This is a genomic window from Methylophaga pinxianii, from assembly GCF_020447225.1.
GTDB classification, from domain to species: domain Bacteria; phylum Pseudomonadota; class Gammaproteobacteria; order Nitrosococcales; family Methylophagaceae; genus Methylophaga; species Methylophaga pinxianii.
Map to the genome: position 1 here is coordinate 1 of NZ_JAJAEO010000185.1, position 57,671 is coordinate 57,671.

At 44.8% G+C, this 57,671-nt stretch carries 51 protein-coding genes and 2 pseudogenes (1 of these 53 running past the window's edge); 40 read left to right on the forward strand and 13 right to left on the reverse strand.

The annotated features are described in order from the left end of the window. Positions 1–460: peroxiredoxin (locus tag LGT40_RS13330; protein ID WP_226070699.1), on the reverse strand; the 460-nt coding region annotated here is incomplete at its 3' end. 117 nt (positions 461–577) lie between these two features. Between LGT40_RS13330 and dapA the strand changes: the two genes are divergently transcribed. The 23 genes from dapA (at position 578) to LGT40_RS13445 (ending at position 23,859) form a co-directional block, all read left to right on the forward strand. Further along, positions 578–1,459: a 4-hydroxy-tetrahydrodipicolinate synthase gene (dapA, locus tag LGT40_RS13335; protein WP_226070824.1), complete on the forward strand. Its 882-nt coding sequence runs from the start codon at positions 578–580 to the stop codon at positions 1,457–1,459. Positions 1,460–1,477: 18 nt separating this feature from the next. Beyond that, positions 1,478–2,512 (forward strand): NlpB/DapX family lipoprotein, encoded by a 1,035-nt coding sequence (bamC, locus tag LGT40_RS13340; protein WP_226070701.1) that lies wholly within the window; start codon positions 1,478–1,480, stop codon positions 2,510–2,512. Continuing rightward, positions 2,512–3,279 carry an MBL fold metallo-hydrolase gene (locus LGT40_RS13345; RefSeq protein WP_226070703.1) on the forward strand — a complete coding sequence of 256 codons (768 nt, stop codon included), beginning with the start codon at positions 2,512–2,514 and terminating at the stop codon, positions 3,277–3,279. Before bamC ends, LGT40_RS13345 begins: the two co-directional genes overlap by 1 nt. Before the next feature lie 11 nt (positions 3,280–3,290). After that, entirely contained in the window at positions 3,291–4,001 is a 711-nt protein-coding gene (gene purC / locus LGT40_RS13350) for a phosphoribosylaminoimidazolesuccinocarboxamide synthase (protein WP_226070706.1), read from the forward strand. A gap of 424 nt (positions 4,002–4,425) precedes the next feature. Continuing rightward, entirely contained in the window at positions 4,426–6,132 is a 1,707-nt protein-coding gene (locus tag LGT40_RS13355; RefSeq protein ID WP_226070707.1) for an O-antigen ligase family protein, read from the forward strand. A 160-nt stretch (positions 6,133–6,292) separates the two neighbouring features. Beyond that, a complete protein-coding gene (locus tag LGT40_RS13360) occupies positions 6,293–6,712 on the forward strand; it encodes a pilin (RefSeq protein ID WP_226070708.1) in 420 nt (139 codons plus the stop codon). Between the two features lie 151 nt (positions 6,713–6,863). Continuing rightward, complete coding sequence (locus LGT40_RS13365) at positions 6,864–7,361, forward strand: ATP-dependent zinc protease family protein (protein ID WP_226070709.1); 498 nt, start codon at positions 6,864–6,866, stop codon at positions 7,359–7,361. Next, entirely contained in the window at positions 7,358–8,263 is a 906-nt protein-coding gene (rimK, locus tag LGT40_RS13370; RefSeq protein WP_226070710.1) for a 30S ribosomal protein S6--L-glutamate ligase, read from the forward strand. Before LGT40_RS13365 ends, rimK begins: the two co-directional genes overlap by 4 nt. Next, positions 8,263–9,318, forward strand: a complete 1,056-nt coding sequence (locus LGT40_RS13375) for a succinylglutamate desuccinylase/aspartoacylase family protein (protein WP_226070711.1) — start codon at positions 8,263–8,265, stop codon at positions 9,316–9,318. The genes rimK and LGT40_RS13375 overlap by 1 nt, the downstream gene beginning before the upstream one ends. A gap of 109 nt (positions 9,319–9,427) precedes the next feature. Beyond that, a complete protein-coding gene (gene speA / locus LGT40_RS13380) occupies positions 9,428–11,377 on the forward strand; it encodes a biosynthetic arginine decarboxylase (RefSeq protein ID WP_226070712.1) in 1,950 nt (649 codons plus the stop codon). 22 nt (positions 11,378–11,399) lie between these two features. Continuing rightward, positions 11,400–12,599 (forward strand): saccharopine dehydrogenase family protein, encoded by a 1,200-nt coding sequence (locus LGT40_RS13385; RefSeq protein WP_226070713.1) that lies wholly within the window; start codon positions 11,400–11,402, stop codon positions 12,597–12,599. A gap of 356 nt (positions 12,600–12,955) precedes the next feature. Next, complete coding sequence (nspC, locus tag LGT40_RS13390) at positions 12,956–14,122, forward strand: carboxynorspermidine decarboxylase (protein ID WP_226070715.1); 1,167 nt, start codon at positions 12,956–12,958, stop codon at positions 14,120–14,122. Continuing rightward, entirely contained in the window at positions 14,119–15,003 is an 885-nt protein-coding gene (gene speB, locus LGT40_RS13395; protein ID WP_226070717.1) for an agmatinase, read from the forward strand. Before nspC ends, speB begins: the two co-directional genes overlap by 4 nt. A 257-nt stretch (positions 15,004–15,260) precedes the next feature. Further along, entirely contained in the window at positions 15,261–15,668 is a 408-nt protein-coding gene (locus LGT40_RS13400) for a ketosteroid isomerase-related protein (protein WP_226070718.1), read from the forward strand. A gap of 85 nt (positions 15,669–15,753) precedes the next feature. After that, complete coding sequence (locus tag LGT40_RS13405) at positions 15,754–16,341, forward strand: GNAT family N-acetyltransferase (protein ID WP_226070719.1); 588 nt, start codon at positions 15,754–15,756, stop codon at positions 16,339–16,341. A gap of 140 nt (positions 16,342–16,481) precedes the next feature. Beyond that, entirely contained in the window at positions 16,482–17,366 is an 885-nt protein-coding gene (locus LGT40_RS13410; RefSeq protein ID WP_226070720.1) for a carbon-nitrogen hydrolase family protein, read from the forward strand. A gap of 135 nt (positions 17,367–17,501) precedes the next feature. Continuing rightward, positions 17,502–18,584, forward strand: a complete 1,083-nt coding sequence (gene apbC, locus LGT40_RS13415) for an iron-sulfur cluster carrier protein ApbC (protein ID WP_226070721.1) — start codon at positions 17,502–17,504, stop codon at positions 18,582–18,584. Positions 18,585–18,625: 41 nt separating this feature from the next. Next, positions 18,626–19,192: a dCTP deaminase gene (gene dcd, locus LGT40_RS13420; RefSeq protein WP_226070722.1), complete on the forward strand. Its 567-nt coding sequence runs from the start codon at positions 18,626–18,628 to the stop codon at positions 19,190–19,192. Positions 19,193–19,206: 14 nt separating this feature from the next. Beyond that, positions 19,207–20,238, forward strand: coding sequence for a WD40 repeat domain-containing protein (locus LGT40_RS13425; RefSeq protein ID WP_226070723.1), 1,032 nt, complete (start codon positions 19,207–19,209; stop codon positions 20,236–20,238). A gap of 5 nt (positions 20,239–20,243) precedes the next feature. Further along, entirely contained in the window at positions 20,244–20,561 is a 318-nt protein-coding gene (locus LGT40_RS13430; protein ID WP_226070725.1) for a YqfO family protein, read from the forward strand. A 4-nt stretch (positions 20,562–20,565) separates the two neighbouring features. Beyond that, on the forward strand, positions 20,566–23,217 hold the full coding sequence (gene pepN / locus LGT40_RS13435; protein WP_226070726.1) for an aminopeptidase N: 2,652 nt from the start codon (positions 20,566–20,568) through the stop codon (positions 23,215–23,217). After that, positions 23,217–23,654, forward strand: coding sequence for an HIT domain-containing protein (locus tag LGT40_RS13440; protein ID WP_226070728.1), 438 nt, complete (start codon positions 23,217–23,219; stop codon positions 23,652–23,654). Before pepN ends, LGT40_RS13440 begins: the two co-directional genes overlap by 1 nt. Further along, positions 23,632–23,859 (forward strand): DUF2835 domain-containing protein, encoded by a 228-nt coding sequence (locus LGT40_RS13445; protein ID WP_226070729.1) that lies wholly within the window; start codon positions 23,632–23,634, stop codon positions 23,857–23,859. Before LGT40_RS13440 ends, LGT40_RS13445 begins: the two co-directional genes overlap by 23 nt. On the opposite strand, the gene LGT40_RS13450 is transcribed toward LGT40_RS13445, so the two are convergent. From LGT40_RS13450 to LGT40_RS13465, 4 genes are all read right to left on the reverse strand, one after another. Further along, positions 23,856–26,663: a bifunctional diguanylate cyclase/phosphodiesterase gene (locus tag LGT40_RS13450; RefSeq protein ID WP_226070730.1), complete on the reverse strand. Its 2,808-nt coding sequence runs from the start codon at positions 26,661–26,663 to the stop codon at positions 23,856–23,858. The two genes, LGT40_RS13445 and LGT40_RS13450, sit on opposite strands and share 4 nt — an antisense overlap. Positions 26,664–26,672: 9 nt before the next feature. Further along, positions 26,673–27,926, reverse strand: coding sequence for an OprO/OprP family phosphate-selective porin (locus LGT40_RS13455; RefSeq protein ID WP_226070731.1), 1,254 nt, complete (start codon positions 27,924–27,926; stop codon positions 26,673–26,675). Then, entirely contained in the window at positions 27,923–28,348 is a 426-nt protein-coding gene (locus tag LGT40_RS13460) for a substrate-binding domain-containing protein (protein WP_226070732.1), read from the reverse strand. Before LGT40_RS13460 ends, LGT40_RS13455 begins: the two co-directional genes overlap by 4 nt. An 83-nt stretch (positions 28,349–28,431) precedes the next feature. After that, positions 28,432–28,869 carry an RDD family protein gene (locus tag LGT40_RS13465; protein WP_226070733.1) on the reverse strand — a complete coding sequence of 146 codons (438 nt, stop codon included), beginning with the start codon at positions 28,867–28,869 and terminating at the stop codon, positions 28,432–28,434. A gap of 81 nt (positions 28,870–28,950) precedes the next feature. On the opposite strand from LGT40_RS13465, the gene purL reads away from it, so the two are divergent. The 3 genes from purL (at position 28,951) to LGT40_RS13480 (ending at position 35,660) form a co-directional block, all read left to right on the forward strand. Further along, positions 28,951–32,835: a phosphoribosylformylglycinamidine synthase gene (purL, locus tag LGT40_RS13470; RefSeq protein ID WP_226070734.1), complete on the forward strand. Its 3,885-nt coding sequence runs from the start codon at positions 28,951–28,953 to the stop codon at positions 32,833–32,835. 80 nt (positions 32,836–32,915) lie between these two features. Beyond that, positions 32,916–35,081, forward strand: coding sequence for a sensor domain-containing diguanylate cyclase (locus LGT40_RS13475; protein WP_226070736.1), 2,166 nt, complete (start codon positions 32,916–32,918; stop codon positions 35,079–35,081). A gap of 129 nt (positions 35,082–35,210) precedes the next feature. Beyond that, a complete protein-coding gene (locus LGT40_RS13480; RefSeq protein ID WP_226070738.1) occupies positions 35,211–35,660 on the forward strand; it encodes an RT0821/Lpp0805 family surface protein in 450 nt (149 codons plus the stop codon). 82 nt (positions 35,661–35,742) lie between these two features. Here LGT40_RS13480 and LGT40_RS13485 read toward each other — a convergent pair whose 3' ends face one another. Then, positions 35,743–36,417, reverse strand: a complete 675-nt coding sequence (locus tag LGT40_RS13485) for a transglycosylase SLT domain-containing protein (RefSeq protein WP_226070740.1) — start codon at positions 36,415–36,417, stop codon at positions 35,743–35,745. A gap of 138 nt (positions 36,418–36,555) precedes the next feature. On the opposite strand from LGT40_RS13485, the gene LGT40_RS13490 reads away from it, so the two are divergent. Together LGT40_RS13490 and LGT40_RS13495 are read left to right on the forward strand one after the other, a co-directional pair. Further along, entirely contained in the window at positions 36,556–37,194 is a 639-nt protein-coding gene (locus LGT40_RS13490; protein WP_226070742.1) for a LysE family translocator, read from the forward strand. Between the two features lie 263 nt (positions 37,195–37,457). Further along, positions 37,458–39,029, forward strand: coding sequence for a GGDEF domain-containing protein (locus tag LGT40_RS13495; protein WP_226070744.1), 1,572 nt, complete (start codon positions 37,458–37,460; stop codon positions 39,027–39,029). On the opposite strand, the gene LGT40_RS13500 is transcribed toward LGT40_RS13495, so the two are convergent. From LGT40_RS13500 to LGT40_RS13510, 3 genes are all read right to left on the reverse strand, one after another. Further along, on the reverse strand, positions 39,026–41,032 hold the full coding sequence (locus LGT40_RS13500; RefSeq protein ID WP_226070746.1) for a hypothetical protein: 2,007 nt from the start codon (positions 41,030–41,032) through the stop codon (positions 39,026–39,028). The genes LGT40_RS13495 and LGT40_RS13500 overlap by 4 nt on opposite strands. Positions 41,033–41,148: 116 nt before the next feature. Further along, entirely contained in the window at positions 41,149–42,390 is a 1,242-nt protein-coding gene (locus LGT40_RS13505) for an ATP-grasp domain-containing protein (protein ID WP_226070748.1), read from the reverse strand. A 228-nt stretch (positions 42,391–42,618) separates the two neighbouring features. Then, positions 42,619–43,071: a cupin domain-containing protein gene (locus LGT40_RS13510; RefSeq protein WP_226070750.1), complete on the reverse strand. Its 453-nt coding sequence runs from the start codon at positions 43,069–43,071 to the stop codon at positions 42,619–42,621. Positions 43,072–43,275: 204 nt separating this feature from the next. Between LGT40_RS13510 and LGT40_RS13515 the strand changes: the two genes are divergently transcribed. Together LGT40_RS13515 and LGT40_RS13520 are read left to right on the forward strand one after the other, a co-directional pair. Beyond that, complete coding sequence (locus tag LGT40_RS13515; protein ID WP_226070752.1) at positions 43,276–44,670, forward strand: sensor histidine kinase; 1,395 nt, start codon at positions 43,276–43,278, stop codon at positions 44,668–44,670. A 1-nt stretch (position 44,671) separates the two neighbouring features. After that, complete coding sequence (locus tag LGT40_RS13520) at positions 44,672–45,319, forward strand: response regulator (RefSeq protein ID WP_226070753.1); 648 nt, start codon at positions 44,672–44,674, stop codon at positions 45,317–45,319. A gap of 13 nt (positions 45,320–45,332) precedes the next feature. Here LGT40_RS13520 and LGT40_RS13525 read toward each other — a convergent pair whose 3' ends face one another. After that, a complete protein-coding gene (locus tag LGT40_RS13525; protein WP_226070754.1) occupies positions 45,333–46,541 on the reverse strand; it encodes a cyanate transporter in 1,209 nt (402 codons plus the stop codon). A gap of 116 nt (positions 46,542–46,657) precedes the next feature. Here LGT40_RS13525 and LGT40_RS13530 point away from each other — a divergent pair, with 116 nt between their 5' ends. Next, a complete protein-coding gene (locus LGT40_RS13530) occupies positions 46,658–47,176 on the forward strand; it encodes a MarR family winged helix-turn-helix transcriptional regulator (protein ID WP_226070755.1) in 519 nt (172 codons plus the stop codon). Between the two features lie 21 nt (positions 47,177–47,197). Here the strand turns inward: LGT40_RS13530 and LGT40_RS13535 are convergent, their stop codons facing one another. Then, entirely contained in the window at positions 47,198–49,522 is a 2,325-nt protein-coding gene (locus tag LGT40_RS13535; RefSeq protein ID WP_226070756.1) for a DUF1989 domain-containing protein, read from the reverse strand. A 394-nt stretch (positions 49,523–49,916) separates the two neighbouring features. Here LGT40_RS13535 and LGT40_RS13540 point away from each other — a divergent pair, with 394 nt between their 5' ends. From LGT40_RS13540 to LGT40_RS13570, 8 genes and pseudogenes are all read left to right on the forward strand, one after another. After that, entirely contained in the window at positions 49,917–50,504 is a 588-nt protein-coding gene (locus LGT40_RS13540) for a hypothetical protein (RefSeq protein ID WP_226070757.1), read from the forward strand. 12 nt (positions 50,505–50,516) lie between these two features. Next, positions 50,517–50,672, forward strand: a pseudogene (locus tag LGT40_RS16240) (hypothetical protein); the annotation flags it as partial. 18 nt (positions 50,673–50,690) lie between these two features. Further along, positions 50,691–51,098, forward strand: coding sequence for a sensor histidine kinase (locus LGT40_RS13545; RefSeq protein ID WP_264177915.1), 408 nt, complete (start codon positions 50,691–50,693; stop codon positions 51,096–51,098). Further along, a complete protein-coding gene (locus tag LGT40_RS13550; RefSeq protein ID WP_226070758.1) occupies positions 51,095–51,769 on the forward strand; it encodes a response regulator in 675 nt (224 codons plus the stop codon). Before LGT40_RS13545 ends, LGT40_RS13550 begins: the two co-directional genes overlap by 4 nt. Further along, a complete protein-coding gene (locus LGT40_RS13555; RefSeq protein WP_226070759.1) occupies positions 51,770–52,549 on the forward strand; it encodes a PAS domain-containing protein in 780 nt (259 codons plus the stop codon). It abuts the gene before it with no gap. Positions 52,550–52,716: 167 nt separating this feature from the next. Next, entirely contained in the window at positions 52,717–54,087 is a 1,371-nt protein-coding gene (locus tag LGT40_RS13560; RefSeq protein ID WP_226070761.1) for a trimethylamine monooxygenase, read from the forward strand. Between the two features lie 148 nt (positions 54,088–54,235). Then, positions 54,236–54,421: pseudogene (locus LGT40_RS13565) on the forward strand (cupin domain-containing protein); the annotation flags it as partial. 72 nt (positions 54,422–54,493) lie between these two features. Next, positions 54,494–55,009, forward strand: a complete 516-nt coding sequence (locus LGT40_RS13570) for an MOSC domain-containing protein (protein WP_226070765.1) — start codon at positions 54,494–54,496, stop codon at positions 55,007–55,009. Positions 55,010–55,033: 24 nt separating this feature from the next. Here the strand turns inward: LGT40_RS13570 and LGT40_RS13575 are convergent, their stop codons facing one another. After that, entirely contained in the window at positions 55,034–55,729 is a 696-nt protein-coding gene (locus tag LGT40_RS13575; RefSeq protein WP_226070767.1) for a type 1 glutamine amidotransferase, read from the reverse strand. A gap of 195 nt (positions 55,730–55,924) precedes the next feature. Then, entirely contained in the window at positions 55,925–57,373 is a 1,449-nt protein-coding gene (locus LGT40_RS13580) for an aminotransferase-like domain-containing protein (RefSeq protein ID WP_226070769.1), read from the reverse strand. Positions 57,374–57,530: 157 nt separating this feature from the next. Between LGT40_RS13580 and LGT40_RS13585 the strand changes: the two genes are divergently transcribed. Continuing rightward, positions 57,531–57,671, forward strand: the 5' portion of a protein-coding gene (locus LGT40_RS13585; RefSeq protein ID WP_226070771.1) for a hypothetical protein. The gene runs 33 nt beyond the window's last position; the window shows 141 of its 174 coding nt (coding positions 1–141); its start codon is at positions 57,531–57,533; its stop codon lies beyond the right edge, outside the window.

Here is a 57,671-nt window from a genome sequence, read left to right on the forward strand (position 1 = left end):
TTCTTCGCTGTAGCGTTTTTTCATTTTGAGATCTCCAACTCCCATAGTTTATTGGAAATCTCATCAATGTCATGGCTCTAAATTCGGGGGAAAGGTCACGAACAATGCCCATATACTCACGGCCGTAGTTTTTCTTCATTTGCATCACGCCAAATAAATTACAAACCATCTCATCCGAATCAGATAGCAAATCAAACGGGAATTGCTGCTTTTCCTTAAAGTTTTCATGAGCACGCAGACTGTCTTTAGATACACCGAATATCACCGTATTGTGTTGGTTAAAAGTATCAATATGGTCGCGAAAGTTCTGACCTTCCAAAGTGCAGCCTGGTGTATTGTCTTTGGGATAAAAATAGATCAGTACATTTTTGCCACGCAGTTCAGATAACCGAATTGTTTTGTCGCCAGTTGCCGGCAATTCAAAATCCGGTACGGTTTGTTGTAACTCAACAGTGCTCATTAAACGTCTCCATTAGTAAAAGTTTTGTTGGCAGTACCTTACCCAAAGCAGTCCGGTCTTGTCATCTACTGGCTGGCAAAGTACCATGCCAGTTTATTTTCGCGGAGTCTGATGAATATGTTCAGCGGCAGTATGGTAGCTCTGGTAACACCCATGCGGGCGGATGGCTCGTTAGACGGTGAAAGCCTGCGCAAGCTCGTTGATTTCCATATTCAGAATGGCACCAGTGCGATCGTCGCAGTGGGTACTACAGGTGAGTCTGCCACGTTAAGCATTGATGAACATACTGATGTGATTCGTCAGGTGGTTGAGCAGGCAGCAGGGCGTATTCCGGTCATTGCTGGAACAGGGGCCAACTCCACTGAAGAAGCTATTGAACTTTCTCTTTACGCCAAACAATTAGGTGTTGCTGCAGTTTTGCTCGTAACACCTTATTACAATAGACCAACACAAGAAGGTCTCTATCTGCATTTTAAAGCGATTGCCGAAGCCGTTGATATTCCGCAAATTCTGTATAACGTTCCCAGCCGCACAGCCTGTGATTTATTACCCGAAACGGTAGGTCGTCTTGCCAAAATTGACAATATTATCGGTATTAAAGAAGCCACCGGTGATGTTCGTAGAGTTAAGTTAATTCAAGATTTGTGTGACGATAATTTCGAACTTTACACCGGTGAAGATGCCAATACCGTTGATTTTATTTTGGCCGGTGGCCGTGGGGTTATTTCAGTAACCGCCAATGTCGCACCAGCATTAATGAGTCAAATGTGTAAGTCAGCGTTGAATGGCGATGCTGAGACTGCCCGTGAGATTAATGACAAGTTATCTTTGCTGCATCAAAGATTATTCTCTGAATCCAACCCTATTCCAGTGAAATGGGCCCTCCACGAAATGGGGCTGATTCCGGAAGGGATACGTTTACCAATGACTGTTTTGTCTGAACAATTTCATCAACCGGTTCGTGAGGCACTGGTGACCGCCGGTGTTTTGAATCCATAAGTGAGTGAATGTAATTAAATGAACACAAATCGTTTTAAGTTGAAAGCCTGTGGTGTTTTGGTCGCTGTAAGCGTTTCAGGTTGTGGAATAATGCCATCACTGGATGAGGTCGCTCCTGACAATACCCAAAAATATCGCAAAGCGGAAACTATGCCTCCGCTGGATATACCACCTGATTTGAGTACTTCACGAATTAACGATCAAATTGCCGGCAATGAGCAAAGCACAGCAACCTATTCTGAATATGAAGAAGCGGGCACAAACCCATTAGCCGCTCGCTATAACATCACACCCGAGTCCAAACCTGCCTTATCCGGTGAAGGCGCTGATCGTCATCTGGTTGTGCCAGGCGATCGTGATGAAACATGGCAGCGTATTGAAGCGTTTTGGGCGGATATCAATATGAATATCCATCGTAAAGATCAGCGCATTGGTCTGATGGATACGCAACCGGATGTTGATGGTTATGCCTATCGTGTTCGTATGGAACGTGGCGATGTAAATCGTTCTGCCCGTGTTTATGTGAATGGTACTGATGACACCAACCGTAACAATCAAAAAGATGAAGCGATGCTGCGTCAATTGGCAGAATATCTGGGCGGCTTATATCAGCAGGATAAAGAACGCGCTCAAGCCAGTTTGCCAACTTCTGCAGCACAACAAACCGAAGCACGAGTCATTCTGCTCGATGAGGCAGAAGGTCAACAAGCTTTATTGGTTGAGCAAGAATTTACCACCGTTTGGGATCGCGTAGGTCGTGTATTGGATAGCCGCGGTTTTGCGGTTGAAGACCGCGATCGCACACGTGGTACTTACTATGTGCGTTATCTGGATCCGTTTAACCAAGCAGAAAAAGAAGAACGTGGCTTCTTTGGCCGCATGGCGTTCTGGAAAGATGATGACGAAGTCGCACCAGAAGAGTACTACTACATCAAACTGATTTCAGATGCTTCTGATACCCGTATCACCGTATTGGACTCTGAACAGGTTCGCACCTCTTCAGAGACCGCAAAACGGCTGTTGGGGTTGATCCAGGAACAATTGACTCAATAATGCGTTTTGCATCACTTGGCAGTGGTAGCCGGGGCAATGCAACACTGATTTCACAGGGAAAAACCACAATTCTGGTGGATTGTGGTTTTTCTGCTCGTGAAACTGAAAAACGTTTGCGGCGTATTGGGCTAACGTCATCTGATTTGACCGCTATTCTGGTGACCCATGAACATGCCGATCATATTGGCGGCGTCAGAGTACTTTCGCAGAAATTCAATATTCCGGTTTATGCCACTCCGGGTACAGCAGCATGTTTACCTATTGAAGTGATGCCGCATATCCACGAATTCAGTTGCCATGAGACGTTTATGGTTAACGATATTGAAGTCTCACCATTTCCGGTTCCACATGATGCGCGTGAGCCCAGCCAATTTGTATTTCATAACGGCAATTTTCGTTTAGGCATTCTTACCGATGTAGGCTTTGTTACGCCGGTAATTGAATCTGCTTTGACGTTATGTGATGGACTCATGCTTGAAGCTAATCATGATATGGCGATGCTTGATCAGGGTGAATATCCTGAATATTTAAAGCATCGGGTAGGTGGTCGTTTCGGACATTTAAATAACGTGCAATCTGCCGAATTACTTGCGAAAATTGACACCTCGCGTTTGCAGCACATCGTTGCCATGCATATCAGCGAAAAGAATAACTCCCCGGCGTTAGTGAAACCGTTGTTTGCTGATGCCTTGAATTGCACACCAGACTGGATTGGCATTGCTGAACAAGATGCCGGATTTGACTGGCGCGAACTTAAAAAAGCTTAAGAGAAAACACCATGCAAAAATTACAGCAACTTTATGCCGGTAAAGCCAAAAGCGTCTATGCGACTGATGATGAGGATTATGTCGTTCTCAGTTTTCGCGATGACACATCCGCATTTGACGGCGAACGCATCGAGCAATTGAGTCGCAAGGGTGAAATAAATAATAAGTTCAATGCTTTTATTATGGAGCAACTGGGCAAAGCGGGTATTCCAACGCATTTTGAAAAGCTGCTTAGTGCCAATGAAGCATTAGTTAAAAACATGAAAATGATCCCGGTTGAGTGCGTAGTGCGTAATGTCGCTTCCGGCAGTCTGGTGCGTCGTTTGGGTGTCGAAGATGGCATGGAGCTTAATCCACCGGTATTTGAGTTTTTCCTGAAAAATGATGCCCTGCATGATCCAATGGTGAATGAATACCACATCGCTACCTTTGGCTGGGCCACTGATGAGCAAGTTCAGCGTATGAAAGCACTAACCTTTGAAGTCAATCAGGTGCTGAAAAAGTTGTTTGCCGAGGCCGGAATGATTCTGGTGGATTACAAACTGGAATTTGGTGTGTTTAAAGGTGAAATCTATCTCGGGGACGAATTCAGCCCGGACGGCTGCCGTTTATGGGATGCTGAAACCCGTAAGAAACTGGACAAAGACCGCTTCCGTCAGGGCCTAGGTGGAGTGATTGAAGCCTACGAAGAAGTCGCCCTGCGGATTGGTGTGCCTCTCTAGTCATCCTCACATTGCGGTATTAAAGAGTCAACCACAGAGACACAGAGGGCACAGAGGCTTTGAAAGAATTTATCCGCAGATTACGCAGATGGACGCAGATTATTAGCGTTGTAACATTGACTTAACCTCTTGTCACAAATTATGAAGTGGTGAATTCAAAAAAAACGTAGGTTAGCGCTGAGCTTGCGAAGCCCAACACACCGTTTATGTCGGGTTTCACTACGATGAACCAACAAACACTATTATTAATCTCTGTGTCCTCCGTGTCTCTGTGGTTAAATTCTTCTAATCTGCGCCCATCTGTGTAATCCGCAGATAAATACAATGGACATGAAATAGTCGTTGTTTCTATCCAACCCGCCTTGCCACTGCATCAACCAACCGACATAATCCCTTCTGTTTATTCGCCAGAACAGGGAAGATAATGTCGCGTACTCTCTCGAAATATCCTTTATTGCCACAACAACCGATTGAATGGTTACTGGCATTACTCTTCCTGATCTCTCCCTTTTATCTCGCCTCCAGTCTTGGAGGTACCGGTTTTGATCTGCCATTTAATATCACCGTCTGGGCAGCAGCGACAGTAGTTATTGCTTATTCAGCCTGGTATTTCTGTGGACAGGATAAGCTGATTCTCCCGCCAAATTACAAAGGTCTTTTGGCATTACCTGTTGGTATTCTGTTGGCCGCAGCATTAGCAGGTGTGCATGACCCGATTACTTGGCTGTTTCGTATTGTGTATGTGATGGCAGGAGTGATTTTTCTCTTCGGTTTATTTCAGTTTCGACTCAAAAATACTGACAGAATTTTACTTTTGCTCTCAGTTGCGACATTACTTCATGGTCTCTTTGGTTTAGTTCAACTTTTTCAGCCGCTAATACTGGACTGGATTCCGAAAACCAACACGCAAATAGCTACTGGAGTTTTCCAGCAAGTGAATGTTATGGCCAGTTTTTTGGTGACTGGCATATTGATTTGTATTTATCTTTGTCTACGACCAATTTCCTATAAGCGACCTAATCTAAAAGTTTTTTTATTGCTGACTATCACTGTGGCTACTTATGTGATGGTATCAACGGGCTCAAGGATTGGACTTCTATCCGGAATATTCGGTTTATTGATGCTGCTGATTGGTTATCGAAATCAAGTGAGAAAAAATTGGAAAACGATTATTTCAGTTTTGATATTGATCCTAGTGGCAAGCTGGCTAGCTAAAGAAGGTATACATAAAACGCTGGATAAAACTTACAAGATTGTAGAGGCGCAATATTCAGACCAGCGTTTAAGCATTTATCGCATTTCTTTTGATGCCTTCTCTGAAGCCCCAATAAGAGGCCATGGCATCGGCAGTTTCCTTGAGCAGTTTGGCTTGTCTTCATCAGAATTTTATAAACAACATCCAACCGCAGAAATGCCGAATTATATTGCACATCCCCATAATGAGCTTTTGCAGTGGGCAATTGAAGGGGGCTTGCTGGCATTGGGAGGGATTGTAATTGCTGTAATCAGTGTACTTTGGTTTGTAATTAAACAAAGGCAACAAAGGCTATTAGCCTATTTGGCATTATTACTACCGATTACCTTTCATACACAGGTAGAGCACCCTTTTTATATTTCATCATTACACTGGTTTATTTGGTTAACGTTGCTTTTTGTATTACTTAATCATCAGTTAGTTGTTAGACAAAATTCCATCAGCTTAATGGCAAAAAAATCACTTCGTGGTTTGCTGGTTATTCTGCTTATCGTAACTTTGCTTTTTTTATGGCAAACATCACAAGCTCAACAACAGTTATATCAATTTATAAAACAATCGCAGCAAGCGCCTCAATTGGATAGCGCGTTAAATAATTTGTATTACAAAACCTATGCAGAGCAAATCGTTATGCGAACTCATTTACATGATGCAATCGGAAGAAATGACGCTGACAAATTAGTTCAGGTGGTGAATTGGTTTGAATCAGAGTTGGTTAAAAAACCTGAGTTGAAAGTCTTTGAAGATATTATTAATGGTTATTTTGCTTTGGAACAAACTGAAAAGCGATGTCAGACAATTGGTAAAAGTCTGCAGTATTACCCAGCAAATAAAGTTTTACAGAATCTTCAACAAGATTGTTCTGCCATAAACTGACAAAAATTGTCACTAATTGACGTTACTTGACGTTTTTTAAAGTTGATGAAGCACATGTTTTTTTTAAATTGATGATTTTAATGATAATAATATATTGGCATGGAGAGTGCTCTACTGATTCTGACCACAAAGCTTGTCGTCTACTTATGGAGATTGAAAGATGAAAAAAATACAACAAGGTTTTACATTAATCGAACTGATGATCGTTATCGCGATCATCGGTATTTTGGCGGCAATCGCTTTGCCTGCTTATCAACAGTACACTAAGAAAGCGAATTTCAGTGAGGTGATACTTGCCACGTCAGCACCTAAAATCGCAGTAGAAATTTGTGCTCAAACCAACATTACGGCAGGGCAGGCTATTACTGGTTGTGGAGCTGGCAGTAACGGAGTTCCGGTAGATCTTACCAATCCTAGTTCACGGGTGGCATCTGTAACCACATCTGATGCTGGGGTGATTCAGGCTGCTGCAGCTAATACCGGTGGACTTAATGGCGAAACTTATACTTTGACTCCTGTTAGCAACGCTTCTGGAGCCATTACTTGGACTGCTGTGTGCAGTGATCAGACCCTCTGCTGATATTTACAAACATAATATTTAATGTTTCACAAATAGCCCCGAACTGGGGCTATTTTGTTTCTGAGCTTAAAATATTCACTATAAAATCTCTTTTGACAGCCGCACCTAAATTGCTTTCAATTGCCCCATAAATTCTTAATTGGGGAATCCCATGGATAATGATCCACAAAAAATTACCGTTGGTTGGCGAGAGTGGTTGAGCTTGCCGGAGTTGGGTATAGATAGAATCAAAGCCAAGGTGGATACCGGTGCCAGAACATCGGCGATTCATGCCTTTTCGGTTGAGCCGATTGAAAAGAACGGCGAGCTTTGGGTAAGATTTGGGGTACATCCGAACCAGAGTGACACCGAAACCGAAATCTGGTGTGAAGCGCCGGTTAAGGATGAACGCAACGTAACAGACTCTGGCGGACACACCGAAAAACGTTACGTGATTCAAACGCCACTAAGCGTAGGTGGTCACACATGGCCCATCGAAATTACCCTGACTAATCGCGACACCATGCTGTTTCGAATGTTACTGGGACGCACTGCCATGACGACTGGTAATATATTGGTTAATCCGGCATTGTCGTATCAAGCCAGCCCTTCACCAACCAACACAATTCAAGCACCCAAAGACGAAGTGCTTGATGGAGAATCTGCATGAAAATAGCCATTTTGTCCCGTAATTCGAAGCTGTATTCGACTCGTCGATTAGTCGAGGCGGCGGAAGCACGAGGACATGAGGTTGATGTGTTGGATGTGTTGCGCTGCTATATGAATATCACCTCAATGAAGCCGGAAGTGCATTACAAAGGCCAAAACCTGACCGGTTATGACGCTGTTATTCCGCGCATTGGGGCTTCAGTGACCTTTTACGGTACAGCAGTTTTACGTCAGTTTGAGATGATGAACGTATATCCGCTGAATGAATCCGTCGCTATCAGTCGTTCACGTGACAAACTTCGTGCCTTGCAATTATTGTCACGCCGAGGCATTGGGTTGCCGGTCACCGGTTTTGCGCATCGCCCGGATGATGTAGATGATTTAATCAAAATGGTGGGTGGTGCACCATTAGTCATTAAATTACTTGAAGGTACGCAGGGCATTGGCGTGGTATTGGCTGAAACCTCAGGTGCTGCCGAGAGTGTTATTGAAGCCTTTATGGGCATGAAAGCCAATATTCTGGTGCAGGAATTTATCAAAGAAGCCGGTGGCGCGGACATCCGTTGTTTTGTGGTGGGTGAAAAAGTGGTTGCCGCCATGAAGCGCCAGGGTAAAGAGGGTGAATTCCGTTCTAATTTACATCGTGGTGGTACGGCAAACCTTATTCGTATTACACCGGCTGAACGTGCTACTGCTGTGCGTGCTGCTAAAACCATGGGGCTTAATGTCTGTGGTGTGGATTTGTTGCGTTCGAATCACGGTCCCGTGGTAATGGAAGTAAATTCATCGCCAGGGCTGGAAGGTATTGAAGCTGCTACTGGTAAAGATATTGCCAGTTTGATTATCGATTTTATTGAAAAAAATTCTGTTTCCGGAACCACTAAAACCAAAGGCCGAGGTTAATGGCAGATGAACTGATTATTGCCGGGCAGAGCATTGCTCCGGGTGAAAATAAAGTAGTTGATGTGGCATTACCTGATTTGTACATGCATACCTCGTTAAGTATGCCGGTACAGGTGATGCGTGGTAGACGTGAGGGGCCGGTTTTATTTGTATCTGGTGCGGTGCATGGTGATGAAATTGTCGGCGTGGAAATTATTCGCCGCTTAGTCAGAAGTAAACGCTTAAAAGGCCTCAAAGGTACATTAATTACCATACCGGTTGTGAATGTTTATGGTTTTATTAACCAGACACGTTATTTACCCGACAGGCGGGATTTAAACCGTTGTTTCCCCGGATCTGAAGAGGGGTCATTAGCTGCACGATTAGCGAATTTGTTTATGAGTGAGGTGGTTAACAAATGCACGCACGGCGTGGATTTACACACTGCGGCTATTCATCGCGATAATCTTCCGCAAATTCGTGCTGCACTGGATAACCCTGTGGTTGAAGAGATGGCAAGGTCATTTAATGCACCTGTCATTTTGAATTCAGGATTAATTGAAGGTTCATTGCGCCATGCCTGTCAGCAGGTTAATGTTCCGGTTATTGTCTATGAAGCGGGTGAAGCTTTACGCTTTAATGAACTGGCGATTCGTGCTGGTGTCAGAGGCGTATTAGCCGTTATGCGTAAGCTGGGTATGTTGACCGAGTCACGTACCAAACATTTGAAGCCCGTCGAACCCTTTGTGGCACGCTCGAGTAGTTGGGTCAGAGCGCCACAAAGCGGAATTTTCAGAATGCTGGTGCCGATGGGCGCACAAGTAACAAAAGGCGACACACTTGGCATGGTTGCGGCACCTTATGGTGATGAAAAATCCGAAACCAAAGTTGTCGCAATTTGCAGCGGCGTTATCATTGGCCGAACCAATATTCCCCTGGTTAATGAAGGTGAGGCGTTGTTTCATATTGCGCGATTTAATCGTCCGGATGAGGTCGCTGATAGCGTCGAAGCCTTCAATACCAATCTGGATCCTTCTACCGACACCAGTGCACCGGAAGAGCGACCGATTATCTAACTCGCTCTTTGCGGTCAGATAGACTTGATGCTGTCATAATATTTTTGCAATTTATCCTTAAAATAGTGACAATCCCGCGATTTAACTGAAGCCAAAGGGGGTCATACTGATGACACAAACCCAAGCCAACCTTGATATCAACACACCGCCAGTTGCGACAGAAGAATGGAGTGCGCAACAGAGCAGCAAGCTTTATGGTGTGCGTGATTGGGGGGCGGATTATTTTGATATTTCCGCAGATGGCAATGCTGTCGTCAGTTTGCAGTTTGGTGAAAAGACAGTTCATGTTCCACTGATTGATATCGTGAACGGCATGAAAGAGCGTGGCTTGGATATGCCGGCTGTTTTACGCATTGAGAATCTGCTGGATTTACGCATTACCCAATTGAATGAAGCCTTTGCCCGCGCGATTGAAACGGCTGGTTATCAAAATCATTACCGCGGCGTGTTTCCTATCAAGGTCAACCAGCAATGCCATGTAATTGAAGAAATAGCCGATTATGGTCGTCGCTATCACCATGGTCTGGAAGCCGGTAGTAAAGCCGAATTAATCATTGCGATCTCTCAGTTACGTGATCATGACAGTTTGATTATCTGTAATGGCTATAAAGACGAAGAATTTATCGAATTGGGTTTATATGCCCGTCAAATGGGTATCAAGTGTTTCTTTGTGCTGGAAACCGCCACGGAATTAACCACTATTCTGGAGCGTAGCAAAGCGTTAGGAATTGAACCACTGATTGGTATGCGTATTCGACTCGCATCAACCGTTGAAGGACACTGGAATGGTGACAGTGGTGATCGTTCAATCTTCGGCTTGTCGACGAATGCTTTGCTGGAAGTCGTAGAGCAACTCAAAAAAGCCGATATGTTGCATTGTCTGCAGTTACTGCACAGCCATTTAGGTTCACAAATCCCCAATATCCGTAATATTCGTAGTGGTGTAATGGAAGCCTGCCGTTTCTATACCGGTCTTATCGAAGAAGGCGCACCGATGGGCTATATGGACCTGGGTGGCGGTTTAGCGGTTGACTATGAAGGTGCTCACTCGAATAGCACGCACAGTATGAACTATGGTCTGGATGAATACTGCTACAACATTATTGAAGCTTTGCAGGAATGTCTGGATCCGTTGGATATTGCCCATCCAGTACTCATTACTGAATCAGGACGTGCATTAATCGCTTATTCCTCGATGCTGCTCTTTAATGTACTAGAGGTACGTGACCATAAGCCTGGTGCGATACCTGACCAAGCCCCTGAAGACAGTCACGATATGTTGTTCAATCTTTATGCCGTGCTGGGCAACGTTACGGTGCAAAACCTGCAGGAATGTTACAACGATGCGATTTATTACCGTGATGAATTAAGAGAGTTATTCCATCACGGGCAAGCGACATTACGCGAACGTGCACTGGCCGAAAATGTTTCATTAGCGATTCTGGAGAAGATCTCCGAATTATTGCCTCAGGCACGGCGTGTTTCTGCTGAGTTAGAGAGCCTGCCAGAATTATTGTCTGATATTTATTATGGCAATTTCAGTCTGTTTCAATCCTTGCCAGATATCTGGGCCATTGATCAGATCTTTCCAATCATGCCCATCCATCGGTTAAACGAAAAACCGACACGTTCCGCTGTGATCGCTGATATGACCTGTGATTGTGACGGCAAAATCGATTCGTTCTCGTATGAAGATGGTATTAGTAAAACCTTACCTCTTCACCCGCTTAAAGAAGGCGAAGAATATTATTTAAGCGTATTCCTGGTCGGTGCTTATCAGGAAACCTTAGGTGATTTGCATAATCTGTTTGGTGATACCAACGTGGTCAGTGTGCATATCAGTGAAGATGGCAGCTTTAACTTCGTCCGCGAATTCCATGGCGACAGCATCGCAGATGTTCTCAGTTATGTGGAATACGATCCGAAAGTGATGCAGGAACAATTCCGCAAACTGGCAGAACAAGCGGTGCGAGACGGCAAAATTTCTGTGCCCATGCGTCAACAAATGTTACGTGCCTTCAGCGACAGCATGAATGGCTATACCTTCTTTGAAAGATAATCTCAGGTTTAAGGACCCAGCTATGTCAAAAGTGATCATTATTGGCGCCGGTGGTGTTGGCGGCGTCGTTACTCATAAATGTGCCCAGTTACCGGAAATTTTTTCGGAAATTATTTTGGCCAGTCGTAATGAAGATAAATGCAAAGCTATCGCCGCACAGCTTGACCGTCCTATTCGCACTGCTCAAGTGGATGCGGACAATGTGCCGGAGTTGGCGGCGTTACTGGAAAAGGAAAAACCGGATCTGGTGATTAATGTGGCATTGCCATATCAGGATTTGCATATTATGGACGCATGCCTGGCTGCTGGTGTGGATTATCTGGATACAGCCAACTACGAACCGCTGGATACCGCCAAGTTTGAATATAGCTGGCAGTGGGCTTACCGCGAAAAATTCGAAAAAGCTGGTTTAATGGCTTTGCTGGGCAGCGGGTTTGATCCAGGTGCGACAAATGTTTTTACTGCGTATCTCGCCAAACATTATTTTGATGAAATCCATGAGCTGGATATTATTGACGTTAATGGCGGCGATCACGGTTATCCGTTTGCCACCAACTTTAATCCGGAAATTAATATCCGTGAAGTCACTGCAGAGTGCCGTCATTGGGAAGATGGCAAGTTTGTCACAACGCCAGCCATGTCGAAAAAAGCCAGTTTTACCTGTCCTGAAGGAGTCGGTAACTACAATATCTATCGTATGTACCACGAAGAGCTCGAATCACTGGTCGTAAATTTCCCGACCTTGAAACGTGCTCAATTCTGGATGAGTTTTGGTGACAGCTATTTGAAACACCTGGAAGTGCTGGGCAATGTAGGCATGACGGGAATTGATCCAATCGACTACAACGGACAACAGATTGTGCCGATTCAGTTCCTTAAAGCCTTGTTACCTGACCCTTCAACCCTTGGTCCTCGCACCAAAGGCAAAACCTGCATCGGTTGTGTCGTGAAAGGTGTTAAAGACGGTAAGCAGAAAATCGTTTATCTGTATCAGATTAAAGATCATCAGGATTGCTACGCAGAAGTACAGTCGCAGGCAATTTCCTATACTACCGGTGTACCAGCCATGATCGGCGCCAAAATGATGCTGGAAGGGAAATGGAAGAAACCGGGTGTGTGGAATATCGAACAGTTTGACCCAGATCCGTTTATGGAAGATATGAATAAATACGGACTGCCTTGGCAAGTGATGGAACTGGATAATTTCAATCTCGACGATTGATCATTTGCCATAAAAATTAACCACAGAGACACAGAGGGCACAGAGTTTTTTTATCCGCAGATTACGCAGATTTTCGCAGATTATTTTTGTCGGGTTACGCTACGCTAACCCAACATGCGTTTTTTAAGAACATGTAGGTTGGGTTGAATTTATGAAACCCAACAAGGCACAGAACAATATTGATGGTGTTGGGTTTCGCAGGCTCAACCCAACTTACATTCCATTTAAAATTAGAAATCTGTGTCCATCTGCGTAATCTGCGGATGATTTATTTTTATCTCTGGGCTCTCTGTGTCTCTGTGGTTGATAAGTATTAATAATATAAATTAACTATCATTTTCAGGTATTTGAAAATAATGCAATTTACCGACTTTACCAAGCTGGATTTGTCTCGACTGCCTTCGCCCTGTTTTGTGGTGGACGAGGTAGCTGTAGAGCGTAATCTACGCATCCTGAATCATGTGCAAACGGCAAGTGGCGCTAAAGTACTCGCAGCTTTAAAAGCTTTTTCAATGTGGTCTTTGGCACCGTTAACAGCCAAATATCTTAGTGGCACCTGTGCCAGTGGTCTGCATGAAGCGCGGCTTGGTTTTGAGGAATACGGTGGGGAAGTACATGTATTTGCTGCGGCCTTCAGTCAACAGGATATTGATGAACTGCTGACTTTTGCTCACCACATTGTGTTTAATTCCTGCGGCCAATGGCTGCGGTTTCGGGACCAATGCCTGGCTGCGCAGCAGCAGCGTCCTGAACTGCATTTTGGTTTGCGTATCAATCCCGAACATTCTGAAGGTGCGGTGCCGATTTATGATCCGTGTGCACCCGGTTCACGCTTGGGAATTCCGTTATCCCAATTAGATGAAACGGCTTTGGATGGCATTTCAGGACTGCATTTTCATACTTTATGTGAGCAGGGATTTGAACCATTACAACGTACAGTAAAAGCAATGGAAGCCAAATTTGGTCATCTGTTGCCACAAATGCAGTGGGTCAACTTTGGTGGTGGACATCATATTACGGCTGATGGATACAATATTTATGGTTTGATCCAATTAGTGCAGGATTTTAAACAACGGCATCAGGTCGAAGTGTATCTGGAGCCGGGCGAAGCGGTAGCGATTGGTACTGGTATTTTGAGTTGCGAAGTGCTGGATATCAGCTGGAATCATCTGGATCAGGCTATTCTCGATACTTCTGCTACCTGCCATATGCCTGATACTCTGGAAATGCCGTATCGACCAGATATTACTGGTGCCGGCATGCCAAATGAAAAAACGCATACTTATCGGCTCGGCGGTTTAACTTGTCTGGCCGGCGATGTGATTGGTGACTACAGTTTCGATAAGCCACTGGAAATTGGTCAACGCCTGGTATTTGAAGATATGAGCCATTACACCATGGTGAAAACTACGACGTTTAATGGCACCAAATTACCGTCACTGGCTATCTGGAATTCCGAAACCGATGCGTTACGTGTGGTCAAAAACTTTGGCTACAGCGATTTTAAAGAGCGATTGTCATGAATACTGAATTAAACGAAGAATTTCCGATTTTTCTGGGATCTGAGATTGATCAGGCGGATCCTAAAGAAGCGATGTTTCATGTTTTGCCTGTGCCATACGAAAAAACGGTTTCCTATGGTGGCGGCACAGCAAAAGGACCATCGACTATCTTGAATGCTTCATGGCAGCTGGAAAAATGGGATGGCAAAAGTAATCCCTGTGATTTGGGCATCTATACTTGCCCGCCAGTCGATTGTAGTGTCAGCTCTCAGCAAGTCATTGAGAATATTGCTAATGCGACTGCGGAAATCATCCGTAATGGCGGTATCCCCGTAGTATTGGGCGGTGAGCATACGGTGACGTATGGGGTAATTAAAGGGTTGAAGGATGCGGGTATTGATGATTTCGGTATTGTGCAGATTGATGCGCATGCCGACCTGCGTCATGCCTATGAAGGCGATATTTTGAGCCATGCCTCGGTAATGAAACGCGCTGTGGATATGGGTATTCCGTTATTTCAGCTGGGTATCAGGGCGTTTTGCGAAGAAGAAATGCAGGTACGCAAAGAGTTTGGCGTGTATTACCAGGATGCCGATGAGCTGGTACCCAACAATATCAACAGCATTAATTTACCCGATAATTTTCCACAAAAAGTATTTTTTACCGTGGATATTGATGGCATGGATCCCAGTGTATTTCCATCAACAGGCACACCAGTGCCGGGTGGTCTGAGTTGGTATCAAACATTAAATCTGTTTGAATCGGTGGCCAAACAACGTGAAATTATCGGTTTTGATGTCATGGAGTTTGCGCCGATTGAAGGCTTTCATGCCTATGACTTCGCGGCGTCGATGCTGACCTACAAGTTGATGGGGATTACTGCTCGTAGTCGTCAAAGCTGATTTTTGCAAGTAACCCCAGAGACACAGAGGGCACAGAGTTAACAGAAAATCGATCCGCACTGGACTATTTAAAAAATGTAGGTCGGGTTAGCGCAGCGTAACCCGACAAAATAATCTGCGAAAATCTGCGTAATCTGCGGATAACTTTAAAATCTCCGTTCCCTCTGTATCTCTGTGGTTAATTAGTAGTTTTTGCTTTTCTTTGAAGCGTTTACACGTTAAAATTCGCGGTTTTTTTACTTTCTGGGGTCTGCGACATGAGCCAAGCTACAATCACCTTGCTGCAAAACTACTACGATGCGTTCAACCGTCAGGATATGGATGCGTTTTTGAATATGCTGACTGATGATGTTATTCATGACGTAAACCAGGCTGGACGTGAAATCGGTAAAGAAAAGTTCTCTGCATTCATGGATCGTATGAATGCACATTACAAAGAACAAATCGTTGATATTTCGATCATGACCAATGAAGCTGGTGACCGCGCAGCCGTGGAATTCACAGTATTGGGTGAATACCTGAGCACCGATGAAGGTCTGCCAGAAGCAAATGGTCAGAAATATAATCTGCCAGCAGGCGCGTTTTTTGTGATTCGCGATGGCAAAGTTGCCCGCATCACCAATTACTACAACCTGGAAGACTGGGTTAAACAAGTTGTTGGTTAAGCAGTAAAACAATCAGCCAGGCCGGAATGCTTTTTTCCAGCCTGGCTTTTTTATACGTCTTTCCACTGCACGGATTAAGATTACTATGCTGGAATTGAAACGTTTATCAGGTGAAGCCCTGAATCAATATATCCCGGAACTCTCCAGATTACGCATTCAGGTTTTTCGTGATTTTCCCTATCTTTATGACGGGGATCCGGAATATGAAGCGCGCTATCTGCAGACGTATATCCAATCACCTGACAGTGTGATTGTTTTAGCGTTTGATGGTGACAAGGTGGTGGGTGCGTCAACAGGCATTCCGCTGAAATATGAAACTGATGAAGTCAAAGCGCCGTTTATTAAAGCGGGCATTGATGTCGATAGCGTGTTTTATTGTGGTGAGTCAGTATTATTATCGCAGTATCGGGGCCAGGGTGCTGGCGTAGCGTTTTTTGATCATCGTGAAGAGCATGCACGTGAATTAGGCGGTTATAAATACAGCTGTTTTTGCGGTGTGCAACGACCTGAAGATCATCCGCGGCGTCCGGCAGGATTCCGACCGCTGGATAACTTCTGGCGCAAACGCGGTTATGAAAAACATCCAGAACTGCAGACGACTTTCAGTTGGAAAGAACTGGATGAAGATGAGGAATCTCCGAAGCCAATGACCTTCTGGATGAAGAAACTCTGACTACCGTTTTTTTCTAAAAACTTATGACCTTTTTATATAAATCTTTAAAGGCCATAAATAAATAAACTACCCGGCATTGAAATAAGGCTTAAATGCCCAATCTTTAATGTTCCATTAATGTTTTCCCGAGTTTGGTGTCAATGAGCAAAGTTAAAGTCGCTGCAGCACAGTACGATATAGGTTTTTTCAAAGACTGGTCACAATTTACTGATAAATTGACGCAGTGGGTGGCCGAAGCGGTTGAAGAAAAAGCCAAACTGCTGGTGTTTCCTGAATATGGCAGCATGGAACTGGCCTCAATGTTTGGTGAGGCGGTTTATAAAGATCTGGGTAAACAATTGCACTCCATGCAGGATGTTTATGCGGATTGGCAGGATTTACATCATCAACTTAGTAAACAATATGATGTGATGATGCTGGCCAGTACATTTCCAGTGCTTCAGGATGATGGCACTTTTCGCAATCGTGCCAATTTATATGGTCCAGATGGCCTGATCGGTTATCAGGATAAATTGATCATGACGCGCTTTGAAAATGAGCAATGGTTAATCCATCCAGGTCAGCAGATTAAAGTACTGGATACTGATGTCGGTCGTATTGGTATCAATATCTGTTATGACAGTGAATTCCCGATGATTGCTTATCAACAGGTCAAAGCCGGCGCAGATTTGATTCTGGCACCAAGTTGCACGGATACACAGGCCGGTTTTCACCGGGTTCGCATTGGATGTCAGGCTCGCGCATTGGAAAATCAATGTTATGTCGTGCAATCGCCTACCTTTGGTGAAGCACGCTGGTCAGAAGCGGTAGATGTGAATACCGGTCGTGCCAGTATTTATACGCCGGTGGATTATGGTTTTCCTGACAACGGCATACTGATTGAAGGTGTGGCAGACAAGCCGGGTTGGGTCTGTGCTGATTTGGATTTGACCGAAATCGCGCGCGTTAGACAGGAAGGACAGGTGTTTAATTACCGGGATTGGCCTTTGCAGTACAATTTATCTGGGCCGGACCAAACTCGCTAAACATATTAAACACCGCTGTGATGGCGGTGTTTTTCTTTATAGGGGCAATAGCCCTGCAACCTGTGTGGATGCACCAGTTGGCTGTGAAGTATAAAATGTCAGACCTAGATACTTTGAAAATTACAGGAGTCGTGCATGACTAATCCAGCGCAAATTGAGGAAATCGTCAAAAATTATCAGGATCCTTCGACGCTGATAACCCTGGGCGAGACTCGTGCTACGGTGAAGGTCCTGCAAGAAAATAATAAGACACAAGTTGATGTGACACTCGGTTATCCTGTTAAAGGTTATGCAGCTGAATTAGCTGAAAACCTCAAGCAATTACTTGAAGCCGATGGTGCTCTTAATGTCAGCGTCAATATCGCAACTAAAATTGTAAAACATAAAGTACAGCAAGGCGTTCCTGCACTGGAAAATGTCAAAAATATTATTGCGGTTGCCTCTGGTAAAGGCGGAGTAGGGAAGTCAACCACTTCAGTCAATCTGGCACTGGCTCTGGCTGCAGAAGGCGCAACAGTTGGGCTTCTGGATGCCGATATTTATGGACCAAGTCAGCCGCGCATGCTGGGCACCACGCAGCGCCCGGAATCTGTAGATGGCAAATCAATTGAGCCAATTCAAAGCCATGGTATTCAAAGTATGTCGATTGGTTTTTTAATCGATGAAGAAGAGCCTATGATCTGGCGAGGACCTATGGTGACCCAGGCATTGCAGCAAATGCTTGGAGATACGAATTGGAAAGAACTGGATTATCTGGTGATCGACTTACCACCGGGTACCGGCGATATTCAGTTGACCTTGTCACAAAAAGTTCCGGTTAGTGGTGCTGTTATCGTCACCACCCCGCAGGATATCTCTTTGTTGGATGCCCGTAAGGCATTGAAAATGTTTGAAAAAGTTAAAGTTCCCGTGTTAGGCGTGGTTGAAAATATGAGCACGCATATCTGCAGCCAATGTGGTCATGAAGAGCATATCTTTGGTGCCGGTGGGGGGCAATCCATGGCGGATCAATATGGCGTCAACATGCTGGGAAGTCTCCCTCTGGATATTCATATTCGTGAGGATGCCGATAGCGGTCAGCCAACGGTTGTCAAAGATCCGGAGGGTGACATTGCATTGGCCTATCGCGTCATCGCGCGTCGCATTGCTGCGAATTTGGCCATGCAGGGCAAAAATTATGCGGCTGCATTCCCGAATATAGTTATCAAGAACGACTAATCAGGCTATCATCATCATCTTTTGAGCTTAACAGACGGACTATGAGCATAAAATCAGATAAATGGATCCGCCGTATGGCGGAACAGCACGGTATGATTTCACCGTTTGAACCCGGCCAGGTTCGTGAACATGAAGGGCAACGTATTATCTCTTATGGCACGTCCAGTTATGGTTACGATGTGCGTTGCTCGACCGAGTTTAAAATTTTTACCAATATCAACTCAGCCATTGTCGACCCCAAAAATTTTGATGCCAGCAGCTTTGTCGATATTAATTCCGATGTCTGTATTATCCCGCCAAACTCCTTTGCATTGGCCCGTACTATCGAATCATTCAAAATTCCGCGTAATGTATTAACGGTTTGTTTGGGTAAATCCACTTATGCCAGATGCGGCATTATCGTGAATGTGACACCACTGGAGCCTGAGTGGGAAGGACAGGTAACGCTGGAATTTTCCAATACGACGCCCTTGCCTGCCAAGATTTATGCCCACGAAGGCGTAGCACAAATGTTGTTCTTTGAGTCAGATGAAATCTGTGAGACCTCCTATGCTGATCGAGCTGGTAAATACCAGGGACAGCAGGGCGTGACTTTACCGAAATCCTGATTGGAATGATGTCAATGAGTTATATCAGCAGATTCATAGTTCCCGGCCTGCTTTTATTACTCAGTGGTTGTGAACAGCGTCCCCAGCAAACCTATGAGTGGCAACATAGTGAAGGAAGTTATGCGGCGGCTTTTTCATCTGATGGCAAATATTTGCTGTCAGCAGATGTAGATGCCGCTGCCCGACTGTGGGATCTGCAAACAAATCAAGTCAAATACAGTTGGCAGAGTGAACAGAAGGAAACTATTCGCAGTACTTCGGTTGCCTTGGCTCAGTCCAGTCCATTAGCTGCTACTGTTGAGCTCGATACGGTTATGTTATGGAATACGGCAACAGGTATGCCGGAAAATCGACTGACATTTCCACTGAGAGTGAAAGCACTGGATATTTCTCCAGATGGTCAATTTTTATTATTGGCGTTGGCCGACAGTACAGCGATATATTTTGATATTAAATCCAATCGTGTTCTCAAGGTGTTTGAACATGATGGTGCCGCCGTAGATTCACCCGTTAAACATCCGATTAACAGTGTTGCTATCTCTCCTGATGGTAAAACGGCATTAACCGGGGGAGATGATCGTACAGCCAGATTATGGGATTTGCAGACGGGGAAAGAATTACAAAACTGGCTGCATGGCAATACCGTAAATCTGGTGAAATTTGATCCACAGAGTCGGTATGCTTTTACTGCTGCCGATAACGATCATGCTTATATCTGGTCGTTAGCAGATGGTAGCCAACAAGCTCAGTTACGCAGTTCGGCCTGGCCCAAAAGTATGCCCATTCCGGATTTTCCTGTATTTACCACGACCACCACAGCCGTCAATTTCTCGGAGGATGGTATGTTACTGGTTACAGGGCATGCCGCAGAACGCATCTGTGTCTGGCAACTCCCTCAGGGGGATAAATTACGCTGTTGGAAAGCCAGTCGAAAAAATCCACTTAACCCCGGTATGGTCATTCAAGCAGTGGCTTTTGATGCGAATGCCAGCAGTGTATTAAGTATTTCTGGTACGGGCATCGCGCAGCAATGGCAGTGGAGATAAAACAGATGTACAAACTGATTTTTTTTGTTCCTGAAACGCATAAAGAGTTGGTCAAAGAGGCCATATTTAATGTTGGGGCAGGTCATTTTGATGGATATGACTGTTGTAGTTGGGAAACACTGGGCGTCGGGCAATTTCGACCTTTGGCCGGCAGCCAGCCGTTTATTGGTGAAAGTGGAAAAATTGAACAGGTAAACGAATATCGGGTTGAGACAATTTGTTCGAACGACACTATCAAAGCTGTTGTCTCAGCTTTGAAACTTGCCCATCCATACGAAGAGCCTGCTTATCAGTATTGGCCTGTAAATCAAGAGGAATTCTAATTTAATGAACGCACCTGCGTCCCCAAAAACAATTCGTCTCGCGGATTACACTGTTCCATCTTTTCTGGTCGACACGGTTGATCTGCATTTCGATTTGGATGCTTCAACCACTCGCGTGACCAGCATTCTGAGTATGCGACGTAATTCAAAAGGACCTGGTGAAGATTGTGTATTAAATGGCGAGCATCTGAAGCTGGTTAGTATCAAGCTCGATGGTCGCACTCTGACAGCAGCGGAATTTCAACGGTCGAATACCCAACTTGTTTTGCCACAACTTCCAGATACTTTTCAGCTGGAAATTGTGACTGAAATTTATCCTGATCAAAATACGGCGTTAGAGGGGTTGTATCACTCTGGCGCTCTGGTTTGCACACAATGCGAAGCAGAAGGTTTTCGTCGTATTACCTATTACCCGGATCGTCCAGATGTCATGGCGGTATTTACCGTCAGTATCATGGCTGATAAACAGAAATGGCCGATTCTGTTATCTAACGGGAATCTGCAAGAGCAGGGTGAAACGGATGATGGACGTCATTGGGTCCGCTGGCATGATCCTCATCCTAAACCTTGTTATCTGTTTGCCCTGGTTGCAGGTGATTTATATATGCAACAGGACTCTTTCACCACAGCAAGTGGACGTGAAGTTACCTTACAGATCTATGTGGATAAAGAAAACCACGATAAATGTGATCATGCATTAATGTCTTTAAAACAATCCATGCAGTGGGATGAAGAGACCTATGGTCGTGAGTACGATTTAGATGTCTTTATGATAGTGGCTGTTAATGATTTCAACATGGGAGCCATGGAAAATAAAGGGCTGAATATATTTAATGCAGCCTGTGTTCTGGCCAGTCCCAAAACCGCGACCGATAATGATTTTTATACGATCCAAAGCATTGTCGGTCACGAATATTTCCATAACTGGTCCGGTAATCGTGTGACCTGCCGTGACTGGTTCCAGTTAAGCCTTAAAGAAGGCTTTACCGTAATGCGGGATCAGTCTTTCAGTGCCGATTTAAATTCAGCTGCAGTACAACGGATTGATGATGTTGATCAATTGCGCAGCCTACAATTTGCTGAAGATGCCGGTCCGATGGCGCATCCCGTCAGACCCGATAGCTATATTGAGATCAGTAACTTTTATACCGTGACCATTTACGAGAAAGGCGCGGAAGTGGTGCGCATGATCAAAACACTCGTGGGTGAGGAAGGTTTTCGTAAAGGCACAGATCTGTATTTTGATCGGCATGATGGTCAGGCGGTGACCACCGATGACTTCGTCAAAGCCATGGAAGATGCCAACCAGATTGATCTGACCCAGTTCAAACGTTGGTATACCCAGGCAGGAACCCCTGAAATTACCGCAACGTATCACTATGACGCTACTAATAAAGTGCTCTCTTTGACCTTGCGTCAGTCCTGTCCTGCTACACCTGGCCAGGTGGAAAAACAACCGTTTCTGATTCCGATAGCCATGGGCTTGCTCGATCAACAAGGGCAAAGCCTGCCTTTGCAACTGGAAAATGAAGCTCAGGCGTATGCTTCCGATACCCGCGTTTTACAACTGCGTGAGACGGAACAGACATTTCAATTTATCAATGTCGAACAACAGCCGATCATTTCTTTACTTCGCGGATTTTCAGCACCGGTCAAATTACACATCGAACGTGATAATGAAGAACTGGCGTTTTTAATGGTCCATGAAAAAGACAGCTTTAATCGTTGGGATGCAGGACAAAGCCTGTTTATACAAATCATGTTGTCATTGATTAGCGATTATCAGCAAGCTATCTCACTGAACTTACCGGATATTTTGATAAAGCAGTGCGCTGCCGTATTGGAAGATAAAAATGCTGATCCTGCATTAGTGGCGCGCATGCTGACATTGCCTTCTGAGAACTACCTGGCTGCGCAGATGAAAGTGGCAGATGTGGATGCTATTCATCATGTTCGTAAATTTGTAAAAGATACCTTGGCACATCAGCTGAAAAAGCAATTTGATGCTTTATATCAACAGCATAATTTGCCTAATGTGCCTTACCAATTTAATTCAGAACATATGGGACGACGTAGCCTGAAAAATGTCTGTCTGGGTTATCTGATGGCAACTGGCGATCCAATGCAAACACAGCGTTGTTTAAAACAGATGAAACAGGCTGACAATATGACTGACACGTTGTCCGGATTGCGTTTAATGGTCGATCAACCCGGTAGCGAACGTGAGCATGCCTTGAGGGCATTTTATGAACAATGGCAGCATGACCGTCAGGTGGTTGATAAATGGCTCACAGTACAGGCTTTATCAAGCCTTCCTGATACATTGATACGTATTAAAGGTTTGATGAAACATCCTGCGTTTAGTATCAAAAACCCCAATAATGTTCGCGCCTTGATTGGTCAGTTCTGTCGCAATAATCCCGCAGCATTTCATGCAATAGATGGCAGTGGTTATCGTTTTCTGGCCGATCAGATTTTGGTGTTGGATAAGCTTAATCCTCAAGTTGCTTCGCGGCAATTGGGGGCTTTTAATTCCTGGCGTCGTTATGATCCAAAACGTCAGCAACTGATGAAGGATGCTTTACAAAATATTGCCCAACAGCCCGATCTGTCTTCGGATGTTTACGAAATCGTTAATAAATATCTGGCGGATTAATGAAATTTGAATTACACCCTCAGCTTGCTGCTGACACGTTTGTAGTCGGCGACTTACCTCTTTGCCGGGTCTTATTAATGAATGACGCTCGATTCCCCTGGCTCATTCTGGTACCCCGCCGCATCGATGTTAGTGAGGTCTATGATTTAGCGATGCAAGATCAGCAATTATTGTGGCAGGAGTCAGCCTTGGTAGCAGAAAAATTAATGAAATTGACTCAGGCCGACAAAATGAATCTGGCGGCACTGGGCAATGTAGTTCCGCAGTTGCATGTACATCATGTGGCGCGATTTAAAACGGATGTTGTGTGGCCAAATCCCATCTGGGGTCAGGGAAAAGCTGAACCTTATACTGACGCAGATAAACAACAGATGCTGCGTAACTTAAGTGAGATGTTTAGAGGTTTTTTCGTTAGTGGTCAAATCCTTAACGTTTAGACTCAATGTCGGTAGAGAAGAAGCTATGCGTTATTACCGCGGTGAAGCCTCATCGGTAGTAGCAAGAGCTGATTCGGGGCAGTCGTTACAGTTTCCCGCGATTCATGTTCGTCGTTTTATTACTCAAAACGGTATTCATGGCCGTTTTCGTATTCACTTTGACAGCAATCATAAACTGCTAAATATAGAGCGAGTTGCAGATTAATGTTGAGTATCGCTATTCAATAGCTCTGGCTGTGGGCGACCGATATGATAGCCTTGTGCATAATCCACTCCGATGTTACGTAACATCATCAAAATCTCTTCGTTTTCAACAAATTCAGCGATGGTTTTTTTGCCCATGCCTTTTGCAACATCGACTAGGGCATTAACAAATAAACGGTCATCCGGGTTGTCACAGATATGACGAATAAATGCCCCGTCAATCTTCACAATTCCAACCGGCAACTCCCGCATGTAGCGGAAAGAAGCAAACCCGGTTCCAAAGTCATCTAATGAAAACTGGCAGCCGAGTTTATTGATTTTTTGCATCATCTCTTTTGCTTGACCGTAATCAGCGACAGCCGCAGTTTCAGTTAATTCAAAAATGAGATTCTCTGGTTTAGCGCCGGTTTCACGAAGTAATCGTTTCAGACGCGGCAATAACTCCGGATCGGATGTCGCATGTGCTGAGAGATTTAATGATAATGAAATTGGTGTGGCTAGCTGATCAAACTCAGCCTGTTTGCTGATGCCCATTTTTAATACATGATGATCTATCTGATGTATCAAACCGGTTTTTTCAGCCACTTCGATAAAACTACCCGGCATGTGTAAGGTGCCATCAGCATCTTCAAGTCGTAATAATGCTTCATAATGGCTAATTTGATTATTACTGAGATTAAGAATGGGTTGGTAGTGGAAAATGAACCGTTGATTCTTTTCGGCCAATGCATCGGTGATTTTTTGTTTCCAAAAAATCCGATTTTGCAAATGACTGCGGGTTTTATCATCGATATTAAATGTATGCCAGGTATTTTTACCCTTGGCTTTGGCCTGATACATTGCCAAATCGGCATTGCTCAATAAGGTGTCTACTCCATGCTCAGCCATCGGGAATTCCACTAGGCCGATACTGGATGAGATGTGATAGCTAACATGTTGATAAATAAAGTTTAGCTCAGCCAGTTGTACAGCAATTTTTTTACAAAACTGCTCAGCCCCTTTTAAGTCAGTATGTGGCAGTATGACAGCAAACTCATCGCCACCAAGTCGAGCGACCAAGTCGGTAGATCGGGTCACTTTACTTAAAACCTGGGCAACACGTTTGAGTAATTGGTCACCAATATTGTGACCACAACTGTCGTTTAAATCCTTGAACTGATCCAGATCCAGAAACAGTAGAACGCCTTTACTGCCATCACTTTCAGCATTCAATAGAATACGTTCGAATTCGGTATTGAATTTAAACCGATTGAATAATCCTGTTAATGCATCGTGTTCCGCCATCCAGAGAATCTGATCTTCATTATGTTTTTTCTCGGTAATATCCACACCAACCGATAAAATGACTGATTCATTGTTCTGCACATTCAGACTGGAATGCATCCAGGAGACAACTCGAACATTGTCTTGATGATGAATAAAATCCGCTTCTATCTGCTGGACATCTGAGCGATGTTCTATAATGTCACTGAGTGCCTGGTAGATATGAGGCCATTCCTCCGCCGAGAAAAAACTTTGTATGGGCGAACTGATAACGTCGCTGGCCTTTATGCCGGTAATTCGTTCGGCGTATTGGTTGAATGAGGTTATACGACATTGCCGATCAAGCGTGATAATGATCAGCTGAGCAGTGTTGATAAGGTTTTTAACAAAATCTCTTTCTTGCTGTAGTGCTAACGTTTGTTGTTCTACTGAGCCATGCAATTGTTCCAGCTGTGTGGTGAGCGTTACCGTCGCTGTTTCCAATAAATCGAGTTCATCAGTGGAATGATGATTGTCGGGGATAGCAATTGCCTGCCGAACAGATTGATATTGTTGTTTGGCCAGCAGGGGAAGGGCCCTGGACACTCTGGCGAGTCGTCTTAACGGCATGGAGATAAATAAGAATAACAATATGCCCAGCAACACGAGACTCAGAATAGCAAACAAGATGTTACGGACTAACGAGTCATGGATTTCTTTTTGTTGTTCGCTGATGTTTTCCATGATGACAAACATCACATCCTCACTGCCTTCTGGTCGAATCATGTTGAATTCGATAGGTAAACCAGCAGGCCGCATAATATGATTTTGCATATTATGGAAGTCGTGTTGATGAATCTTGCCAAACTGTTGTAAGTATTCAATATTTTTGTCAAAGTGACTAAGCGCATGAACATACTTATGCCAGGAAGGAAGGTAACGGTATCCGGTTGTCTCGTCGCCGGAATAGGTTGAAAGGATGGCAAGGTCAGCACCGGTTTTGGCTGAAAATCCCAGCAAAATCTGACTGATGTCGTAACCAAGAAGCAGCACATACTCAATCTGATTGTCACTGAGAATCGGAATTAACAGGTATTGACGACAGTTGTGTTGACAATCCACTGTACTGTAACTGGTTTCAGAGTCCGCGGTTTGTACCACAAGTGGACGGATTGATTCTGGAACGTCTGAACCCCATCCGCCTAAAAAATTGCCGTCATGCTTATAGACTTGCGCCACACTCAAATTCCAGCCCAGTTCTAATTCACTTTGTTGACTATTAATAAGATTGAGTAGCTCAGTCGAACCATTATCTTTACTGATGGGAACCAAGACAAACTCTGCTAGACGCTGTAGCTCATTTTTACTTGATTCCAGCTGACCATCAAGATATTGATGGTATTGCTGCTGAATCTGATCGCGCACAAAGCTGAACTTATGCTGCATATCCCAGTAAATCATGATGGGAAAACTGATATTCAGTAACAGCAGCAAACCGCCGAATACCAACGCGAATTTCCATTTAAGGCTGAAGAATCGTGAAGCAGGCTCGGTTCGTGTCATGGAATTACATTAAAAATGATAAGAAGCGGAGAGAGCAAACAAATTCCAATATTTGTCACTTTGGCTCATATCATTTTCTCTGGGAGATAGCGTCGCAGTGCCTTCGATGATTTGGTATTCTGCCCGTAATCGCCATCGTGAGGTGACATCCCAACGACCGCCTACAGCCCATATTTTGCTGTAATACGCATGAGCAGGGATGGGCGATCTTTCAATGCCAAAATCAGCGAGGAAGGCGCTTTCCTGAATATTTCGTTGAGCTCTTTTACGGCCATTCCAGTCGTCATGATCTAACTGAAATTCCTCATAACGCAGAAACCCTTGCCATGTCGGGGTAACGTTATAACTTAACTGTGAGTAATACCCAATCGCGTTAAAATCCTGTGCAGCAAATGTCGCATTGATATCACGGTATCGTGCGGCTTGAAAAGCAACTTCGGTGGTGAACTGCCATTTTTCGCCATTAAACTGTACGGAAAAAACACTGTAATCAATATCAATATTCCCAGAGTTCAACCCTGGACCATTAGGGAAGGCGATGCTATCAGCAGGGCCAGCACGAAAGTCGGTACGCACACTTGCCCCAGTCACAGCGTACACCCAACGGCCACCATTATGTTCATATAATAATCTGCCAAATGCAGCCAGATCATCACTTCTTATTTCGCCATCCCAGTCCTGATTCATGTAGGCATATTCCAGATTCTTATCAATAATCGGATAACCTGCTCCCGCTTGTAAAGACCAAGTGCCACTGTCGCGATATAAACGTCCGTATAAATGAAAACCATCGGAAGATAAGGTCAGGTTTCTGACTTTATCGAAATAAATGGTTTGTGGAACAAAAATACCTTCACGTGTATGCGCTACATCACGGGTTTCGTTATATAAACCAATAGAATTTTTGATACGCCCCAAATACATCCCAAACGTACTTTGTGCTGAGGAAAACAGGGTGGCATCCAACAGTGCATAATCGATTTGTGGTGAGCCTGAGTACAAATCTCCGGCATGGCGAGATAATACTTGCCCGGCCAAACGTATCCGTGGCATGAGCTGATAACTGCCATTCAAACCGATTTCGGTAAAATCAAAACTTCCATTATCACTATCACCAAAAAATCGGTTATCTGATGTTTGCACAAAGGCTTGTGATAAAAAACCATTCCATTGAAACCGTGAAGCAGCGCGTTCCTTTGGTGATTCCGCGAATGCCGCTAGTGGTAAACCGAACAACAGCGTCCATAACCAAGTCTTCATCATGAAGCTCCCAATGCAGTGACGGTGTTGTCTATTTTGGAATTACTGATATAGCCGATGGCACCTGGTGTGGTGGCAACACGCTGGCGCATCTCGGTTTCGCTGTTGACCAGATTCGGTTTTACGCCGGTGCCAGAAAAGGCCTGTTGGTCCCAAATACGTCTAAGTTGATAGGGGAGCATGCCAAGTAAAGATTTACAAAAATGTATGTGTAAGGGGTCTTGGTCATCAAGTACAAATACATTGATCGGTGTGCCATCAGGCCATTGAGGGATTCGCATTGCAAAAATAGCGCGAAGAGTGGTCTGGGACAATTCAAGGTCTACCAGCTTGGGATTCACTATAACCACTTCAGCTTTGAGCACAGGGCTAAAGGATGATAACGCTAATACTAGCCAGATAGTCACCCCGAGCATCCTTTTCATAGCTTCGACCTGTCCGTTATCCAAGCAAGTCGAATACTAACGTGCGAAAGTTCAAAAGGAAACAAGTTATGGTGCATCTGAATTTATTTTTGTTTAGGGCGGTATATAAGAAAACTTCCTGAAGCAATATCGTGCCAACTCAGTTTATCGGGACTTAACCAAAGCCACCAATATCCTAATCCCATTGGTAACCAGGAAAATATACTGACGACAAACCGGAGAAAAGCCTGCTGCCAATTTATCCCGATATGATCGCCGCTGATAAGATAAACCTGCCAGGCGCGCATGCCAAGTGTTTGTCCGCCATGAGTCCAGAACCAACCATAAAAAATAAACGCCACACCGACCAGGTAAAGAAAAAAGAACGGGTTATTCGCGCCAATCGCCTCACCACCATTGAAAGCGACCGCGACGGCAGAAGCCACCAATAGCACTGACACTAACAGCATGGTGTCATAAAGCATGACGCCTAGCAGCCGAAACAGACTGGGTTTACGATTTAAAGATAAGTTTTTAGTCATAACTAAAGCTCAATTTTATTGGGCGAATTCGGGCGTATAAAGTATCATTATCGCTTTAATTTTCTCTGAATTGGGTTTCAAATGCTGCAATTGGTTGGCCGGCCGGCTTTCTCTGCTTTTCGAATTGAAAAACTGTTGCGCGCCATTCGTGCTGAAGTCGCTACAGTGAGCGCGTTGCGAAGCGAATATCATTATTTCGCTGAACTGGAAAGTGGTGGTCAACTTGACGAACAAGCGCTGGTCACTTTGGGGGAGATGCTGGAAGCCGGAAAAGGTAGCAGCAAATTGCAAGATCAGGAAAGCCTGTTTTTGATTACGCCTCGGCCCGGCACTATCTCACCGTGGTCCAGTAAAGCCACTGATATTGTGCATAACAGCGGCATAACCGACGTTGTACGTGTCGAGCGGGGCATTGCCTTTTACGTGACCAGTGAATCAACATTAACCAGCGAGCAGCGCAGTATCATTGCAGCAAAACTGCATGACCGTATGATTGAAACGGTTTTTGATAATGAGGAAGCCGCTGAACAGTTATTTCTGCATACCGCTCCCAGACCGTTATTATCCGTTGATATTCTCAATGGTGGACGTCAGGCATTGGTTGAAGCCAATCTGACACTTGGTCTGGCGTTGGCAGACGATGAAATTGACTACCTTTTTGATAATTTTACTGTACTTAACCGTAACCCGAACGATATTGAACTGATGATGTTTGCTCAGGCGAACTCTGAGCATTGCCGTCACAAAATCTTCCGTGCCGACTGGATCATTGATGGTAAAACACAGGATCGCAGTCTGTTCGACATGATTCGTTACACCCATGAGCAACATCCTGAAGGTGTGGTAAAAGCCTACAGCGATAATTCTTCAGTGATTGAAGGACCACGCAGTCATCGTTTCCAGGTGGATATGCGAGACAATCACTACTGCTATGAAGGCGAACAACAACACATTCTGATGAAAGTGGAAACCCATAATCATCCCACTGCGATCTCGCCATTCCCCGGCGCAGCAACCGGTGCAGGGGGAGAAATCCGGGATGAAGGCGCGACGGGACGTGGTTCTAAACCTAAAGCGGGCTTAACCGGTTTTTCAGTTTCTAACTTGCAGATTCCTGGTTTTGAACAGCCGTGGGAAACGGATTATGGTAAACCGGCCCGTATCGCTTCCGCATTACAAATTATGATTGATGGCCCCTTAGGTGGTGCTGCTTTCAATAATGAATTCGGTCGTCCTAATCTGTGCGGTTATTTCCGTACTTATGAAGCCAAAGTTCCATCCGATAATGGCTTCGAAGTACGGGGCTATCACAAACCCATCATGGTAGCCGGTGGCCTGGGCAGTATTCGTCCGCAACACGTTGAAAAACATATTATGCAACCTGGCACCCAGCTTATCGTTTTGGGTGGACCAGCGATGTTAATTGGTCTGGGCGGTGGCGCAGCTTCTTCAGTAGCTTCCGGGACCAGTGAAGAAGGACTTGATTTTGCTTCCGTACAACGGGGTAATCCTGAAATGGAACGCCGTTGTCAGGAAGTTATTGATCGCTGTGTGGCATTAAATGATAAAAATCCGATAGTTTCCATTCACGACGTGGGTGCCGGTGGCTTATCCAATGCATTTCCTGAGTTGGTCGATGACAGTGGCCGTGGCGGACGTTTTGAGCTTCGGGTCATCCCCAATGATGAACCGGGTATGTCACCGATGGAAATCTGGTGTAATGAATCTCAGGAACGTTATGTTCTGGGGGTTAATCCAGAGGATGTCGAGTTATTCCAGGCTATTTGTGAGCGTGAACGTTGCCCATGGGCCATTGTAGGTGAAACGACCGCAGATCAGCATTTATTATTGGGTGATGCGCAATTCGAAAATCAGCCGATAGATATGCCATTGTCATTATTACTGGGTAAGCCGCCCAAAATGCTGCGCGATGTCAAACATCACAGTAAACCAAAACCTGAGCTGGATCTAAGTGATATCACCGTCAATGATGCCTTGGAAAGGGTATTAAAACTGCCATCAGTGGCCAGCAAAAACTTTCTGATCACCATTGGTGATCGCAGCATCACGGGTCTGGTTGCCCGCGATCAAATGGTTGGGCCATGGCAGGTGCCAGTAGCTGATTGTGCGGTTACATTAGCGGATCATCATGGTCTGCTGGGTGAAGCCATGTCGATGGGGGAACGTACACCGTTAGCAGTGATTGACGCCCCGGCATCCGGTCGCATGGCAATCGGGGAAGCCTTAACCAATATTGCTGCTGCCGATATCGAAAAAATAAGTGATATTAAACTGTCTGCGAATTGGATGGCAGCCTGCGGTCATAGTGGTGAAGATGCTTTACTGTATGACACTGTCAAAGCAGTTGGTATGGAACTATGTCCGCAATTAGGCATTGCGATTCCGGTTGGCAAAGATTCACTGTCGATGAAAACTGTCTGGGAAGATCGGGGCGAAACCAAAGCCGTTACTTCGCCATTATCATTGATCATCAGTGCTTTCGCGCCAGTGGCCGATGCCAGTAAAACTCTTACACCTCAATTACGTACAGATCTAGGTGAAACCCGTTTAATTTATCTGGATCTGGGGCACGGTCATAATCGTCTGGCTGCTTCAGCATTGGCTCAAGTTTACAATCAGGTTGGTCATCGTGGGCCAGATGTAGATGACGCACGTAATTTGAAAAACTTCTTTGCAGCAATGCAGCAGCTGAAACAGGATAACTTGTTGCTGGCGTACCATGATCGCAGCGATGGCGGTCTTATCACTACCTTATGTGAGATGGCGTTTGCTGGTCATTGCGGTCTCAATATTACTCTGGATGGTCTGGGTGAGGCTCTGCCGGTATTGTTTAACGAAGAACTGGGAGCAGTAATACAAATCAACGCAGAGCATCAGGATGCTGTGCTTGAACTGCTGCAACAGTTTGAATTAAATAAACACAGCCATCTGATTGGTGACGTAACGGCTGAACAAACCATTCAAATTAATGTTAATGGTGAAGAAGTATTAAATCAGCAACGCCACACATTACAAAAACTCTGGGCAGAGACCAGCTATAGAATGCAGGCTCTGCGTGATAATCCTGATTGTGCGGAGCAGGAATTTGCCATTTTGGACGATGAACTGGATCCTGGTTTGTATGCCAAACTGAGTTTTGATTTGAAAGAACAGGTAGCGGCACCGTTTATTATCAGTGGCCAACGCCCCAAAATGGCTATTCTGCGTGAACAAGGAGTCAATGGACAGGTGGAAATGGCGGCAGCATTTGATCATGCCGGCTTTACCTCAGTTGACATTCACATGAGTGATATTGTGGAAGGCAGAGTGTCTTTAGCCGATTTTAAAGGCTTGGTAGCCTGCGGCGGTTTCTCCTATGGTGACGTATTGGGAGCAGGGCGTGGCTGGGCCAGTACAGTGTTACATAACAGTCGGGCCCGAGATGAATTCGCGGCTTTTTTTGCCCGTGAAGATACCTTTTCATTAGGTGTATGTAACGGTTGCCAGATGTTGTCACAATTGAAGTCACTGATTCCTGGCAGTGAGCATTGGCCACGCTTCAGTCGTAATCTCTCTGAACAGTTTGAGGCACGCTTTTCACTGGTAGAAATCACCGAGTCACCATCCATTTTGTTACAGGATATGGCGGGCTCGATTATGCCGATTGCTGTCGCTCATGGAGAAGGCCGAATTGATTTTTCTGAGGGTGGCAGTATGTCTGATGCCCTGGTTGCAATGCGATTCGTTGATCACTATGGTCAGCCTACCGAGCGTTATCCATTTAATCCAAATGGTTCGGCAAATGGACATACCGGTTTCACGACGACGGATGGACGAGTCACAATCCTGATGCCGCATCCTGAGCGTGTGACTCGCAGTGTTCAACATTCCTGGCATCCGGATGAATGGGGGCAAGATGCTCCCTGGTTGCGTGTTTTCCATAATGCCCGGCGTTGGGTCGGCTAAGGAATTGAATACCTCTTTGATAACTCAAAGAGGTATTTTTTTCTCCGGGGATAAATCGACTTTTTTATAAAACCCACGTTATGAGTTACGCACCTATCAAAAGGTTATGTCATACACGACGTGTAACTCGTCTGATATTGCTTATGCTGTTTTGCCTGCAACAAAGTTTTGTAATTGCAGCTACTTCTGAGCAAATTGATCTTAAAAACTGGGAATATCGTTGGGGAGACTCACCGTTTGTAGATGGCCAACCAGAATGGGTCATGCACCCACATAAAAATCATGCAGATTGGCAGCCAATTGCCGATCCCACCTATCCTCCGGGCAGACAGGGACAAAACAATATCTGGTTTCGTATCACGTTGCCGGAGAGTCATCTGGTCGACCCGGTCGTTTTCATTTCCAGCATTGATTTAATTACCGAGGTTTATCTTGATCAGCAGCTTATTTACCGTTTCGGTGAATTTGATGTGAATGGGAGAGGCGACTATGCCGGCTGGCCATGGCATATGATTGGTTTACCCGATGATTTTGCAGGTCGGACCCTGTATTTTCGTGTTTATTCTGATTACACCGATATTGGCTTATGGGGTGAAAAAAAACTGTTGGAGCGTTCAGCTGCATTGCTGAATATATTAAACAACTCACATGGCGATTTAGCCATTTCGGCGTTCTTTTTGTTTATTGCATTAATCACGTTTGCGTTCTCTGCTATGCGTGGCGATAACCAGTTTATTTATCTTGGTTTATTTTCATTGGTTAGTGCAGGAAACCTGCTGGGTGAGAGCCAGGCATTGCAATTATGGATATATGCGCCATTAGCTAAAACCTACCTGGCAGCAATATCGTATTTTTCGATTCCGATATTTATTGCACTGATTCTGCATTATTGGTTGAGAGAACAAAGTGGCAAATTAATGTTGCGTATCGCACAAATGCATATTGCCTATGTGCTTTTATGTCTGCTTTTGTCACTCACAGGAGTTTGGCATCTTGCCTATTTTTATCCACTCTTTGACATCTTATTTATCATTACCATGGCAATTATGTTATGGATTTGTGTTCAACATTTTCAAGCGATGAGTCCGGAACAACGCATGGTAATGGGGGCATTTGGATGCTATGCCATTTTTTTTCTGATTGATATGGTTATTGCCCATGGGTTAGTTCCATGGATAAATTTTCCACTGGCTTATGGGGGATTAATATTTGCTTCAGTGCTGGTGCTGATTTCATTACGCCAATATCGACAGACTCAGCAGGCTGTCTCAGAGCTGAATGTTTTACTCGAAAAAAGAGTCACCGAACGCACTGCAGCTTTACAAAACTACGTGTTACTCGAACAACAACGCGCAAACCAGTTGGCCTTGATTAATGAGTTTAGTTTACGACTGGAAACCTTAATTGGTCGCGTGCAACGGTGCCAAAACCTGCAGGAAGCTGGCAAGATAATCAGGGAGCAATTAAATAATGTTTTTGCACCGATACAACTCCATGTTTCCATCATTAACGAACTGACCGATCTCCCCGCCAATGCAGTTTTGAGCGATAAATACCGAATTGAAGTTGAGGATTTGCAACTCGGTAAACAAACCTTTATTACCTTTGAGTTGTTGGATATCGACACTGAAACAGCAGAAACCCAACAGGCCATAGAACAGTTTATATTTCGTGCTATTGACAGATTAAGTGTGACATTGAGTGGAATCAAACTGAGAGAAGATTTGCAGGTTATGTCATTTGAAGACTCGTTAACAGGTTTGAAGAACCGACGATTTTTTGATGATGCATTGCAACGCGAATTACAGCTTGCTCAACGTCATCAGCAAACCATTTCGTTATTGATTTGTGATATCGATCATTTCAAACAATTTAATGATCGCTTTGGGCATGAGGCCGGTGACATGGCATTACGCATGGTGGCGGCATTGATGCTGGAGCACTTTCGTGAGACCGATATTCCCTGTAGATATGGTGGCGAGGAGTTTGTTGTGTTGATGCCTGCAGCCGATATTCAGGATGCCTTGGAGCGTGCGAAAACCTTATTGGAAAAAATTGCGGCTAAAACCATTATCTATCAGGATAAGGCGTTGGGCAGATTGACCATCTCAATTGGTATCAGCAGTTGGAACGGTGAGGGAAATATACCGAAAATGATGTTACTTGATGCCGATAAAGCACTTTATCAAGCGAAACAAGCTGGACGTAACCGGGTAGTAGTTTCGAACCCTCATGCCGTTATCTGATGTTCTTTCTTCCATTCTTAAAGTGAAAGTTTATGTAAAAATCGACTTCCGTAGCGGAAGCACACGAATTTAATAGGTTAGAATCCAGTCGAACTGTTTATTAATAAAAAATAATATCAAGGAGAACGAATGAAAAGTCTTTTCACAATAGTGTTAGTCGCGTTATTAACCACCAGCTTAACGGCTTGTCAGATGAGTAAACAAAATGTGGGTGCTGGCCTTGGCGGTGTGGCAGGTGGTGTATTGGGTTCGAATGTTGGCGGCGGTAAAGGCCGTACAGCAGCCATTATCGGCGGTACCATCTTAGGTGCGATGGTGGGCGGGCATATCGGTAGTGAAATGGACGAGTTGGATCGTCGTCGTACCTATGAAACACTTGAGAATACTCCCACTGGTCGTTCTAACTCTTGGAATAATCCTGATACCGGTGCTCAATATAGTGTGACTCCAACCCGTACCTATGAGACGAATAATCAGCCATGTCGTGAATATGAAATGGATGCCTATATTGATGGGCAACGTGAAGTGGTTAAAGGCACAGCCTGTCGCAATGCCAATGGAGAATGGGTTAATCAGTAAAAACAACTCAGTATGAGTTTGTATAAAAAAACCGACGCTATGTCGGTTTTTTTATAGCAATGATTCTGCAGCCAAGTAAAAATTATTTCCGACAGAAAGGCCCAATCTGATAAAAGCCATCACAAACAAACTCATACTCACATTGTGCGAGTTGGTGGGCAAATAATCTGGCCTGGGTCCCAACTTGTCGCGCAGTATGTAAAACATGGGGTTTGTTTTGATAACGTCCTCGCTCATAACCTGTCAGGCCTTCATGATAGGCCAGATAAAGATGAGTTGGATTATCCAGAGCAATATTTACTCTATGATGGCTACGTTGGTTATACCAACCAATAAAATCGGTTGCGTATCGCATATGTGTCCGTCTGGCCAGCGGGCTGGCACCGTCATTTAAGTAGTCACGCCAGGCAGGGTTTTGCGCCTGGGCATATCCATATGCTGATGATGGCCGATCCCATGTGAAGAGACCAAATAAAGTTTGTCCTGGTGGGCGGATATGGCTATAGAAGCTTGACTCGAACTGAATAAAGGCCATTTGTGTGGCAATGGATGTTCCCCATTTTACTTCTGCAGCTTTGGCATAGTCATACCAACGCGGTTGTTGCCGAAAAATCTGACAAATGTCCTGCTGATTGTCTGGTGAGGAGGGTGAACAACCTGCCGCCAGCCATACCAATATGAGCATGCCCAGCCATCGCCAGAGTGCGCCAGCATAGTATTGTAATGCTCTGACAGTTGTTTCAATTCGACTATTCATGACCTTATCGGTGAAATTGCCTGCCTGTAGGTAGCAAAATAATTATTCAGATTAACAGAGTCCTCACCTAGTGAAGTGGACTGAATTTTAGAATAGTGGAATTATTTACCGAAAATAGATGATTCAAAGTCAATATAAATGGAATTTACTTTAAGTTTATCAGTCATCGCGGGCTTATTTATCAGTTTGGCGATACTGGCTGCCATGCCCAGTTTAAGTGTGCTGATCGTTTCTACCAGAGCGGCTTTATATGGTCTCAGGCATGGCATCGCGGTTGCTCTGGGAATTGTATTAGCCGATATTGTATTTATCTGTATCGCTTTATATGGCTTGAGAAGGATCTTGCAGTGGGCAGGGGAGTGGCAATGGCTGATACAAGTGATTGCTGCAGGCTATTTGTTCTGGTTGGCGGTTGTTTTATGGCGATCTTCAGAGCTGAAAAATGATGAAGGTTTTACCAGGCAGCCCTCGTCAATACGGAGCAGCTTTTTGATCGGATTTTTTGCGACCATTGTCGATCACAAGGCTATTCTGTTTTATATGGCTTTTTTTCCGGTATGGATGGATTTAACGCTGTTAACAACTGCTGATACAGTGCTAATCATTCTGTTGACGGTATTTTCTATCGTAGGGGTTAAAAGTATTTATGCGGTTATTGCCGCTAAAGCCGGACAAATGAATCTTCATAGTGAAAAACAGCTAATCCTGAACAAACTGGCAGCAATTTTATTATGCATTGTGTCTGCTATTATCCTGTTGTCCTTGTTGACAAAGTGAGGTAAAACGCAACCCCTTAGTAAATCATTCGGTGAAAAGCGCACATGAAGGTGGGATTATTTCCTGTCATTTGTTATAAACAAGTGTAGCGTGTAATAAAACCGATTTGATGATGCGTAAAAAAAGCAGGATGCCGATGCCTGTGGAGGGGGGGGAATGCAAGTTGTAGCACCAGTTATTTATAATCTTTCATATCTAATTATCATAAAGTCCTGCTATACATGTTGATTGGTTCCAAACCAAGTTTGCCACAGAGCCGACATGTGGACTATCAAATAATCAAGGCAATGTTTTTGGTTGGTATTGCCTACTACGTTGCTGCCTTACTCGCCATTCATCAGACAATAACTCCAGAGGGAATTGCGATTTTATGGCCTCCTAATGCTATTTTGCTGGCCGCGTTTTTGATTTATCCATATCGTTACCTGCCTTATATTGCAATGGCTGGCGTTATTGCTGAATTAATTGCTTCAATTTCTTCATTTCCAATCTGGGCTGCAGTTAGCTTTGCACTGATAAATATTCTTTCGGTATCAATTGGCGCAGCTCTTATTCGACAAAAAAGTGGTCAGAATTTTAATTTTAATCAACTTAAAAATGGCGCTTATTTTTTATTATTTGGTCCCTTTATTGCCGCATGTATCGCAGGAATGCTCGGTGGGTCGGTCTATATTCTTTTAGGCCGTTCTGACACCAGTTATGTAAACCTATGGCAAATTTGGTGGTTTGGTGATGCACTTGCCATGTTGATATTAACGCCTTTAATTGTAGTGCTATGGCGCTGGATTGAAGCGGGTATGCCGAATTTTAAATGGTCTGCACTATTTGAGATGACTTTGATTTGGTTGGGTGTCATTAGCATTGGTTATCAGAGCTTTGAAGTTGGCTCTTATGAACAAACTTTTTTATTTTTTACTCCTATTTGGCTAGTGCTGTTAGGAATATTTGCAGCAATTAGGCTTGGCGTTATCGGTGCAAGCTCGACAGTTGCCTTGATCGCTATCTTTGCTGTAGAGCACTTGATGCGGGGCACACATCCTATCATTCTGAGTCTGCCACAAAGTGCTGTCTTGTTAACACAGGAATACCTGGCAATTATTGCTATTGTTTCAATTGGTTTGGCATTATTAATCAAAGAGATAGCAGATCAACGTGATATTCTGAAACAACAGGAAAAAGCCTTGAAATCGCAAAATCAATTTCTTGAAGACAGAGTGAATGAACGTACGATAGCGTTAAAAGAGGTCAATCAGGCCTTACAAAAAGCAAATGATCGCCTGGCGAAAAGTGCCGCCACGGATGAATTAACAGGTATCTCCAATCGCCGCCACTTTCTCAGTGAAGTTCAACGCGAATTACAACGGTTGCGACTGGATAATCAAACTGCCAGTGCGATAATGATCGATCTGGATCATTTTAAGTTGGTCAATGATAACCTGGGACATGAGGCGGGGGATGTGGTGTTGCGTGAAATAGTCACGCCTATCAGTCAAGCAATTAGACCCCGGGATCTGTTTGGGCGAATGGGCGGAGAGGAATTTCTGGTTTTTCTTTCAGGAGCGGATGACCGAATGGCCAATACGGTGGCCGAGCGTATACGTAACGAAATTGAGAAGTTACCCATTACCTATCGAGGGCAGCAAATTCAGGTAACAGCAAGTTTTGGGGTGGCCCAGTGGGATGGTCATGCAGAACTGGATGAGTTATTTCATCAGGCCGATAAGGCGCTATATCAGGCCAAAAATCTGGGGCGTAATCAGGTTTTCAGTTTGACCATGTCCGACAAGGCGGCTGTAACAAAATCTTCGCAGGAAAATCATTTTGAGCTTCCCTAGACTGATGGATTCAATTCAGGCAGTCGTGTAGCTCCCCAACTGCGGTGGATTCGGTCTATTACACGTTGTAACTCTTCTGAGCTGACTAATGCAAACTGACCGGGTTCCAGGGGATCGTAATGAAAAATGTAGAGCCGTGAGGCGAATTCTTCGAATGGCAATGATGCCTCACCAAAACGTTCAGAATGTCCGGATGTGCTGACCTGAATATCATCTCCCCAGTTCTGACCACTATCATTATTGGGATTATAAAAATAAACCCGCATCACATTATCAGGATCCAAATTGACTCTTAAGATAGTAATGGCATGCCAACCCACAAATCGCATCGCACTATCTGTGACCGCTATACCAGCAGGCTGGGGGTGGATCATCGGTTGATTATCATTGTAATAAGGATGATAACTGGCATAAAAATGTCGCAGGAAGATTTCCAGCTGCATCAATTTCCCGGAAGCAACATCCACGTTAATACTGAATCCTCGACCACACCACCAACCATGAAATTCCGGATTGACCCAACGATGTGGGTCGCCTTCACGATCAATACAGCAACGGCCCATTTCAGCATAAATGCGATCCAGATGCGGCACTAAAACTAACGAAACGGGATCCAAATCCATCGGCAAATGGCTGGCAACACCTGACAAACTGTCTTGTGACGAAATGGCCTTGCCTTCGAAATGCATGATGATTTCATCATCTCGAGCAGCCCATACCACCATTTGCAAAAGATAATCCGGATCGTTATAGGCCCACATCGACATCGCTCTGGCCGATTGGCAGGTAGGATTATTCCCCTGGCCTATACCTAAAGGTTGACCAAGCACACATAAAACCCCTTCCAATAAGCGGCTGCTTGCACTTGGATTATCGCCAAACAATGATTGCAGACGTTCTTCTGCCGCAGGGGATAGCGGTAATGATAACTGCCGCCAGAGTGAGGGAGCCATGGCCGGTTGATAAAGAATGCCGCGCTCAAGCATTAAAGCCAGACCATAGATGCCCTGAGCCGTTTCAGGATGAATAGCGTTGGCAATTAAAGCCCGGACCAGCTCGCTATAGCTCAGTAAACAATCACGGCCAGTAGTGGAGAGGCCCAGGGCTTCACTTAACAGGTAATCGGTTTCTTCAGACAAATGGCGAAGTAAAACGGCGTGATAGGGTGAGACAAGGCCTGTATCATGCATCGCGCGGGCAAATCCACTGGCTTCATATTGCAAAGCTGCGTTGTCCATACTCTGCAGCCGCTGCTGATAAATTTTCACTCCGGGATCTTCTCTGCATGCCTGGGTCGGGCCAAACAAGCTACTGATTAATCGATCGGCGCCCTGACCACTATTTCCCATGTCGATCTCAGGGTTCTGCCGACAGATGGCGATTTGAGTCACCATTTGTTTGACATTGTCGACCTGAATGGGACGTTGTTGCAGAATCCGCCATATTTCATCAATTAATTGATCAATGACATGTTCATAGCCGATGCTTTCTGCCAAGTGATGTAACAAGCCTCGACTGATATCAGCTAATCGACCTTGTAACTCACGTTCAGCCTCATCTGCAGGTGAAAATAGGCGTTTGAGGTTAACCGCGAGCACCTGCGTCAGAAAGTGATGCGCTTGCTCTGATGACACATGCGGATGGTCATAGTCTTGTTTTGCGATGGCTAAAAAACGTAATTCGCTTAAGGTTTCAATGATGACACTATAAACATCGCTACTTAACAGGGCATGCGCACTGAGCGCCGGTATCAGGATCTGCGGTTTGGCATAATCCGAATTATCAAAGGCTCCAGCCTGCTCGATACGCTGTATATATTGCGTAATAAGTTTAAACCCACCCTCGCTGTGTAAGACGCGTTTGACGGTATCAAACAGCCGTCCAGCTTTGGTGGGCCTGCTGAAGCTTGGGGCGTGTTCCAGTTGCTTAATGGCTTCGTCCAATCGTTCAATCAGCGCAGACTGATGGGGATCGGATGACTCATTGACAGGGGATTCAATCAAACTTTTTTCCTAATTTACTACTTGGGCGTTCGCGTTTATTGCCAGGGCGTGGAATACACTTGTATCACGAACAGCCGAGGTGACGATAAGCGCTAAACAGACCTTAGGGTAATCGACTAAATATAGAAATCCAATGATTCCTGTTGTTTTAGCAAATCCCGCATAATGACCGGATCTTGACCAAAAAAGTATAACAAACCCCAATGCGTCCCGAAGGCCGTGCGCTTGGTGACTGTTTCCTCAAGTGGTGCAGTGAGTTCATGAAAATCGAAATAAGCATGTTCTTCGGTTTCCTGTGGAATTTCCAAACGGCTTACCACCCGACGACGCGGATAAACACCAAAGCATCCAGCCACACCCTTGGCATCCACTACCTCTTTGGGAAAGAAGTTGGCAATTTCCTCTTCAGTAGTTTTAGGATCAAAAGATAAAATCAATGCATGGTAGGCGTTAAACCCATAAGCGCGCTGTAATAATTCAAATACTTTAAAACCAGGTGGACGATAAGCAACTTCGCCGAAGTACATTTCGCCATCACTGGTGACAAAATATTCCGGATGAACAAAGCCAAACTCGATATCAAAGGTTTTAATCAGCTTTTCAATTTGAGCTGTAATTTGTGGCCGATATTGCTCAAGTTTTGGCGTGGCAGGCACAAAGACCGAATAGCCTAAGGTGACATATTCGGAAATATTCAGGAATCGAATTTTACCGTTATGGATCCAGGCTTCTACAGCGAACTCCCACCCATCAAGATGTGATTCCATCAAGACCGGGAACTCTTCATCCGGAATCATATCCACTTCATCAGGGGTGCGAATTACTCTGTGGCCCAGACAGCCTGCTTTATCAAACGCTTTAAGATGAATAGGGTCGTTGGGATCACCGTCAAGTTTAAGCAAGGTCTGATTGACGCGTTTCAGAAAACGTACCACATCATCTTTATCATGCGCTTCCTCAAAAATACCGACCCGAATGCCGCCAAGCTGGGCACGACGTTTCATTAAGGCCTTATCTCTTAATAAAAGTGACTGTCCAAACAAGCGGGGATTATTCATCAGCACGGAATTAATAGCACCAGCCCATTCCACCGTTTCTTCAAATAATGGAATGGCTACATCAACACCCGCTTCCTGCAGGGTTTGTGCAATTTCAAGTGAACGGTCATTGAGTCGTTCAAAATTCCATTTGATATAGGGAATGTTGTGTTCCGTGCAATATTCTTCTGCCCAATCAGGCGCGACAACCACGTATTGTCGGTCGAATGATTCAGCAGCCTCAACAGCGTTCAGACTCCACCCTAATAATGCGATATATCCTTTATCGGGATTGAAGCTGCGTTTTGTTGATTCTGCCATAGAATTATCACCTTTAAAATTTAATAAACAAAACAATACCTTACAGAGTTTTTGACGAGATTGATAATTAGCATAGGCATTTTTATGAGTATTCAAAGTCCTCATCGTCATGCTGAGTGCCATTGTCCATGCAAGAAAAAAATGACAGAAAAGAGGGTTGTTTAATAGATATTGGCTTTTATTTGCGCGGATAAATCTGGGCACCTGACAATCAGGTGCCCCTCTTTATTAAGCTGTTTCAGAAATGGGAGTCTTATTCATTTCATAGAGACCGATAAAGTCCTGCATACCCAGTGCTGCTATGGTGTCTCCATTATCATCAAGAATTTCATACATCAGGCCATCCGTTCCCCGAATACTAAATAAAACGATTGTTCCCTCATCACCCCCACATTCCCGATGCGGGGTGATGTCAGCCGGACTAGCTGTATAACTACCGACAGGTCGCATCTCTTTTAATTCACCGTTGGCATGGTATAAATGATGCTCGCCATGAATAACAAAGGTATGATTCAGAGCACAATGTCGATGAAGAAATATGGGGTCATTGGCGGCAAATTTAAAAATGACATCGATTACTTTGTTCACGTGGTCAATGTTAAGAATGCAATAGCGAAAATTTTCAAACTCGCCAAACTTTTGCCACTTGATATGCGAATCATCAAAAATATATTTACTCATCCTTGCTTCCTCATTGTTTGTTGTAAGGGGTAAAAAAATCCGGCTTGGTAAAGCTCGCCTTTATATTACGTAATCCCAAGCTAGCTCCTATACAGATATAAGCCTGCTAAAAGCGGGCGTTTTGCCCGATTTTTTTAATTACATTCTCATGGCCAGATAAGTTGTTTAAAGTACAAATGAAAGAAATTCAGAGCTGTTTTTTCCATGCGTACATTTAGCTTGAAAAGTTATCTGCTGTTATTAATTATTACGGTTGCAACCTTATGCCTCATGTTCACCTCTTTGTGGGTGCTATATCAAACAGATAAACAAACTCAACAGCAGACTCAGCAAGCTTTAAACTCTGCTGCCAAGCAATTGCACGTACAACGCATTCGTGTACAGACCAACTTTGATAGAGCTGAAAACTTTCCCAATTTGGCGTTATGGCAAGAGGCAGAAAATTACTCGGGTTTATGTTTACGCTTTATCGGGGTGGAGGCTACAGTGGAGCAAAGCGTTTGTCGTGGAGGAGGGATGACTGAATCATGGCCTGCTTGGTTTGAACTGTTATATCGAAAGCTGTTTCATCCTGATAAAGCCCTGGAGCAACCAATATCTCATGCGGGTCAGTACTACGGCACGTTGATGGCGTTGCCGAGTGACGATGTGGCACTTAATAATGCTTGGCAGGATATTCGCAAATTAATGGGCCTGGCTGTACTAACCACCATCTCACTGAGCGTTATGCTCTATTTCGCTATAGGTTATTTATTAGCGCCAAGTCGTGTGATTATTCACGATCTGCAAAAGATGAAAACCAATGAATTTTCTTCCCGGATGCCCGATTTTTTTATAACGGAGTGGCAATATATGGGACAGGAGATAAATCAACTTGCAGCGGACTTACAGACTAATTTAGCAGAAAGAAAGGCTCTGGCATTAAAATTGGTGGGCATCCAGGAACAGGAAAGAAAGTTTCTCGCCAGGGAGTTGCATGATGAGTTTGGTCAGTCGTTGGCTGGATTATCTGCCGTCGCATCATTGATCACTCAACTCGCGGAAAAAGATTATCCCTTATTGGCCAGCCAAGGCGAAAAGATCACGGAGATTACAACTCATATGATGGATTTATTACGCGGTATGTTGATTCGCCTTCGGCCTTCAGATTTTGATGAACTAGGCTTAGTGGATAGTTTAAAAGTCTTGATTACGGGGTGGAATACTCAAAACAGTGGTAAAACCCACTATCAACTAGAGGTAATAGGCGACTTTTCAGACTTAAACGATACATTGCCAGTCAATTTATTTCGGATGGTACAGGAATGTTTGACGAATATTGCCAAACATTCCAGGGCATCAAAGGCGCTAGTGATGTTACAACGTATTAATGTCCCAGCAGTTGGTAAGTGGCGAGAACATATTGTTTTGAACATCGAAGATGATGGCATTGCAAGTGATCTGACATTTATCAAAAGACCGGGCATAGGCTTACTGGGCTTGCAGGAGAGGGTGGAAGCTCTCGGAGGAATGCTTCAATTCAATGCACTATCACCAAGTGGACTGGCTATACATATTGATATTCCACTACAAAATACTAGAGAAGAATCCAGTGAATAATATGCCTATTCATATTTTGATGGTGGATGATCACGCTATCGTTAGAGAGGGATATCGGGCATTACTGGAAAAACAACGCAATATGAGAATTGTTGCTGAGGCCGGTAGTGGCGAAGAAGCGTATATCTTGTATAAGCAGCATCGGCCAAACCTGCTCATTATGGATTTGTCATTGCCGGATCAAAGTGGGATTGAAACGATTTCACGTATCAAAAAATATGACCCAGCTGCGAGCATTCTGGTATTTACAATGCATCAAAATCCATTAATTGCATCCAAAGCCATTCAGGCTGGTGCAAGAGGCTATATAACCAAAAATAATTTACCTGCTGTATTGATAAAGGCGATTTACGACGTTCATTGTGGTGTTATGGCTTTGAGTCAGGATATAGAAAAGGCAATTGCAATCGACAGGGTGGCTGGGCCAGCGTTGGCAATAAAACAATTAACAGTCCGAGAGTTTGAAATTTTAAGGTTAGTGGTAACAGGCAAATCAGCAACAGAAATTGCCGAGATATTGAATATTAGTCCCAAAACAGTGGCAAACTGTCATTACTTGATTAAACGCAAGTTGAGGGTATCAAATGACATCGAACTCACCCATCTGGCCATTAAAATGCATGTGATAAATCCCGTTGAAGAATTCTAAAGATATCTCTTGTTTAGCCAGAATGAGACGCATAATGTTTTTGATAGTGTAGAGGATTAAACGCGCAGGCCATAAATAAGCCCAAAATGCCTAATCCAGCCAGCATTATCCAAGCCACGCTGAAGCTTTGCAAAGCATCACGGATCCATCCCGCAACCCAGGGACTAATAGCAGCAATCATCGCTCCCACACCTTGTACAAAACCGGCGAGTTTACCGGCAATGATGGAGTCTGGATGATGATCCATGGTCACGATCAGCGCCATGGGGTAGATGCCGCCAATGCCTAACCCAACAATGGCTGACCAGAGCCACAGACTGATATCCGGTCTCAACGCCATGCCCCCAAAACCGATGATTTGCAAACTGCATAAAATAAACAAAATGCGCCGACGGTCGATATTTTTAGCGGACAGGGCAGGGAACAGCAAACCAGCGACGACTTCCATGGCGGTTAATAAGCCCAGCATCAGTCCAGCCTGCTTGGCGGTGTATCCTTGTTCAATTGCATAGGGGGATAACCAGGCCAGAACGCAGACGTACCCACTGGAGCCTAATGAAAAAAACAAAGCCAGATACCAGCTTCGTCTGTTTCGCCACAATCCAGGTGTGGCAATAGTTTCGGAGGTTTCAGATTGAAAACGTCTGGTATCAGGTTTGTATAACAGCCAAGCAATTAAAGCGAGCACTGCAAGCAAACTCCAACTACCCAATCCCATTTTCCAGCCATATGAAGCTTCAATAAATGGTGATATCGAAGCGGATACCGCCGCCCCTGCCATAATACCGGTGATATACAGTCCCATTATTTTGGGATGCTGTGCACCATAAATACTTTTGATCACCATCGGCATGAGTGCCTGAATTAAGGCAATGCCCAAACCGGCGACCAGGGCAGTGATAATTAGACCGCTGGCGTTAAATGCCCATAATCTCAAACCGGCAGCAATGACCAATAACACAATTGAAAAAACAATAATTTGATTGACGCCAAACCGGTGAGCCAATTTGTAACCGGCAAGACAAAACAGCCCCATTGCAAAAACCGGTAATGTAGTCAGTAATGACGCCAGCTTAAAGCTCAGCGTGATGTCCTGTTGTATGGCAGGAAGTAACGGGCCGACAGAGGCCAGAATAGGGCGAAGATTTAATGCCACCAATACGATGACCGCCGTCAGGATGATTTTTTGCAGTGCTGAATACGAGTCAGTATTGTTGGACATACAGCCTCTTTGCTTTATGCTCGGGTGGGAGAAAGGTATTTATCTTGATGTAAAGATACTTGCAGGTTAAAGCCAAATTAGTATGATGTAAAGAATCTTTATATTGAGATAGTTTCATGGCAAAGCAAATCGAAGATGTTCAGTTGGATAGTATTGATCGACTTATCACGCAATGGCGAAACGAAAACATCGAGTCCGACTTATTGCCCATGGCAATTCTTGGGCGGCTGGCCAAGCTGGGAAAATATATCGATAACGATATTTTACATTGTCATCAGCAACATGATTTGCGACAGGGCGAGTTTGATGTGCTGGCTACCTTAAGACGCTCCGGTAAACCCTATAGCCTGACGCCGTCAGAGTTATATCAGAGCATGTTATTGACATCCGGAGCCATGACCAGTCGGCTGGATCGGCTGGAAACAAAAGGTCTGATACGACGTGAACACAGTCAAGCTGACAGACGTTCCATACAGGTCACGCTGACGACCCGGGGCAAAAAGACCATTGATTCGGTATTACCAGCGCATATTGCTGCGCAACATCGTTTATTGGATGGGGTGAGCCAGCGTGACCGTCAAGTGTTAGCACAACTTCTCAAACGCTGGTTAACCCAACTGGAATCAGTCAATTAAATCTATCTAAAAACAATCATTTTATGAAAGCAATTTTTCACGCCTGGGATCATAAAACGGCAGTTTAACAATTTCACCCGCAAGCCGTTTCTGCTGCCCATCCAGTTTTCCAACGTCAAGTCGCGTACCAATATGCGCAAAATCCGGTGCCAAGCGCACCAAGGCGATCTGTTTACCCATCAATGGTGAATAGGTTGCACTCGTTACTATGCCAACCGGGAAACGACCGTTATAGACATAATCTCCATGTGCTGCCGGATCGCCACCTTCGAGTACCATACCCATCAATTTATGACGACTTTCCGCTAGTTGCCGGGCCAGTGCCTCGCGACCAATAAAGTCTGCTTTTTTGTTATGCAGCGGCACACTGAAACCGGTGCCTGCTTCAAACGGCGTAATCTCATGGGTAAACTCATGCTCAGCCATGCTTAAACCGGCTTCGATCCGTAATATATCCAGAGCAGCAAAGCCCATTGGAGCAATGTCATAAGCTTGTCCGGCTTGCCATACCGCATCCCATACAGCGGTTGAATCATCCGGATGACACCAGACTTCATAGCCCAACTCACCGGTATAGCCGGTTCGTGAAATCATGATGGGTATACCGGAAGGTCCATTAAGCCGGCCGATAGTGAAGTGAAACCATTTAAGTTTATCAACGCTTGGTTGACTGTCCGAAGTCCAGACAATCTCACTCAGCAACACGCGGCTTTTAGGCCCCTGTACGGCGAGATTATCCAGTTGCTCAGTTGCATTTCGAATGCTGACTTTAAAGCCATTTTGCTGCGCTTTTTCCCGCATCCAGATCCCGGTATATTCTGCACCACAAATCCAGCGATAAGCTTGTTCACCCATGCGGAATATCGTGCCATCATCAATCATGCCGCCGGTTTCCAAACAGATTGCAGAGTGGGCGATTTCGCCAATCGCCATCCGGCTGACATTTTGTGTTAACACATACTGTAAAAAAGCCACTGCATCCGGGCCGACCACTTCAAATTTGCGTAATGCCGATAAATCCAGCACGGCCACGCGTTCCCGACAGGCCAGATATTCGGCATTAGCACCCCACCCGGCATAATCTGTAGCCACCCAGTATCCAGCATAGTCGATAAATTTTTTGCTGAGTTCAGAGGTTCGATTATGAAAACCGGAAGCTTTGGTCATGCGAGGTAACTCCTCAAAAGTAGTTCGGTGAGCAATGGCTCGAGGAAACTGCTGATCAGCAGCATAAATGCGTACATGAATATCGGTAGGCTGCCAGCCATTGGCGGGATCAATGTCATCCGGGCAAGCCGATGAGGCACAGATAAGATCCCGATCAGCCCTGAATAACACATAATCTCCGGCGCGCGACCAGGGTTCATCCATAAATACGCCACCAGAGGCATCAATAGCGGTGTTAAAAAATAAGTTGATGGCTGGCCAACCGGCACGTGGCTTGATGCCAAATGGAGCGAGCACGCGATTAAAGTTTTCAGTGCAGCTGATATGGCCGAAATAGCCACTGTCATCATAATATTTCGGGGTGCAGGCCAGTAGAAAACTGTCATGTCGTCCGACCGTATCCTGCACTACTTCCAGCATGGATTGCAGATCTGATCCTAGGAAGCGTGAGTGCAGACCGGGTACCGGATTACTGAGTCCCATCACCGTTCGAGTGGCCGTAGCATCCAGCCCAAGCTCAATACCCTCATCCAGCGCTTGTTTATCAAAGGCGACAAAGTCCGAACATTGCTTGCCGGAAACATCAATAATCTGGATCCATTCACCTTTTTTAACGGTATAGGTCCTTGCCGAGGCAAGTGGAATACGTAACTCTGACTTTATCGGTCCCAGTGGTGGCGGAAGAGGCGTTTCAAGCTGACTTGCATAACTAACCTTCAGTTCAACCTCCGTGACCGGACTTTGTTCATCCACCGCCATTTTGGCTCCCGCAGCCACAATGACTACGCTTAAATCTTCAATAGCCTCTAAACGTGCGACTTCAGATCCCGCTACCACTAAAACCTGTTCAAGGTGAGTTTCATCTAACTGCCAGTCAGCCAGGTGGTTACGCAATGTCTCCGCAGCCGAACCTGACTGTCCAAGCTGTTGCTTGATAGCTTCTGCAGAGACAGGTTTGCGGGTGTCGAGTAATTCAGGTGCCGATGTACCATTTGAGTTTAATACAATCAGTTCACTGGATTGCAGCTTGTCCTGACTGGAAATTTCCAGCACATCGCCTTTATTCAATGAGAGGTTTATCGCTTGATGTCCAGCCAGACGATATTGGCGAGTAGGCTTTTCTGAAGGTTGATTAAAAAAATAATCATCCCCCCATTGTTGATTTTGCAGTTCTAACATCGGTTAATCCTGGTGGCAGAAAAATCTGCAGTAAAGTCGAACTTATCTGGTGCATTAAGTCGGTATACGCGTCATTTAAGTGCAGATTTATCTCTATTGCACTCCTGTAAAATGACTATCTGCTGCCTGTACACTATTTATCTTCATCCAAATTGCATCAATTCTCCTGATGGCATACCTCATTGGTATTACTCCGGCCCGAAATCCCATCAGCTGGCATAAAAGCTGCTGTTTTTATACGACAACAACAATCCTCGCGATGACGTTTTAAACTGGTTAATGGCATTTAACGGCTACTTCACTTTCAGCACCGAGTCACCGCAGACAACTATCGGTGTATGCATTCAGGTGCTAATGAAAGGGAAATAGCCGCTGGCCAAAGGACAATGGGGTCATGCTCAATATCAAACGGAAAAACTGGCTATCAATTCAGGAGTGGTTGAGTCAGCGATTACAGTTAGTCTCACAGCAAAAAACTGTTAAACCTGCTTTGAACCTGAATGATCTGGTTTTTAAACTGGCGACAGCCAATGATATTAGTGAAATATTACCCAAAGTACTTGTCGCATTACAGCAAATGGTCAATGAGCCATTTACGCATACAGAACACGGTGATTTACTTGTATTGTTCAGTAATTCCTTAACCTCCGAGTCTTTTTTGCATCATTCACTGGAAGTCGCTCCCGCGCCGAAATTGATTCAGGCACTGCATCAGCATTTCACGATGCGTAGAACTTCGGAAAAAAGCATTATCAACCTGCAGATAAACGCTGCTGCATTTACATTGGTACCGATACGTTTATTTGAGCACGATAATCAGACGGTTTGGCTGTTGATGATGTTTCGTCAGTCCGTGCCAGATGAAAAAAAATTGAAGTGGGAAATGGCTGTGATCGAACAGACCTTGAGTAAAGGTTTGCAGGCCTGGTTTCAACGTGAAAGCAAAGTCAAACAGGCACTTGCTGCAGAGCGCGCAATTTAAGCCGCAGAGTTACATGATTCACTGGCACAGGTACTGGGCTATCTGAAGCTGAAAAGTGCCAAACTGGATAAATTATGCTTGAAAGATGAATATGCCGAGCTAAAGCCGATAACCGAAGATTTGGCTGCCTATACACAGTGTGCCTATCATCAGACCCGAGAGTTAATTACCGCATCACGACTGACCATGCAAAACGAAAGCCTGTCTCAGGGCGTGACAAATTCCGTTCGAGAATTTGAACAACAATCAGCGATTGTGTTTGAACTGGATAATCGCTTACCACTCAATCCGCTTCCTCCCAAACAGTCCATTCAAATTATTTATATTATTCGTGAAAGTCTGAGCAATATTGTCCGTCACTCGCATGCAACACATGCCCGTGTGGCTTTGTTGTTAACCACACCGTCACAACTGCATATCCAAATTGAAGATAATGGTACCGGCATTGATTTTGCGTCGGCACGTCATGATAGTTTTGGTTTGCAAATCATGCAGGAGCGGGCAGAACGGGTTGGCGCCAAGTTAAAGATTATGCAGCGTGCCGCCGGAGGCACAGTCGTGCAGCTGGATATGGATTTGGGGGGATTTGTATGACGCCAATCTCGGTTGTGGTTGTCGATGACCATCCGTTATTTCGGCGTGGAGTCGTGGAGCTACTCAATGACAGTGACGAAATGACGGTGATTGCTCAATATGACTCAGCCAAATCATTGTTACACCATCTCAGTGAAACATATCCGGACATTCTGTTACTGGACCTGCAGATGCCCGATCAATCGGGACTGGAAGTTCTCAAGCAACTACGCAGTCATGACCAGCATCTTAAAATTATTATTATCACTGCCTGCAATGACCAGCAGATGTTGCTGGAAGCACTGCGTTTTGGTGCCAATGGTTTTTTACAAAAAGACACTCCGCCGGATGAAATTCTGGCGCAACTGGTGTCTGCGGTAAAAGGCAATGTAGTGATTAATGCCGGCGCTGTCACCTCATTGGCAACACATCTTCGTGAACATCAAACCGACGCCACCACTCATAGTGGTTCAGCTCTTATCCAGATGACAGAACGCGAACGTGAAACATTGTTTTATATCTCCAAAGGACTAAATAATAAATTAATCGCAAGAGAGCTGGGTATCAGTGACGGTACGGTCAAGGTCTATGTGAAAAACCTGTTACGTAAACTGAATTTGCATTCGCGGCTTGAACTGGCAGCCTGGGCCCACAACCATCAGTCTAGCGAACTATCAGACAGGGAGGGTTGAATGATACTTCTCAAATGGCCCTTAAAAACCTTGTCAGCAGATCACTCTTCGGCACACTTGCTGCTACTGTTGAACAGCCTGAGTGATGTGGTGATGATGTTGAATGAACAGCATCAGATAACCCTCATCAATCATTGTTGGCAGAAGATGACCGGTATCAGTGTTGAGAGTACACAAGGTCAGCCGTTTACCAATTTTTTGCATCCTGAAGATATTCCCAATTGGTTCCAACTGCTGCAGAACATGCGCACTGATTCAAATGAGGTGATCTGGTTTCGTCTGATAAGTGCCAGTGGAGAACTGCGCTGGTGTGAGATGCGCTTGCAGTCGCTCCATAAAAGCCAGCTTTATCCAATGTCCGCTACGCTGTGCGATATAACGCCACAAGTCAGGGACGAACAGGTGCGTCATGCCAGTTATCGCAGTCTGCAGAGTCTGGTGGATCGCTTACCTGCCATGTTATATCGCGCACGGAACAATATCAGCTGGTCGATGGAGTATGTCAGTGAAGGTTGTGAGCTGATCACCGGTTACAGTGCTGAAAATATGTTGAACCAATCCCAGATTTCGTTAGGGGCGATGATTCATACCGAGGATGCCAAATACGTATGGGAGCTGGTACAAGTCGCATTGGAACAGCACACAACCTTCAATATTCAATACCGGCTTACCCGGGCTAATGGTCAGGAAATTGTAGTGCTGGATAAGGGGCGGGGACTCTATTCGGACAGTGGTATGGTTCTGGGGGTTGAGGGAATTATTTTTCAGATAGCGGAATAACGACAGATTTAAATTGCAGCAAAATCGTTTTTTATGATTTATCCAGGACTTACCCTGTTTGGGATACCCCTTGAAGAGGATTTTTCACCACTGCCTGACGAGTTATTTTGATGCTGACAGCTGCTCTTTAAGCAGCCTCATGCGGATAAATAAGAATGGAGAAATCTATGTCAACTCGAATAGCGGTACTCGGCGCCGGACCCAGTGGTCTTGCACAACTCAGAGCATTTCAATCAGCTCAGGCCAAAGGTGCTGAAATTCCAGAGATAGTCTGCTTTGAAAAACAGAGTGATTGGGGCGGTCTGTGGAATGATACCTGGCGCACCGGTCTTGATGAAAATGGTGAGCCGGTGCATGGCAGCATGTATCGTTACCTCTGGTCTAACGGCCCCAAAGAGTGTCTGGAGTTTGCCGATTACACTTTTGAAGAGCATTTTGGTAAACCGATTGCATCCTATCCCCCGCGTGAGGTTTTATTTGATTATATTAAAGGCCGGGTAGAAAAGGCCGGCGTACGCAAATATATCCGCTTTAATTCTGCGGTGCGTAATGTTACTTATGATGATGCCAGCCAACAATTCAGTGTAACGGTACAAGATCACAGCACTGATACGGTGTATGCCGAAGAGTTTGATTATGTGGTCTGTGCCACCGGTCATTTCTCCACGCCAAAAGTACCGACGTTTGAAGGCTTTGAGAAATTTGGTGGTCGTATTCTGCACGCCCATGATTTCCGGGATGCACTGGAATTCAAAGATAAAGATATTCTGCTGGTGGGCAGCAGTTATTCTGCTGAAGATATCGGTTCGCAATGTTACAAATACGGCGCACGTAGTCTGATTAGTTGTTATCGAACTGCACCGATGGGCTATAAATGGCCGGAGAACTGGGATGAAAAGCCCAATCTGGTTCGGGTGGATACTGACACAGCCTATTTTATGGATGGCAGCTCCCGAAAAATTGATGCCATAATTCTATGTACCGGTTATTTGCATTACTTCCCGTTCCTTTCTGATGACCTACGTTTAAAGACCAACAATCGCCTGTGGCCGCTGAATCTCTATAAAGGCGTGGTCTGGGAAGATAATCCGAAGTTTTTCTATCTGGGTATGCAGGATCAGTGGTACTCGTTCAATATGTTTGATGCCCAGGCCTGGTATGTGCGGGATATCATTCTGGGCCGTATTCCACTGCCTTCAAAACAAGATATGAAAGCGCACAGCATGATGTGGCGGGAGAAAGAACTGACGCTGGAAACTGCCGAAGAAATGTACACCTATCAGGGGGATTACATTCAGGAATTGATTGATGCGACGGATTATCCGTCATTTGATATTCCAGCCGTCAATCAGACCTTTCTGGAATGGAAATATCACAAGAAGAAAAACATTATGACCTTCCGGGATCATTCCTATCGTTCCCTAATGACTGGCACTATGTCGCCACCACACCACACCCCCTGGCTGGAAGCGCTGGATGATTCACTGGAAGCGTATCTGTCAGACAAAAGTGAAGTCCCCGTAGCTAAAGAGGCGTAACTGACCTGAATATAGTCTCTAGTAACCAAATGATCGATAAAACCTTTGCGTTTGTTGAGACCGATGTGGGTAGATCAGGGTCGACGGTAACCCAATGATGAAAATATGGATCGAATATGAATGACCGGCAGGTCTCAGCCCGGACGGTGCCATGATAACGGCTGCTGGGAAAGTGACACCGGCTCTCTATCATGCTGTATATGCAGGGGGGGAGTTTGTACATTTGATTGAAGGTGATGTAGTTGTCACGCCTGATAATGGTGAACCACAAAGTTTCGGGCCAGGTGATACCTTTATGCTGGAGAAAGGCTTTAGCGGAAACATGGTTGATTAAAAGTAAATTTTATAAACACTTTGCTATCAAGTTAAAGTAATGATTCAAATTTCAAAAAAGGGGTGTACTTGAATGTCTGCTCCTTTTTTTGATCTACAAGCCCTGGATGGACCGGTAATGATAAAAGCAATTTTTACAGCAAGCGAAAATCTGGCAACTCAACAACAGGTCACGGAAATTGATTTGGTTGCGGGTAAAGGTATTAAAGGTGACCGTAATTTCGACAGAAGCCAATGGCCGGGGCAAAACATCACCTTTATCGAACAGGAAGAAATCAGTGCGTTTAATCAGCTTTTTTCGCAGCAGATCAGTCTGTCTGATACCCGGCGTAATGTGATTACTATGGGAGTCCGCCTGAATGAGCTTGTCGGCCTGGTATTCCAGATTGGGGAAGTGCGTTTTAAAGGCATAGAGTTATGTGAACCTTGTGCGACATTAGGATCACTTTTAGAAAACAAGTCAATAAACAAAAAAGCTGTTGTTAAGGCATTTACGCACAAAGCCGGATTGCGTGCCGATATTCTATCTGACGGGAAAATCACGGTTGGTATGCCCATTAAACCTGTCGTGATGCAGTCTGCAGAATAGATGTCTGCACCACGACAGCAGGCTTTATTTGTCGAGGTGTGATTCCCGATATAACCGATCCAATAAGGCAAACATTGCCTGTTGGCTTTGTTTGAGTTGATTAGAGTTATCCATTAACACCGCTTCCTTTTGTACAAACTCGGTCTCGGGTAACGGATTTTTTTCCAGTGCCAGAAAGGCTTCAACAGTCCCCGGTTCAACTTCCAGATGAAATTGTAGCGCCCAAATCCGGTTGCCATAATAAAAACCCTGACATGGGGTAATCGAGCTTTCGGCAAAAGCACGGGCATTTTCCGGTAACTCAACACAATCGCCATGCCAGCTTAATGGCAGTAAGTCATCGGGCATCCATGACGCTTCAGCATCTATTTTACTAACCGGAAACCAACCAATTTCCTGCTGAGTATTCGGGTACACTCTTGCCCCCAAAGCGGAGGCAATCAACTGACTGCCCAGGCAAATACCCAGCACAGTCTTGTTTGTGTCAATCGCCTCACGGATAAGTTGTTTTTCGGCAACCAGCCAGGGATAGTTAATTTCATCATACGTGCTCATCGGGCCACCCATGATTAATAACCAGTCAAACTCGGCAATCGAAGGTAAGGGATCGGCTTTATCAACCCGATAGGTAGTCAGTTGAAACGGTTTATTGGCAAACCAATGGCGCATGGATCCGATCCATTCGCCATCAGCATGCTGAAAGATAGCCACTTTCTGCATTTGTTACTCCAAATTGTTATGGAAATCAGCTAGCTGGAAGGCGCTAGCTCAAAAACACTGCGAATCGCGGCGCTACGAGCAGTAGGTTCTGTTGTTCGTTTAAACCCCCAGCGGCGGAGGTGATGAACGAACAGCAGGATCCAGCCTAACGATAGCGAATAGGGTGATAAAAAACCAGAGTCTGTTACAAATTTTTCATATGGCTGCTGGTAACGGAGAATCCGCTTTCTCAACTGATAGTCTGGCAATCATCTCTGCCATTTTTACTAACGCTAATTCCACATCACGGTTCCATTTACAGGCCGCAGATAGTCGAATGCAGTTACTGAACTTCTGACTATTGGTAAACATGCTACCGGGCGCAATGCTGATGTTATGGTCGAGCAACTGATTTGCCAGTATGACCGTATCAATTTTTTGCGGTAACTCCAGCCAGATGACAAAGCCACCTTTGGGTTGGGTGATACGAGTCCCTGAAGGAAATAGCTGAAATAATGTGTTGATCAAACGTTGAGTGGCATTAGCGTATTGCTGGCGGACTTGCCTGAGATAGCGGTCATATTGACCACTTTCCAAAATCTGTGCGATGGCTAACTGTCCTGGATTGGCACTGGAAAAATTGAGTACATATTTTAAATATTCCAATCGCTGAGATTTACCATGTGAAGCAACCCAACCCACCCGCACACCCGGTGACAGGGTTTTTGAAAATGATGAGCAATAAATCACCTTGTCATGCAGATCATAGGATTTCAGCAGGGTGGGGCGTAATGCCTGATGAGATAATTCACCATAGACATCATCTTCTATCAGCATCAGGTTTTTGTCGTTTGCCAGTTCAACCAGTTGCTGTTTCTTTTCTTCCGTTAAGCAGGCCCCCAACGGATTACCAAAACTGGCAACCACCACACAGGCTTTAATCGGCCACTGTTCAAGCGCGAGTTCCAGTGCGGCAATTGAAATACCGGTGAGTGGATCTGTTGGTATCTCCAAAGCTTTGAGATTAAGCGATTCCAGAATTTGCAGCAGACCGTAATACGTTGGCGATTCCACCGCTACAATATCGCCGGGTTGTGTACAACTGCGTAAGGCGAGGTAAACGGCTTCCTGACAGCCGTTGGTAATCACAATATCCTCAGCCAGCAGCTGACAACCCTGAGCCACCATACGTTTGGCAACTTGTTGCCGTAAAGGCATTAACCCAGCGGGCTTGTCATAACTGATCACGGCATCAAGATGATGTTTGTGAACCTTGGTTAAATAACGGCTCATCAACCTGATGGGTAAAAAGGATTTATCCGGCACCGCAGCACCCAGACCGATGATGCCAGGTTTGCTGGCATTATTGACTAATTGAAGTGTCATTTGCTGACTGCCAACAGCTTTGGGCTGCGAGACTTTAGAAGATACCTGAGGCAGTTCAATCACTTTACGCGGTTGAGGTCGCACATAAAATCCCGACTTATTCACCGATTCAATGATCCCCTGATCCTCAAGTGCATGATAGGCAGCAATAGCTGTCGAAACACTGATATGACGCTGTTTGGCATAACTGCGAATTCCCGGCAGTTTATCGCCTAATTCATATATACCATCTTGAATAGCTGAATGAATTTCATCGGCTACTTTTTCATAGAGCAACATAAAAGCATCCTGTTTTTCTGCCAGTACAGAGTGTGTTCATTATAAGCGGTACAGATGAAAATAAATAAAACTGTACCGGTATGAAATTAAATTTCCTGAATCTGTTCTGTTTTTAAAACACATTCTATGATTTGTCCAGCAGAAAAAACGGATTTCAATGATGAAAACAGGCCTGTTAATAACCGTGTTGATAGTGATGCTATGGCTGGTCTATAGCGCCAGAGTAGAGACTATTCGCACTCAGTTTCCGGTATGTGAGCAGTTGCAGAAAACACAAGGTGATAAAACACGCTGTTAT

What these genes read in the sequence shown, in the direction of transcription:
- dapA (WP_226070824.1), top strand. Translation starts at nt 578, where the DNA reads ATGTTCAGCGGCAGTATGGTAGCTCTGGTAACACCCATGCGGGCGGAT.
- bamC (WP_226070701.1), top strand. Translation starts at nt 1,478, where the DNA reads ATGAACACAAATCGTTTTAAGTTGAAAGCCTGTGGTGTTTTGGTCGCT.
- LGT40_RS13345 (WP_226070703.1), top strand. Translation starts at nt 2,512, where the DNA reads ATGCGTTTTGCATCACTTGGCAGTGGTAGCCGGGGCAATGCAACACTG.
- purC (WP_226070706.1), top strand. Translation starts at nt 3,291, where the DNA reads ATGCAAAAATTACAGCAACTTTATGCCGGTAAAGCCAAAAGCGTCTAT.
- LGT40_RS13355 (WP_226070707.1), top strand. Translation starts at nt 4,426, where the DNA reads ATGTCGCGTACTCTCTCGAAATATCCTTTATTGCCACAACAACCGATT.
- LGT40_RS13360 (WP_226070708.1), top strand. Translation starts at nt 6,293, where the DNA reads ATGAAAAAAATACAACAAGGTTTTACATTAATCGAACTGATGATCGTT.
- LGT40_RS13365 (WP_226070709.1), top strand. Translation starts at nt 6,864, where the DNA reads ATGGATAATGATCCACAAAAAATTACCGTTGGTTGGCGAGAGTGGTTG.
- rimK (WP_226070710.1), top strand. Translation starts at nt 7,358, where the DNA reads ATGAAAATAGCCATTTTGTCCCGTAATTCGAAGCTGTATTCGACTCGT.
- LGT40_RS13375 (WP_226070711.1), top strand. Translation starts at nt 8,263, where the DNA reads ATGGCAGATGAACTGATTATTGCCGGGCAGAGCATTGCTCCGGGTGAA.
- speA (WP_226070712.1), top strand. Translation starts at nt 9,428, where the DNA reads ATGACACAAACCCAAGCCAACCTTGATATCAACACACCGCCAGTTGCG.
- LGT40_RS13385 (WP_226070713.1), top strand. Translation starts at nt 11,400, where the DNA reads ATGTCAAAAGTGATCATTATTGGCGCCGGTGGTGTTGGCGGCGTCGTT.
- nspC (WP_226070715.1), top strand. Translation starts at nt 12,956, where the DNA reads ATGCAATTTACCGACTTTACCAAGCTGGATTTGTCTCGACTGCCTTCG.
- speB (WP_226070717.1), top strand. Translation starts at nt 14,119, where the DNA reads ATGAATACTGAATTAAACGAAGAATTTCCGATTTTTCTGGGATCTGAG.
- LGT40_RS13400 (WP_226070718.1), top strand. Translation starts at nt 15,261, where the DNA reads ATGAGCCAAGCTACAATCACCTTGCTGCAAAACTACTACGATGCGTTC.
- LGT40_RS13405 (WP_226070719.1), top strand. Translation starts at nt 15,754, where the DNA reads ATGCTGGAATTGAAACGTTTATCAGGTGAAGCCCTGAATCAATATATC.
- LGT40_RS13410 (WP_226070720.1), top strand. Translation starts at nt 16,482, where the DNA reads ATGAGCAAAGTTAAAGTCGCTGCAGCACAGTACGATATAGGTTTTTTC.
- apbC (WP_226070721.1), top strand. Translation starts at nt 17,502, where the DNA reads ATGACTAATCCAGCGCAAATTGAGGAAATCGTCAAAAATTATCAGGAT.
- dcd (WP_226070722.1), top strand. Translation starts at nt 18,626, where the DNA reads ATGAGCATAAAATCAGATAAATGGATCCGCCGTATGGCGGAACAGCAC.
- LGT40_RS13425 (WP_226070723.1), top strand. Translation starts at nt 19,207, where the DNA reads ATGAGTTATATCAGCAGATTCATAGTTCCCGGCCTGCTTTTATTACTC.
- LGT40_RS13430 (WP_226070725.1), top strand. Translation starts at nt 20,244, where the DNA reads ATGTACAAACTGATTTTTTTTGTTCCTGAAACGCATAAAGAGTTGGTC.
- pepN (WP_226070726.1), top strand. Translation starts at nt 20,566, where the DNA reads ATGAACGCACCTGCGTCCCCAAAAACAATTCGTCTCGCGGATTACACT.
- LGT40_RS13440 (WP_226070728.1), top strand. Translation starts at nt 23,217, where the DNA reads ATGAAATTTGAATTACACCCTCAGCTTGCTGCTGACACGTTTGTAGTC.
- LGT40_RS13450 (WP_226070730.1), bottom strand. Translation starts at nt 26,663, where the DNA reads ATGACACGAACCGAGCCTGCTTCACGATTCTTCAGCCTTAAATGGAAA.
- LGT40_RS13455 (WP_226070731.1), bottom strand. Translation starts at nt 27,926, where the DNA reads ATGATGAAGACTTGGTTATGGACGCTGTTGTTCGGTTTACCACTAGCG.
- LGT40_RS13460 (WP_226070732.1), bottom strand. Translation starts at nt 28,348, where the DNA reads ATGAAAAGGATGCTCGGGGTGACTATCTGGCTAGTATTAGCGTTATCA.
- LGT40_RS13465 (WP_226070733.1), bottom strand. Translation starts at nt 28,869, where the DNA reads ATGACTAAAAACTTATCTTTAAATCGTAAACCCAGTCTGTTTCGGCTG.
- purL (WP_226070734.1), top strand. Translation starts at nt 28,951, where the DNA reads ATGCTGCAATTGGTTGGCCGGCCGGCTTTCTCTGCTTTTCGAATTGAA.
- LGT40_RS13475 (WP_226070736.1), top strand. Translation starts at nt 32,916, where the DNA reads ATGAGTTACGCACCTATCAAAAGGTTATGTCATACACGACGTGTAACT.
- LGT40_RS13480 (WP_226070738.1), top strand. Translation starts at nt 35,211, where the DNA reads ATGAAAAGTCTTTTCACAATAGTGTTAGTCGCGTTATTAACCACCAGC.
- LGT40_RS13485 (WP_226070740.1), bottom strand. Translation starts at nt 36,417, where the DNA reads ATGAATAGTCGAATTGAAACAACTGTCAGAGCATTACAATACTATGCT.
- LGT40_RS13490 (WP_226070742.1), top strand. Translation starts at nt 36,556, where the DNA reads ATGGAATTTACTTTAAGTTTATCAGTCATCGCGGGCTTATTTATCAGT.
- LGT40_RS13505 (WP_226070748.1), bottom strand. Translation starts at nt 42,390, where the DNA reads ATGGCAGAATCAACAAAACGCAGCTTCAATCCCGATAAAGGATATATC.
- LGT40_RS13510 (WP_226070750.1), bottom strand. Translation starts at nt 43,071, where the DNA reads ATGAGTAAATATATTTTTGATGATTCGCATATCAAGTGGCAAAAGTTT.
- LGT40_RS13515 (WP_226070752.1), top strand. Translation starts at nt 43,276, where the DNA reads ATGCGTACATTTAGCTTGAAAAGTTATCTGCTGTTATTAATTATTACG.
- LGT40_RS13520 (WP_226070753.1), top strand. Translation starts at nt 44,672, where the DNA reads ATGCCTATTCATATTTTGATGGTGGATGATCACGCTATCGTTAGAGAG.
- LGT40_RS13525 (WP_226070754.1), bottom strand. Translation starts at nt 46,541, where the DNA reads ATGTCCAACAATACTGACTCGTATTCAGCACTGCAAAAAATCATCCTG.
- LGT40_RS13530 (WP_226070755.1), top strand. Translation starts at nt 46,658, where the DNA reads ATGGCAAAGCAAATCGAAGATGTTCAGTTGGATAGTATTGATCGACTT.
- LGT40_RS13535 (WP_226070756.1), bottom strand. Translation starts at nt 49,522, where the DNA reads ATGTTAGAACTGCAAAATCAACAATGGGGGGATGATTATTTTTTTAAT.
- LGT40_RS13540 (WP_226070757.1), top strand. Translation starts at nt 49,917, where the DNA reads ATGCTCAATATCAAACGGAAAAACTGGCTATCAATTCAGGAGTGGTTG.
- LGT40_RS13545 (WP_264177915.1), top strand. Translation starts at nt 50,691, where the DNA reads ATGCAAAACGAAAGCCTGTCTCAGGGCGTGACAAATTCCGTTCGAGAA.
- LGT40_RS13550 (WP_226070758.1), top strand. Translation starts at nt 51,095, where the DNA reads ATGACGCCAATCTCGGTTGTGGTTGTCGATGACCATCCGTTATTTCGG.
- LGT40_RS13555 (WP_226070759.1), top strand. Translation starts at nt 51,770, where the DNA reads ATGATACTTCTCAAATGGCCCTTAAAAACCTTGTCAGCAGATCACTCT.
- LGT40_RS13560 (WP_226070761.1), top strand. Translation starts at nt 52,717, where the DNA reads ATGTCAACTCGAATAGCGGTACTCGGCGCCGGACCCAGTGGTCTTGCA.
- LGT40_RS13570 (WP_226070765.1), top strand. Translation starts at nt 54,494, where the DNA reads ATGTCTGCTCCTTTTTTTGATCTACAAGCCCTGGATGGACCGGTAATG.
- LGT40_RS13575 (WP_226070767.1), bottom strand. Translation starts at nt 55,729, where the DNA reads ATGCAGAAAGTGGCTATCTTTCAGCATGCTGATGGCGAATGGATCGGA.
- LGT40_RS13580 (WP_226070769.1), bottom strand. Translation starts at nt 57,373, where the DNA reads ATGTTGCTCTATGAAAAAGTAGCCGATGAAATTCATTCAGCTATTCAA.